At 46.8% G+C, this 57,671-nt stretch carries 43 protein-coding genes (2 of these 43 running past the window's edge); 32 read left to right on the top strand and 11 right to left on the bottom strand.

What is annotated here, in order from left to right; translation table 11 throughout:
• The 18 genes from ACN083_RS05820 to nrdR all read left to right on the top strand — a co-directional run.
• A protein-coding gene (locus ACN083_RS05820; protein ID WP_419101890.1) for a UDP-N-acetylmuramoyl-tripeptide--D-alanyl-D-alanine ligase crosses the window boundary here: on the top strand, positions 1 to 685 show its end. The gene continues 905 nt to the left of window position 1, outside the view; 685 of the gene's 1,590 nt are visible here — the last part of the coding sequence; its start codon lies off the left edge, out of view; it ends in the stop codon at positions 683 to 685.
• On the top strand, positions 682 to 1,800 hold the full coding sequence (gene mraY, locus ACN083_RS05815) for a phospho-N-acetylmuramoyl-pentapeptide-transferase (RefSeq protein ID WP_419101889.1): 1,119 nt from the start codon (positions 682 to 684) through the stop codon (positions 1,798 to 1,800). Before ACN083_RS05820 ends, mraY begins: the two co-directional genes overlap by 4 nt.
• 3 nt (positions 1,801 to 1,803) lie before the next feature.
• Positions 1,804 to 3,345 (top strand): UDP-N-acetylmuramoyl-L-alanine--D-glutamate ligase, encoded by a 1,542-nt coding sequence (gene murD, locus ACN083_RS05810; RefSeq protein ID WP_419101888.1) that lies wholly within the window; start codon positions 1,804 to 1,806, stop codon positions 3,343 to 3,345.
• Between the two features lie 91 nt (positions 3,346 to 3,436).
• Positions 3,437 to 5,248, top strand: a complete 1,812-nt coding sequence (locus tag ACN083_RS05805) for an FtsW/RodA/SpoVE family cell cycle protein (RefSeq protein ID WP_419101887.1) — start codon at positions 3,437 to 3,439, stop codon at positions 5,246 to 5,248.
• 66 nt (positions 5,249 to 5,314) lie between these two features.
• Positions 5,315 to 6,415 (top strand): undecaprenyldiphospho-muramoylpentapeptide beta-N-acetylglucosaminyltransferase, encoded by a 1,101-nt coding sequence (gene murG / locus ACN083_RS05800; RefSeq protein WP_419101886.1) that lies wholly within the window; start codon positions 5,315 to 5,317, stop codon positions 6,413 to 6,415.
• Positions 6,408 to 7,889, top strand: coding sequence for a UDP-N-acetylmuramate--L-alanine ligase (gene murC, locus ACN083_RS05795; RefSeq protein WP_419101885.1), 1,482 nt, complete (start codon positions 6,408 to 6,410; stop codon positions 7,887 to 7,889). The genes murG and murC overlap by 8 nt, the downstream gene beginning before the upstream one ends.
• Positions 7,890 to 7,891: 2 nt before the next feature.
• On the top strand, positions 7,892 to 8,833 hold the full coding sequence (locus ACN083_RS05790) for a cell division protein FtsQ/DivIB (protein ID WP_419101884.1): 942 nt from the start codon (positions 7,892 to 7,894) through the stop codon (positions 8,831 to 8,833).
• A gap of 205 nt (positions 8,834 to 9,038) precedes the next feature.
• Positions 9,039 to 10,223 carry a cell division protein FtsZ gene (ftsZ, locus tag ACN083_RS05785; protein WP_419101883.1) on the top strand — a complete coding sequence of 395 codons (1,185 nt, stop codon included), beginning with the start codon at positions 9,039 to 9,041 and terminating at the stop codon, positions 10,221 to 10,223.
• A gap of 96 nt (positions 10,224 to 10,319) precedes the next feature.
• Positions 10,320 to 11,132 (top strand): polyphenol oxidase family protein, encoded by an 813-nt coding sequence (locus ACN083_RS05780; RefSeq protein ID WP_419101882.1) that lies wholly within the window; start codon positions 10,320 to 10,322, stop codon positions 11,130 to 11,132.
• Positions 11,132 to 11,896: a YggS family pyridoxal phosphate-dependent enzyme gene (locus ACN083_RS05775; RefSeq protein WP_419101881.1), complete on the top strand. Its 765-nt coding sequence runs from the start codon at positions 11,132 to 11,134 to the stop codon at positions 11,894 to 11,896. The genes ACN083_RS05780 and ACN083_RS05775 overlap by 1 nt, the downstream gene beginning before the upstream one ends.
• A 159-nt stretch (positions 11,897 to 12,055) precedes the next feature.
• Positions 12,056 to 12,757 carry a cell division protein SepF gene (locus ACN083_RS05770; protein ID WP_419101880.1) on the top strand — a complete coding sequence of 234 codons (702 nt, stop codon included), beginning with the start codon at positions 12,056 to 12,058 and terminating at the stop codon, positions 12,755 to 12,757.
• Between the two features lie 5 nt (positions 12,758 to 12,762).
• Positions 12,763 to 13,065 (top strand): YggT family protein, encoded by a 303-nt coding sequence (locus tag ACN083_RS05765; protein ID WP_419101879.1) that lies wholly within the window; start codon positions 12,763 to 12,765, stop codon positions 13,063 to 13,065.
• A 350-nt stretch (positions 13,066 to 13,415) separates the two neighbouring features.
• Positions 13,416 to 14,123 (top strand): DivIVA domain-containing protein, encoded by a 708-nt coding sequence (locus tag ACN083_RS05760; protein ID WP_419101878.1) that lies wholly within the window; start codon positions 13,416 to 13,418, stop codon positions 14,121 to 14,123.
• Positions 14,124 to 14,278: 155 nt separating this feature from the next.
• Entirely contained in the window at positions 14,279 to 14,908 is a 630-nt protein-coding gene (gene lspA / locus ACN083_RS05755) for a signal peptidase II (protein ID WP_419101877.1), read from the top strand.
• Positions 14,905 to 15,855 (top strand): RluA family pseudouridine synthase, encoded by a 951-nt coding sequence (locus ACN083_RS05750; RefSeq protein WP_419101876.1) that lies wholly within the window; start codon positions 14,905 to 14,907, stop codon positions 15,853 to 15,855. Before lspA ends, ACN083_RS05750 begins: the two co-directional genes overlap by 4 nt.
• 50 nt (positions 15,856 to 15,905) lie before the next feature.
• Positions 15,906 to 19,448 (top strand): DNA polymerase III subunit alpha, encoded by a 3,543-nt coding sequence (gene dnaE, locus ACN083_RS05745; protein WP_419101875.1) that lies wholly within the window; start codon positions 15,906 to 15,908, stop codon positions 19,446 to 19,448.
• 58 nt (positions 19,449 to 19,506) lie between these two features.
• The gene (gene hisD, locus ACN083_RS05740; RefSeq protein WP_419101874.1) at positions 19,507 to 20,889 is read left to right on the top strand and encodes a histidinol dehydrogenase; all 1,383 of its coding nucleotides are present in this window, start codon (positions 19,507 to 19,509) and stop codon (positions 20,887 to 20,889) included.
• Positions 20,889 to 21,479 carry a transcriptional regulator NrdR gene (nrdR, locus tag ACN083_RS05735; RefSeq protein WP_419101873.1) on the top strand — a complete coding sequence of 197 codons (591 nt, stop codon included), beginning with the start codon at positions 20,889 to 20,891 and terminating at the stop codon, positions 21,477 to 21,479. The genes hisD and nrdR overlap by 1 nt, the downstream gene beginning before the upstream one ends.
• 94 nt (positions 21,480 to 21,573) lie before the next feature.
• On the opposite strand, the gene ppgK is transcribed toward nrdR, so the two are convergent.
• Together ppgK and map are read right to left on the bottom strand one after the other, a co-directional pair.
• The gene (gene ppgK, locus ACN083_RS05730; RefSeq protein ID WP_419101872.1) at positions 21,574 to 22,419 is read right to left on the bottom strand and encodes a polyphosphate--glucose phosphotransferase; all 846 of its coding nucleotides are present in this window, start codon (positions 22,417 to 22,419) and stop codon (positions 21,574 to 21,576) included.
• 26 nt (positions 22,420 to 22,445) lie between these two features.
• Complete coding sequence (gene map / locus ACN083_RS05725) at positions 22,446 to 23,357, bottom strand: type I methionyl aminopeptidase (RefSeq protein WP_419101871.1); 912 nt, start codon at positions 23,355 to 23,357, stop codon at positions 22,446 to 22,448.
• Positions 23,358 to 23,601: 244 nt separating this feature from the next.
• Between map and ACN083_RS05720 the strand changes: the two genes are divergently transcribed.
• The 4 genes from ACN083_RS05720 to ACN083_RS05705 all read left to right on the top strand — a co-directional run bounded on the left by ACN083_RS05720 (position 23,602) and on the right by ACN083_RS05705 (position 29,593).
• Entirely contained in the window at positions 23,602 to 23,799 is a 198-nt protein-coding gene (locus tag ACN083_RS05720; RefSeq protein WP_419101870.1) for an SPOR domain-containing protein, read from the top strand.
• An 86-nt stretch (positions 23,800 to 23,885) separates the two neighbouring features.
• Positions 23,886 to 24,803 carry a 3-methyl-2-oxobutanoate hydroxymethyltransferase gene (panB, locus tag ACN083_RS05715; protein ID WP_419101869.1) on the top strand — a complete coding sequence of 306 codons (918 nt, stop codon included), beginning with the start codon at positions 23,886 to 23,888 and terminating at the stop codon, positions 24,801 to 24,803.
• 173 nt (positions 24,804 to 24,976) lie between these two features.
• Entirely contained in the window at positions 24,977 to 26,317 is a 1,341-nt protein-coding gene (glnA, locus tag ACN083_RS05710) for a type I glutamate--ammonia ligase (protein ID WP_419101868.1), read from the top strand.
• A gap of 114 nt (positions 26,318 to 26,431) precedes the next feature.
• Positions 26,432 to 29,593, top strand: a complete 3,162-nt coding sequence (locus ACN083_RS05705) for a bifunctional [glutamine synthetase] adenylyltransferase/[glutamine synthetase]-adenylyl-L-tyrosine phosphorylase (RefSeq protein WP_419101867.1) — start codon at positions 26,432 to 26,434, stop codon at positions 29,591 to 29,593.
• 14 nt (positions 29,594 to 29,607) lie between these two features.
• Here the strand turns inward: ACN083_RS05705 and budA are convergent, their stop codons facing one another.
• Positions 29,608 to 30,366, bottom strand: a complete 759-nt coding sequence (budA, locus tag ACN083_RS05700) for an acetolactate decarboxylase (protein WP_419101866.1) — start codon at positions 30,364 to 30,366, stop codon at positions 29,608 to 29,610.
• Between the two features lie 167 nt (positions 30,367 to 30,533).
• A complete protein-coding gene (gene glnA, locus ACN083_RS05695; RefSeq protein ID WP_419101865.1) occupies positions 30,534 to 31,958 on the bottom strand; it encodes a type I glutamate--ammonia ligase in 1,425 nt (474 codons plus the stop codon).
• A 201-nt stretch (positions 31,959 to 32,159) separates the two neighbouring features.
• Here glnA (ACN083_RS05695) and ACN083_RS05690 point away from each other — a divergent pair, with 201 nt between their 5' ends.
• Complete coding sequence (locus tag ACN083_RS05690; RefSeq protein WP_419101942.1) at positions 32,160 to 32,594, top strand: RDD family protein; 435 nt, start codon at positions 32,160 to 32,162, stop codon at positions 32,592 to 32,594.
• Positions 32,595 to 32,669: 75 nt separating this feature from the next.
• On the opposite strand, the gene ACN083_RS05685 is transcribed toward ACN083_RS05690, so the two are convergent.
• The 3 genes from ACN083_RS05685 to lipB all read right to left on the bottom strand — a co-directional run bounded on the left by ACN083_RS05685 (position 32,670) and on the right by lipB (position 35,340).
• Complete coding sequence (locus ACN083_RS05685; RefSeq protein WP_419101864.1) at positions 32,670 to 33,395, bottom strand: DUF4191 domain-containing protein; 726 nt, start codon at positions 33,393 to 33,395, stop codon at positions 32,670 to 32,672.
• A gap of 161 nt (positions 33,396 to 33,556) precedes the next feature.
• Complete coding sequence (lipA, locus tag ACN083_RS05680) at positions 33,557 to 34,564, bottom strand: lipoyl synthase (protein WP_419101863.1); 1,008 nt, start codon at positions 34,562 to 34,564, stop codon at positions 33,557 to 33,559.
• A gap of 104 nt (positions 34,565 to 34,668) precedes the next feature.
• The gene (lipB, locus tag ACN083_RS05675) at positions 34,669 to 35,340 is read right to left on the bottom strand and encodes a lipoyl(octanoyl) transferase LipB (protein WP_419101862.1); all 672 of its coding nucleotides are present in this window, start codon (positions 35,338 to 35,340) and stop codon (positions 34,669 to 34,671) included.
• Positions 35,341 to 35,551: 211 nt separating this feature from the next.
• On the opposite strand from lipB, the gene ACN083_RS05670 reads away from it, so the two are divergent.
• Positions 35,552 to 37,153 (top strand): protein kinase, encoded by a 1,602-nt coding sequence (locus ACN083_RS05670; protein WP_419101861.1) that lies wholly within the window; start codon positions 35,552 to 35,554, stop codon positions 37,151 to 37,153.
• A gap of 95 nt (positions 37,154 to 37,248) precedes the next feature.
• Here the strand turns inward: ACN083_RS05670 and ACN083_RS05665 are convergent, their stop codons facing one another.
• From ACN083_RS05665 to ACN083_RS05650, 4 genes are all read right to left on the bottom strand, one after another.
• Positions 37,249 to 37,620 (bottom strand): hypothetical protein, encoded by a 372-nt coding sequence (locus tag ACN083_RS05665; RefSeq protein ID WP_419101860.1) that lies wholly within the window; start codon positions 37,618 to 37,620, stop codon positions 37,249 to 37,251.
• 176 nt (positions 37,621 to 37,796) lie between these two features.
• A complete protein-coding gene (gene sucB, locus ACN083_RS05660; protein WP_419101859.1) occupies positions 37,797 to 39,488 on the bottom strand; it encodes a 2-oxoglutarate dehydrogenase, E2 component, dihydrolipoamide succinyltransferase in 1,692 nt (563 codons plus the stop codon).
• 97 nt (positions 39,489 to 39,585) lie between these two features.
• On the bottom strand, positions 39,586 to 41,001 hold the full coding sequence (gene lpdA, locus ACN083_RS05655; RefSeq protein WP_419101858.1) for a dihydrolipoyl dehydrogenase: 1,416 nt from the start codon (positions 40,999 to 41,001) through the stop codon (positions 39,586 to 39,588).
• A 279-nt stretch (positions 41,002 to 41,280) separates the two neighbouring features.
• On the bottom strand, positions 41,281 to 42,798 hold the full coding sequence (locus tag ACN083_RS05650) for a leucyl aminopeptidase (protein WP_419101857.1): 1,518 nt from the start codon (positions 42,796 to 42,798) through the stop codon (positions 41,281 to 41,283).
• Positions 42,799 to 43,019: 221 nt separating this feature from the next.
• Between ACN083_RS05650 and ACN083_RS05645 the strand changes: the two genes are divergently transcribed.
• The 8 genes from ACN083_RS05645 to cydC form a co-directional block, all read left to right on the top strand.
• Positions 43,020 to 44,090 (top strand): PAC2 family protein, encoded by a 1,071-nt coding sequence (locus tag ACN083_RS05645; protein WP_419101856.1) that lies wholly within the window; start codon positions 43,020 to 43,022, stop codon positions 44,088 to 44,090.
• A 333-nt stretch (positions 44,091 to 44,423) separates the two neighbouring features.
• On the top strand, positions 44,424 to 45,818 hold the full coding sequence (locus tag ACN083_RS05640; RefSeq protein ID WP_419101855.1) for a hypothetical protein: 1,395 nt from the start codon (positions 44,424 to 44,426) through the stop codon (positions 45,816 to 45,818).
• Between the two features lie 318 nt (positions 45,819 to 46,136).
• Complete coding sequence (locus ACN083_RS05635; RefSeq protein WP_419101854.1) at positions 46,137 to 47,522, top strand: RNA polymerase sigma factor; 1,386 nt, start codon at positions 46,137 to 46,139, stop codon at positions 47,520 to 47,522.
• A 257-nt stretch (positions 47,523 to 47,779) separates the two neighbouring features.
• Entirely contained in the window at positions 47,780 to 49,885 is a 2,106-nt protein-coding gene (locus tag ACN083_RS05630; RefSeq protein WP_419101853.1) for a DNA gyrase/topoisomerase IV subunit B, read from the top strand.
• An 81-nt stretch (positions 49,886 to 49,966) separates the two neighbouring features.
• Positions 49,967 to 50,986: a malate dehydrogenase gene (locus ACN083_RS05625; RefSeq protein WP_419101852.1), complete on the top strand. Its 1,020-nt coding sequence runs from the start codon at positions 49,967 to 49,969 to the stop codon at positions 50,984 to 50,986.
• A 460-nt stretch (positions 50,987 to 51,446) separates the two neighbouring features.
• Positions 51,447 to 53,018, top strand: coding sequence for a cytochrome ubiquinol oxidase subunit I (locus ACN083_RS05620; protein WP_419101851.1), 1,572 nt, complete (start codon positions 51,447 to 51,449; stop codon positions 53,016 to 53,018).
• A gap of 18 nt (positions 53,019 to 53,036) precedes the next feature.
• Positions 53,037 to 54,107: a cytochrome d ubiquinol oxidase subunit II gene (gene cydB / locus ACN083_RS05615; protein WP_419101850.1), complete on the top strand. Its 1,071-nt coding sequence runs from the start codon at positions 53,037 to 53,039 to the stop codon at positions 54,105 to 54,107.
• Positions 54,108 to 54,320: 213 nt separating this feature from the next.
• A protein-coding gene (gene cydC, locus ACN083_RS05610) for a thiol reductant ABC exporter subunit CydC (RefSeq protein WP_419101849.1) crosses the window boundary here: on the top strand, positions 54,321 to 57,671 show its 5' portion. It continues 315 nt past the right edge of the window; 3,351 of the gene's 3,666 nt are visible here — the first part of the coding sequence; its start codon is at positions 54,321 to 54,323; its stop codon lies beyond the right edge, outside the window.

Below are 57,671 nucleotides of genomic sequence, written 5' to 3'. Positions count from 1 at the left end.
CGTATATAACCTTCTCGCCGCCGCTAGCGTCGCATATCAGGCTGGAATCTCGACAGAGACTATTGCACAAGTACTTAACACTTCTAAAGCTATCTCACGTTGGCGTATGCAACGTACTGACCGTTCCGATGGAATTACCGTTATTAACGACGCCTATAACGCAAATCCTGAATCGATGGTGGCGGCTTTACGTGCTTTGGCTCAGCTAGGACGCACCCAACAACGACGCACATGGGCTATTCTTGGCCCCATGCTTGAACTTGGCGAGGTTTCTGTTGAAGAACACGATAAGCTCGGACGCTACGCGGTGCGTATGAACATTTCTAAGATTGTAGCCGTCGGCGATATCGCCCAACCTATTTATAACGCCGCGCACCTTGAAGGTTCGTGGGGGGAGGAAGCAACGTGGGTTGCTACTACAGACGAGGCATACCAGCTCATTAGCCAAGAAGCTAAGCCAGAAGATATTTTATTGTTCAAATCTTCTCATGCTGCTGGGCTCGGAAAACTTGGTGAGCGTGTAGCAACTGTTGAAAAGCTACTCAGTGAAGAACGTGACACGAACGCCACACAATGGTTGAGTGCCGGTGAGCCCTCACAACAGGTAAACTCAGATTTTGATATTCAGAACATTACCGAAAACACTTTTGTGCAGAACAAGCCGGAAGGCAACACCACAGCATGATTCCCATTCTTTTAGCTGCAACTTTTGGATTGACGATTTCAATTTTCGGCACTCCAATACTCATCAAATATTTAAGCCGTCATAGTTATGGCCAATTTATTCGGGAAGAAGGCCCCGCATCACATCAGAAGAAGCTGGGTACTCCCACAATGGGTGGACTGGTCATGATGTTAGCAACGGCTTTAGGATTCTTCCTTTCACTGTTTATTACAGCAGCATTTTTCAAAGCTTCTTGGATTCCTTCTGCCTCCGTACTTTTGGCTTTATTCTTGATGCTAGGAATGGCTGGAATCGGGCTGATTGACGATGCTCGAAAAATCTATAAGAAAGATTCTGAGGGTCTTAAACCTCGTGAGAAGTTTATTCTTCAGGGTCTAGTAGGAACAATTTTTACAGGTTTAGTTCTACTTTTCCCGAATGCTCAAGGGCGTACCCCTGCATCTAGTGCTATTTCTATTACAAGAGATACCGCTTTTGACTTTTTGACCTTTGGCCCAATAATTGGGATACTTCTTTTCCTGCTTTGGGGCAATCTGATTATTACCGGTACGAGTAACGCGGTGAACCTTACCGATGGTTTAGACGGTTTGGCGACAGGTGTTTCTATTCTGGTGTTTTCTGGATATTTAATGATTTCTCTATGGCAAACTCAGCACCTTTGCACTGGCGCTGCAGGAGAGTCTGTCTGCTATGAAGTCCGTGACCCTCAGCAGCTGGCGATGCTTGCTGCTGCACTGATTGGTTCACTAGTTGGGTTCTTATGGTGGAATACTTCTCCCGCCTCAATCTTTATGGGAGATACTGGCGCTCTAGGCCTTGGCGGGGCGTTAGCAGCTTTTGCCATTTTGACAAGAACCGAATTGCTCCTTGTACTCTTAGCAGGGCTATTCGTCACTATTACCGTGACCGTCATGATGCAGCTGACCTACTTTAAACTGACAAATGGGAAACGTATTTTCCGTATGACTCCCTTACAACACCATTTTGAGCTGGGGGGTTGGCCTGAAATTCAGGTTGTTATTCGTTTTTGGATTGTAGCTGGAATTTTCGTGATGCTTGGTCTTGGTGTCTTTTATGGTGACTGGCTCATGGGCCATGGGGGGATTGTAAACTAAGTTATGCGTGCAACGAACGAGAATCCTATTTATTCATCCTCACGTCTTGAAAGCCTCACCAGCTGGGATGCCTCGTGGGAGGGGCTACGTGTTGTTGTTGCGGGACTTGGTGTTTCAGGTTTTTCTGCTGCTGACACTCTGATTGAGCTTGGTGCAGAAGTATTAGTGATTGATAATGCTGATACTGAAGAAAATCGTTCAAAAGTCCAGACTCTTAAAATTGTTGGTCTATCTGATGCCCTTTTGTCCGATGACGCAATGGATCATTTACCTCTCGTTAACGGGCAACTTCCTGAACTTATTGTGACAAGCCCAGGGTTGCGTCCTCAGCTTGGCTTATTCGTAGAAGCTCAAGAACATGGTGTGCAGGTATGGGGCGATGTTGAACTTGCTTGGCGTTTGAACACTCGTCGAGGAAGAAAAACCCCGCAATGGTTATGTATTACCGGCACTAACGGTAAGACAACTACGGTAGGAATGACCGAATCTATTCTTCAGCAGGCAGGGTATCGTGCGGTTGCTGTTGGCAACGTTGGCATACCGATTCTCGATGCTTTGAGAGATCCCGTAGAATACGATTATTTTGCGGTAGAGCTATCTAGTTTCCAGCTGCATTGGTCGTACTCGATGTCTCCTCTTGCTTCTGTTGTGCTCAACGTTGCTGAGGACCATGTTGACTGGCATGAAGGATACGAAAATTATCTTGCTGATAAAGCACGTATCTATGAAAATACGCAGGTAGCGTGTATTTTCCATGCCGAGCATCAGAATATTATTCGTATGGTTGAAGAAGCTGACGTTCGTGAGGGTTGCCGTGCTATTGGCTTCCACGCAAATTCTCCGGCACTTTCTATGTTAGGTGTTGTTGAAGGATTACTCGTCGACCGTGCTTTTACTGAAAATCGTCAGCATGAGGCATTAGAACTTGCTGAGGTTGCTGATACGGGTGCGCTTCCGACAAAGCACACTGTCGAAAATGCTTTAGCTGCTGCCGCGTTATGTCGTGCTGCTGGTGTGCCCCCTGAAGCCGTAAAACGTGGTTTGAAAAGTTTCGAACCAGGCGCTCACCGTATTCAACCTGTTGCTCACACACACTCAGTGTTGTGGGTTAATGATTCAAAAGCCACAAACCCTCATGCGGCCCATGCCTCTCTTAGCTCCTTCGACTCGGTCGTGTGGATTGCTGGGGGACTCTCAAAGGGCGTCGATTATGAAGAATTAGTACGTTCCCATGTACACCGACTTAAAGCTGTTATCATCATTGGCACGGATACGCTTTCTTTACGTGATGCATTGTCCAAGCATGCTCCCAGCGTTCCACTCTATAATGTCACTGATGAGTTGGAAGAATCTGCTAGTGGTGCTCACATCATGTCTTGTGCCGTTGCTAAAGCCTATGAAATAGCATCAGAAAAAGACACCGTACTTATGGCTCCTGCAGCTGCTTCGATGGATCAATTTAAATCCTATGCAGATCGTGGTGACTGTTTCATTGAGGCAGTTACACAACTGGTAGAAAAACTTAGCTCAACAGAGAACGAATAAATCTGATAGATGTAAGATGACTTTCTTGCCGAATTGGATGTGAAGACACGAACCCTAGCGATGATTGGTTGCTAGGTGAAGGGACAATAGTTTGAGCACGACAACTCCAGAACATTCTTCTGGTGCTTCAGAACCTTTATCAGAGCAGACGCGTAGAAGCTTTCGTAAACGTTTAGCCGCCTGGTATGTGGGTGTTCGTGGACGGGCTGAGAACTCTTCGATTAGTGATGTAGCCTTATTACTTTTTTTGATTGCCGTGGGGCTGACTCTCTTTGGCATCATGATGGTTCTCTCTGCTTCTAGCGTTGAAGCAATTGCTGCTCAGCTGTCACCTTTTAGCCAAGCAGTACGCCAAGCATTCTTTGGTGCTATTGGTTTTATTGCCCTGGGTATTTTTTCTTATCTTCCGGTGACGCTCTATCGTCGTGGCTGGATACTTCATGCCTTACTGGCCGTTATGACCGTTGTCCAGCTTTTTACTTCTCAATTTGGTAAGGAAATTGGTGGTAACCGTAACTGGCTAAATATTGGTTTCATCCAAATTCAGCCTTCTGAGCTAGCAAAGATCGTCTTCGTGATATGGATGGCGTGGGTTCTATCCCAACGTAGACTTTCTGCGGAAGATTCTAAATCACCTTTTCCGATGAAAGTCCTTTGGGGGCTTCCACTTATCGGTGCGATTACTTTAGGTAAAGATATCGGTACCGTTATCGTGTATGCCATTATTTTCTTAGGTATGCTGTGGTTCTCCGGAATTACATCCAAATCTTTTGCAACCCTCTTAGGTATTTTTGCCGTCGCTGGGGTTGCCTCAGTATTGGTCAGCTCAAATCGTTTGCAACGTATTTTGGGTCTTTTTGGAAAATGCCAGGGGTCGATTTGTGATCAGTCTGATGCTGGTTTAGCAGCTTTGACAACTGGTGGTTTTTGGGGTGTCGGTTTGGGCCGTTCACGTCAAAAATATAATTATCTTCCCGAAGCTCATAACGACTATATTTTTGCTGTTATCGGTGAAGAACTAGGATTAGTTGGTACATTACTCATTATTGTTTTGTACCTCGGGCTGATTTATTGTTGCGTACGTATTATGCTCCGCAGCGCTGATCGCTTTGTCATCCTTGCTACGGGTGGAATTATGTTGTGGCTGGTTAGCCAGGCAACAATTAATATTGCTATGGTAACGGGAATTCTTCCAGTGATTGGTATTCCTTTACCTTTTATTTCCTACGGTGGATCATCTTTAGTGACTTCACTGTTAGCAGTAGGCATCTTGATTGCTTTTGCACGGCAGAGTCCGTTGCTTTCGATTACTGCTGGTCATGAGCAACTCTTTTCTACTAAATCTCATGAAAAGGATGCTCGACGTCGTGCACGTTTGGGAAGAATTGTTCGTGAAGAGGAACGTCAGCTTCGCCAGCCATTGGCTCCAATATCAGAACGGTATGAGAAATTTTTACCGGTATTAGGTTTCTTTGGTCTAGGACCCGCCGTGGCACCAGCAACTTCACCTCGTCGAGGTTCAGGAAGTTCTTCGCGTCCATCACCACAACGGACTCAACGGCGTCGCCCTCACAATGCGTCTACTCCTCAGCGTAGAAGAGGTCCCCAGAATGAGTCATCTCCTCGGAATGAACGTCCTCCTACCTCTCGGAATAAGAGAGATAGACCTCTAAGACAAGGTGTTCCTGACGGTAACGGTAGGGGAGAAAGACCTCCTCATCGAAGAGAATCGGCTGAACAATTGCGTCGTAGAGAACAACGGCATAGTACTCGGGCCGTTTCTCGAGGTAAGGGCCGGTATGAGTCTCCAGAAAACTTACGACGTACCGCTTCACGTATGGGCGGGAAGCGTGAAGCTTTGAGACCAGAACAGCGTCGTAGAAGAACACCTCGAGAAGAATAATCTTTGGGTTGTGAACGGATCCGGCGTAGAATTGAAGTTCACATAAATTGAACGGAGACTTAACTCATGACGATAAGCCCCTCCATCGTGTTGGCAGGTGGTGGAACTGCCGGGCATATTAACCCTATGTTGGCTATTGCTCGGGAAGTTACTCGACAAGCACCTGACGCAAAAATTCTTATGGTAGGCACCGAGGACGGTCTGGAAGCAGATATTGTTCCTAAAGCTGGATATAAGATAGATTTCATTTCTCGAGCTCCTTTTCCTCGTCGGCCTAATATTGCGGCAGTGAAGTTTCCTTGGAAATTTATGCAGGGGATTCAAAAAGCTCGTCAGATTCTAGTTTCTTCGGAAGCTGATGTCGTCGTTGGTGTTGGCGGGTATGTTTGCCCTCCCATGTATATTGCTGCGCGCTTGTTGTCTATACCTGTTGTGATTCATGAGGCTAACGCAAAACCAGGGATGGCAAACGTTTTTGGTGCGAAGCGAGCTGCTTTTGTCGGAACAGCTTTTGCTGATACTCAGATTGCGCAGGGGCAACATGTTGGTATGCCGATGCGTGAGAATATTGAGTCTCTTGATCGTGAGTCTTTACGAGAAAAAGCTCGAAAGCGTTTAGGACTTGACCCATCCTTGCCGACTTTAGTTGTAACGGGTGGTTCGTTGGGTGCTAAGAGTCTTAACAATACTATTGAGCAGATTCTTCCTAAGTTACCTCAGTGGAATTTTCAGATTTTGCATATTACGGGGCGTGAGAAGTCACTAAAAACTCCTGAGGGTATGCTCAGACAAACACCACATTATGTGCAACGAGAGTTTATTACCAGCATGGAAGATGTGTATGCTGCTGCTGATCTTTTAGTTGTTCGTTCAGGAGCAGCTACAGTCAGTGAGGTCGCTGCTGTTGGGCTTCCTGCAATTTTTGTTCCATTGCCTATCGGTAATGGGGAACAAGAGATTAATGCTCGGTCTTTGACTCAAGCAGATGCCGGTATTCTTGTTCACGATGCAGATTTTACTGCTTCGTGGTTTGTAGATCATGTTCCTGCATTATTGGCAGATACGAATAGACTCCGTGAAATGTCAGAAAAATCCTATGCTCAAGGAATCCGTAATGCGGCTTCTACCATGGCAACTGAAGTACTAAAGGCGGCACAGCATGACTAATAATTTGATGAATCTTCAGCTAGAACTCCCTCATCCGTTAACTCCTCCTTTCCCAGAGCGTTTATCTTTGGGCTCTTTGGGTAAAGTTCATTTTGTCGGTATCGGCGGAGCTGGTATGTCTGCCATTGCTCGTCTTATGGTTCAGGCTGGCGTGAATGTTTCTGGTTCTGACCGCGCTGAATCATCGGCTACGGATAGTTTGAGAGAACTAGGTATTGAGATTTCTACTCCACAATCAGCTGAAAATATTGTGGGCGTAGATACTGTTGTGGTTTCTACCGCGATTACGGCTGATAATCCAGAACTTGTGAAAGCTCGAGAACTAGGGCTTCGCGTACTTCATCGTTCTGAAGCATTAGCTGCCACGATGGACACTTCTCGTGTTATTGCGGTGGCTGGAACCCATGGGAAAACAACCACAAGTTCGATGATTTCTGTGACGTTGGGTGCTTTAGGTGCTGATCCTTCTTTTGCGGTTGGTTCTACAATTGCTGGATATGATACGAATGCTCGTTTGAGTTCTTGCCAACAGGGTTCGTGGTTTGTTGCTGAAGCTGATGAATCGGACGGCTCTTTTGTTCGTTACCGTCCTGAGATTGCTGTAGTTACTAACGTCGAACCTGACCATATCGATTTTTATGGAACGGCGGATAAGGTGCATGAGGCTTTTGCCCGGTTCGTTGGTTCTATGCCTGATGATGGTGTTCTTATCGCCTGTATTGATGATGCAGGAGCTAGAGATTTAGCGTCGCGTACAAGTGACGCTGGTTATTCTGTGATTACTTATGGTGAGTCTGAGGAGGCTCATGTCCGTCTTTCTGAAACTACCAGTGACGGTGTCGTTTGTTCTTCTCAGGTGACATGGGATTTTACGGTCGGAGAGCAGGAGTACCAAGGCACTGGACAGCTCGTATTGAATGTGCCGGGTAAACACAACCAGCTTAATGCTTTAGCTGCTTTTACGTGTGGTGTTTTGGCTGGTTATGATGCTGATTCCAGTCTTAAATCGGTTGCTCAATTTCAGGGTACTGACCGTCGTTTTACTCTGCGTGGAGTGGTTAACGATATTAGAGTTTTTGATGATTATGCGCATCATCCTACGGAAGTTTTGCGTGCGTTAGAGGCCGGACGAACAGTTGCTGCTGGACATAGTCTTTACGTGCTTTTTCAGCCTCATCTGTTTTCTCGTACTCAAGAGTTTGCTAAAGAATTTGCGCAGGCATTATCAACTGCTGACCGCTCATATGTTTTAGATATTTATCCGGCTCGGGAACTTCCGATTGAGGGAGTTACTAGTGAACTGATTACTGAGGCTGGTTTCTCTGAGGTTCATTATGCTCAGCCTGAAGAGGCTTTGGAGCAGATTCTTTCTCAAGCTCGCCCTGGAGACGTTATTATGACGGTAGGTGCTGGTGATGTGACTTCTTATGGGCCAGATCTTGTTGAGCGTCTTTTAAAGCGTGCGAAAGTATAGGTATGTCAGACGATCGTACGCAGTTTTCTGCTTTGAAAGATGGAGAGTCTTCGAATGAGGCTCCTGTCGTTCGTATTAATTCTTCTAAGGTCAAGCCTATAGAGGAAGATTCTTTGGTGAGTGCGCGTTCTCGTCGTTTTGCTCAGTGGCGTTCTGCTCGTTCTGCTGCGAAAGAGTCTTCTTCTGTGGGGCAACAGAATAGTTCTGATGCTATTTCTGTATCGTCTCAGTCTTCTTCTGGCATGTTGTCGTTTTCTCGTGAGTCAGTTAAACGTTGGATTTATACGTTGCTGGGTCTTTTGGTGATTGCGGCGATTTTTGTGGGAATAGTTTTTTATTCTCCGCTTTTGGCTATTAAAACGATTACGGTGCAGGGGGCTTCTTTACTGTCGACTGCTTCGGTGGAGGAGAAGTTACGTGGTTTAGAGGGTGTTCCTTTGACTCGTGTGAGTGATCAGGAAGTTGCTGATTTGATTGGTCATCAGCAGGTTCTTCGAGGTGTTTCTATTTCTGCTCGGGCTCCTCACGAATTGATTGTTACTTTGCATGAACGTATTCCGGTGGCTGCGGTGCGGGAAGGTTCAGAGTATGTCTTAGTTGATAGTGAAGGTGTGATGCTGTCTCGGGTGGATTCTTTGGAAGCTAGTGGTGTTCCTTTGATTGCTGGGGGTAGTGCTATTGTGAACACTCCGCAGTTTAAGACGGTGACTCGGGTTCTTGAATCTTTGCCTCGTGATTTGTTATCGATGGTAACTGAGGCGAAAGCTGATTCTACTTCGACGATTACTTTGATGATGGGGGACGATCGTCAAGTTTTGTGGGGTACGACTGCTGATAGCGACCTTAAAGCTAAAGTTCTTATTGAACTTATGAAGGCATTGGGCGAGGACTCTCAAATTAAGGTTTTTGATGTCTCAAGTCCCTTGGTTCCTACGACTCGATAGCTCAACTTAAACTTGAACTTTGGGTGTAATTCTTATTTTTTCGAGAAAATATCCTGTTTTTTTGACATGTAGAGCGACAGAACCTCTGTAGTGTTGGTACGCTTCTAGTTGAAATACACGTAAGTCGAATAAATATCATTCAACATAAAGTTGAAGGTTTGGTGTTTATTCATCAATAATTCCTAAAAATCGTTAGAGGGACTTCATGGACGCAAATACCCCCCAGAACTACCTAGCAGTCATTAAAGTCGTCGGTATCGGCGGCGGCGGTGTCAACGCTGTCAACCGCATGATTGAGGTTGGTCTTCGCGGTGTCGAGTTCATCGCAATTAACACTGACGCGCAAGCGCTCTTGATGTCAGATGCAGATGTTAAGCTCGACGTTGGACGTGAACTAACCCGTGGTCTTGGTGCAGGCGCAAACCCTGAGGTTGGACGTCAAGCTGCAGAAGATCACGAACAAGAAATTGAAGAAGTTCTTAAAGGCGCAGACATGGTGTTCGTGACTGCTGGCGAAGGTGGCGGTACTGGTACCGGTGGCGCTCCCGTTGTTGCTCGCATTGCTCGCTCTTTGGGTGCTTTGACGATTGGTGTTGTTACCCGTCCCTTTACCTTCGAAGGACGCCGCCGTTCTAACCAAGCAGAGACCGGCATCGCAGCTTTGCGTGACGAAGTTGACACCTTGATTGTTATTCCTAACGATCGTTTGCTCTCTATTTCAGATCGTAACGTCTCCATGTTGGACGCTTTCAAATCTGCAGATCAGGTACTGCTCTCTGGTGTCCAAGGAATCACTGACCTCATCACCACCCCCGGTTTGATTAACCTTGACTTCGCAGACGTTAAGTCTGTGATGCAAGGGGCTGGTTCTGCGCTGATGGGTATCGGCTCAGCTTCTGGTGAAGACCGTGCCGTAAAAGCAGCAGAGCTTGCTATTGCTTCACCTCTTCTTGAAGCATCCATCGACGGCGCACACGGCGTGCTCCTATCGATTCAGGGTGGTTCAGATTTGGGACTATTCGAAATCAACGAAGCTGCTCGTTTGGTTCAGGAAGTTGCACACCCCGACGCAAACATTATTTTCGGTGCTGTTATTGATGACGCGCTCGGCGATGAAGCTCGTGTGACCGTTATTGCTGCTGGTTTTGATTCTGTCAATCCTGAAACGAACGCTAACGGAAATAGCTCATCTGCCCAGCAATCTGCACAGCAGAACTCACCATTCGGTGCGTCTGCAAAGACTCAGACCTCTCAGGCTCCTGCAGTAAACTCTTGGCAGTCTCAGGGCAACGACGTACCTAACAACGCTGGTTTTGATGTAGATCTTCCACCGGTCGTTGAAGAAGCTCCTCGTAAAGATTCTTTGGACGTTCCTGACTTCCTCAAGTAATCCTGTAAAAGGCAAAGCTCTTGGCATAGACATTTCATCGTATCTATCGCCGGGAGCTTTGCCTTTTTCGTATCCATTTTTCTTCTTAAGGACATCATGAGTTCACCGCTGATTGCACATACGATTGAAACTTTGCACGAACGTTCTATACATATTGCTTTTAGCTCTATATCAGCAGGAAACTTAGGATTACATGTAGGACAGAATTTCTTAGACGTTCTTAAAAACCGTGAACGTCTTGAACAGTATTTAGGTTTGGGTTCAGAACATTTCACGTATGTGAATCAGGTGCACGGTGTTGAGGTTATCGATGTCGATACACAGTACCTTCAGCCAATCATGCCTGATGCTTTTCAAGAACGAGAACGTGTGGCATATGCACAGTCTTTGTTGGCGGACGCGCCTCAAGCCGATGCCATGTTTTCTGTTCAGGGAAAACCTCTCGCTATTATGGTGGCCGATTGTATTCCTGTGATTTTTACTGCTGAATGTTCTGCTACAAATTTTCCGTTGATTGCAGTTGCTCATGCGGGTCGACGAGGGCTACTCGATGGTGTCTTACAACAGACCGTAGAATCATTAGTGGGCCAAGGAGCAGAAAAACTGACCGCTTGGATAGGTCCTTCTATTTGCGGCCAATGCTATGAAGTTCCCCCAGCAATGCAGGAGGATTCTGCTCAGATTCTTCCTGATCTTCGATGTGAGAGTCGCTGGGGCACGAGTGCTTTAGATTTGCCGGCCGGAGCTGAACAAGCTCTACGCCAGATGCCCTATGAGATAAGAATTGACAGTTCGTTAGCCTGCTGTACTTTTGAAAACCAGAACTTATTTTCTCATCGTAGAGGGGACCCTCACGGTCGTTTTGCGGGTCTTGTGTGGGTTGAGAATCTTATGAAAAGGGGACTCTAATGTTAACGTATACTGCTGAACGCGCAGAAGAGCTAAAACACAATCTTATACGTGTACAAGAACGTATTAGCCGTGCTGAACAGGACTATTCAGGTTCTCGTAATGCCCAAAGCCATAAAGTTGAGCTCACTGTCGTAACGAAGTTTTTTCCTGTAACAGACGTTTTAGCTCTTTATCATGCGGGGGTTCGTTCTGTGGGCGAGAATCGCGACCAAGAAGCTCATGAGAAGGCGTATGCTATTGAACCGATGAATGATCCTCAGGATTCTTTGCGATGGTCTTTTATCGGGCAGTTGCAACGGAATAAAGCAAAGTCTGTTGTGCGTTATGCGCACGAGGTGCATTCTGTTGACAGACTTTCTTTAGTGGATGCTCTGGCTAAAGCTAAAGCTCAATGTGCTCAGGATAGAGCAGAATCACGAGTTGCTGGGTCGCTATCTTGTTTTGTGCAAGTTAATTTATCTGCTGATTCTGGTGATAATTCTTCACGTGGTGGCGCTGTCGGAGATGATGTCTTTCGTATTGCTGAGCGTCTTGAACAGTGTGAGGGTTTATCCTGTGCCGGAGTGATGGCTGTTGCGCCTTTGGGGGGTGACGCCGAGAGAAGTTTTGAAACGCTCTACGGTATTTCTCAGGAGTTACAAGAGCACTTTCCTCAAGCATGGGAGATTTCTGCTGGTATGAGCGGAGATTTAGAAGAAGCTATTCGCTGGGGTTCAACCAGGGTTCGTATTGGTTCGGAAATTATGGGTTCACGTTGTTAAGTGGTGGGAGAATACGCTAGTTTATTGTTCTATTTTTTCTTTATTAGGCGCGTTTTCCTATCCTAAAGAACCCTAGAATTGATACTGTGAAACATTGAAGAAGCAACTACACCGGATATTGAGTTTTTGTAGCCGGTTACGTTATAGATGGAGTGAAAAATGGCAGGGCGTACATTTCATCAGGCGATGTCATTCCTTGGTTTAGGGGAACAGGCAGAACCTGCGCGAAATCGTGTACATGAGCGTTACGATGATTTCGATGATTATGCGGAAGAATATGACGATGACTACGGTCAGAATCGTGATGTTCTTTATAATTTCCCTGATGACGAGTACGACCAGTATCCTGTAGAAGAGGATACTTCTCGAGTTATGTCTCATGATTCAGTATCTGACCAGCGAGAAGATTTGTATCTTGCTGGTGAGGAGAAGGACGAGCAGAAGTACGAACCAACGTACGATATGTCGCCTTCAGAGCATCAAACTGAAAAACCTTTGGTATCCTCAAACGCTGTGGAGCGCACTCCTCAGCGTATTCAACCTCATGACGAAAGCGAAGAAGAATTGCGCCTCATCACTACTGTTCACCCACGCTCCTATAACGACGCTAAGACCATCGGCGAAACTTATCGTAGTAATATCCCCGTTATCATGAATGTCACTGAGATGACAGAATCTGATGCGAAACGCCTTATCGATTTTTGTGCCGGTTTAACTTTCGCTCTGCAAGGTAATTTAGAGCGGGTTACTGAAAAAGTATTTCTTCTGACTCCATCGAATGTTGAGGTTTCCGGTTCAAAGGGTACGGAAGTTCCTGTAGCGCTTGACAGTGAGTCTCTCGACTTCTTTAACCAAGGCTAAAACACATGGTTGGTTACCTCTTAGCTTTACTGAATATCCTTGTCTTTACCCTGTATTTTGCGTTGCTTTTACGGCTGGTATTTGACTGGGTACAAATGTTTTCACGTTTTTGGAGGCCTCAAGGTGTGTTCTTGGTGGTGGCCTCTGCGGTATATGCAATAACTGATCCTCCTTTAAATGCTTTGCGGCGTCTTGTTCCGCCGTTGCGAGTGGGAGGCATGTCGTTAGATTTAGGGTTTTTGATTCTTATCTTCGCGATTATGATTATCAATAACTTCCTTTTCCGATTAATCTTTATGTTTTCTTAAAGCAAACTCTCCTTAGATGAACTGGAGGATGCATAAGAGTAGTAGTCTGGTATAAAGAATGTTTTATGGTGGGCGGTTATAAGCTCGAGATTCTTATCCGCTAATATCGGCGACTAACGACGGTGCAACGCAGATGAAGATCTCGTGTTCAAAACAATGGTTCTCATATTTTTTGGGATAATTGAAGAATTTTCCACGATAAAACGGCAATTCTACGTGAACTCACGTGTATCCTAGTTGCTGAGTTTAAAAAACTAGGAAGAATTTTCAGAGAGTAGCGGTGTTTTAGGGATGATGCATCGCTACGTCGGGGAGTCCAGCAAAAGCTTGAATTTAGAGGTGAATATTTAGTGGCACTTACACCAGAAGCCGTCATCAACAAACGGTTCCAGGCAACCAAATTTAAAGAGGGGTACAACCCTGAGGAAGTTGACGACTTCCTCGACGAAATTGTTGTTGAGTTGCGTCGTCTTAACAGCGAAAATGCAACACTCAAACGAAACCTTGAAGAAGCCGAAAGTCGTTTGTCTCAGGCTCAAGAACAGCTAGAGCAGGCAGAAGCCCAAGGCAGCTCCGTTGTTGCTTCTACCGTTGAAGAGCAGACTGTCCCTGTTGCTGCCGCCGCCGCAGTTGCAGAACCTCAGGCTGCTACAAGCACAGACCCCGAAGCTACCGACGCAGCAGAAGCTGCTACTGGTGGTCTCGGTATGGGCACGAATAGTGCGGCTGGATTGCTTGCTATGGCTCAGAAAGTCCACGATGATTACATCTTCCAAGGCGAGACAGAGCGTGAGCGTCTCATTAGCGAAGCACGTGAGGAGTCTGCGCGACTACTGACCTCCGCCCAAGAAGAGCGTTCCAAAGTTCTGGGCGACCTTGAACAGAACAAAGTTAACCTTGAAGCTACTGTCGAGAAACTGCGCGGATTCGAGAAGAAATACCGTGAAGGTATGCGAAAGTACATCGAAGAGCAACTTCAAGATTTGGAGAGTGCTCCTTCTGTTGAGAGTAAACTTGACTCAACAGCTACTCCTACCGGTAGCTCCTTCATGCGCTAAAATCTTAGATTAGAGCTTTTGACGGGATAGTGGGAAGCATCATTATGATGCCTCACTATCCCGTCAGTTTATATAAAATAGTGATTCAGAGCTGATACTGAATCGGTAACAATCGATTACGTCAACTCGATATGCCGCTTGAGGACTTGTCACAGATGGGAAAAGAACACCGGATGTCCAAAGAACAGAATCATCGTGCCCATAGCTCAGGTCCGTCTGAACCCCGCCCATGTGTGCGTACCTTATCTGCCTTCCCTAAACTAATCGTGGTATTGATGACGGTGCTGATTGCCTATGGGGCAGATCAAGGTACCAAGTACCTTGTCGAAACGACGATGACTTTAGGGGAAAAGATTCCTGTCGTTCCAGGGGCTATTCGTTGGTATTACATTCTCAACTCTGGTGCAGCCTTCTCTCTTGGCACTGGCTATACCATGGTATTTACCTTGATGATGGTGGTTGCCGTGCTGGTATGCTTATGGTGTCTTGTCAGAGCACAATCAACAGTATGGGTTTTTTCCTTAGCGTTATTGTTAGGTGGCGTATTGGGGAACTTGACCGATAGACTTTTGCGCCCGCCAGGATTTGGTGTTGGGCATGTTGTAGATTTTATTTCTATCGGAAACTTCGCCATTTTTAACATTGCTGACTCATGTATTTGTATCGCAATGGCACTTATCGTCTTGCAGAATTTTCGTTCTATTCGTCTTGACGGAACGTACGATTATTCTCAGAAGAAGAATTCTCATACCATCGAGCAGGAAAGTCACGAAAGCAACGCATGAGCCAAAGAATTACGTACCAGAGTGTTGTTGAAGAGTTTGCCGGTTTACGTCTTGACGCCGCTCTGTCTGAAAGCCTTAACATCGCAAGGACCTTGGCTGCAAGCTGGATTAAAAATGGCGATGTTCAAGTGACTGATGCCTCCGGGCGTAGAGTTAAGGTCGCTAAAAGTTACAAACTTTCACGTGGTGACCATATACAGGTTGACGCGCCAGCACCTCGAGATTTAAGCGATATTACCCCTCAGCTGGTTGATGGGTTTTCCATTATCTATGAGGACGAAGATATTGTTGTCGTTGATAAACCGGCTGGGGTAGCGGCTCATCCGTCTCCGGGGTGGCATGGGCCTACAGTGCTAAGCGCTTTAATGGGCTTAGGAGTGAGTATCTCTACCTCTGGAGCTGCTGAACGCCGAGGCATCGTCCATCGTTTAGATGTTGGAACATCTGGTGTTATGGTGGTAGCAAAGAATGAGCATTCATATAGTTTTCTTAAACGTGCCTTCAAAGAACGTACGGTTAAAAAGCTTTACCACACCTTAGTTCAAGGCATACCAGACCCTTTAGAAGGTACTATCAACGCTCCTATCGGGAGACACCCCGGACACGAATGGCGTTTTGCTGTCGTTGAGGGCGGCCGTGACTCTATCACTCACTATCAGGTGGTAGAGGCTTTTGGTCGAGCCAGCTTGGTGAACGTACACTTAGAAACAGGTCGTACCCACCAGATTCGTGTCCACTTTTCAGCGTTGAACCATCCTTGTTGTGGAGACCTTACCTATGGCGCAGATCCCTCGTTGAGCGCACATCTAGGGCTTACCCGTCAATGGTTACATGCTCATATTCTTGAATTTGAGCATCCTGTCAGCGGGAAGAACATGACATTCACCAGTGAATACCCTCAAGACCTTGAGTATGCTTTAGAGTCGTTAAGAGAAGGAACATTCTAGGATTATCCGTAGAAGAAGAAACCATCGAAGCTAGAGGAAAGAAGAATAACGTGAGCGGTAAAGGTTTTACTCATCTACACGTACACACCGAGTATTCTATGCTCGATGGTGCAGCGCGCCTGACGGAGCTCTTTAGCCGTGCTAAAGAGCTGAATATGGATGCCATGGCAACGACAGACCACGGTTTTCTCTTTGGGGCTTTTGACTTTTGGCAAAAAGCAAATGATGCGGGTGTTAAACCCATTATTGGTCTTGAAGCGTACGTCACCCCTGGTACTCACCGGACAGACCGTAGCCGTGTACGTTGGGGTGAACCAAACATTTCTGAATATGGTGACGTTTCTGGTGGTGGTGCGTATACCCATATGACGTTGTGGGCAGAAACCACTCAAGGTATGCATAACCTCTTTAGAGCGTCCTCTCTAGCCTCTCTCGAAGGCCACTTTTATAAGCCTCGTATGGACCGTGAGCTATTGCAGACTTATGGCAAAGGACTGATTGGGACAACAGGGTGCCCCTCTGGAGAAGTTCAGACTCGCCTACGCCTTGGACAATATCAAGAAGCTCTTCAAGCTGCCTCCGATTTTCGAGATATTCTCGGTGCTGAGAATTACTATTGTGAGCTCATGGATCACGGCATCGGCATCGAAAAAGTTGTTGTTGAAGATTTGATGCGTCTCGCTCGAGATTTAAAGCTTCCACTCGTCGCTACCAACGATTTGCACTACACTCATGAATACGACGCTCAAGCGCACGCGGCGTTGCTCTGCGTGCAATCTGGTACCACGCTGCAAGACCCTAAACGTTTTAAGTTCGACGCTTCAAACTTTTACCTTAAATCTCCAGAAGAAATGCGAGAACTGTACCGTGACTTCCCTGAAGCTTGCGATAACACTCTCGAAATTGCCGAACGTTGTAATGTAGAGTTCAACACAAAAGCAAACTATATGCCAGCGTTCCCCACCCCAGAGGGGGAGAACGAGGAATCATGGTTCGTCAAAGAAGTTGAAAAAGGGCTACACTTCCGCTTCCCCAAAGGTGTACCAGATGAGGTACGTCGACAAGCAGAATACGAAGTTGAAGTTATCTCAAAGATGGGGTTCCCCGGCTACTTCTTGGTGGTTGCTGACTTCATTAACTGGGCTAAAAATAATGGTATTCGTGTTGGGCCTGGGCGTGGTTCTGGTGCAGGTTCAATGGTTGCATACGCGATGCGTATTACTGAGCTCAACCCCCTAGAACATGATTTGCTCTTCGAACGTTTCTTGAACCCTGAGCGTGTGAGCATGCCTGACTTCGACGTGGACTTTGACGATCGTCGCCGTTCTGAGGTGATTCACTATGTCACTGAAAAATATGGTGAAGATAAAGTTGCGCAGATTGTTACCTACGGAACGATTAAAGCAAAACAAGCTCTCAAAGATTCTTCTCGCGTGCTGGGTTATCCCTTCTCGATGGGTGACCGCCTGACCAAGTTAATGCCACCAGATGTTCAGGGTAAAGGCATGACGTTGAAAGAAATTATTGATGAGAAGTCAGCACGCTATGGCGAAGCCTCTGATATGCGCGCTCAACTTCGTGAAGACCCTGAATGTCAGAAAGTCTTTGACACGGCTCTTGGCTTAGAAGGACTTAAACGTCAGTGGGGTGTACACGCTGCAGGTGTTATCATGTCGAGCCATGATTTGCTAGATTTGATTCCTATTATGCGCCGTGAACAGGACGGGCAAATTATTACCCAATTTGATTACCCAACGTGTGAAACTCTTGGGCTCATCAAGATGGACTTTTTGGGTCTGCGTAACCTAACAATCATCTCTGATGCTATTGAAAACATTAAACTAAACCGTGACTTCTTCCTTGACTTGGATGCGTTGTCTCTAGACGATAAAGAATCCTATGAGTTGCTAGCGCGCGGTGAAACATTAGGCGTATTCCAGCTTGACGGTGGCCCGATGCGTTCTTTGCTGAAAATGATGCAGCCGGATAACTTTGAAGATATTTCCGCGGTTTTGGCTCTGTACCGTCCTGGACCTATGGGCGCAAACTCTCACACGAACTATGCGTTGCGTAAGAACGGACAACAAGAAGTCACACCTATTCACCCAGAGCTAGATGAGCCGCTGGCTGATATTCTCAATACCACCTACGGTTTGATTGTGTATCAAGAGCAGGTTATGGCTATTGCACAGAAATTAGCAAACTATACTCTGGGTGAAGCAGACTTGTTGCGTCGTGCAATGGGTAAGAAGAAAAAAGAAGAACTTGACCGGCAGTATGAGAGCTTCCATCAAGGAATGCTATCGAATGGATATTCTGAAGAAGCTATTAAAGCGTTGTGGGATGTCCTGCTTCCCTTCTCCGCCTACGCATTTAATAAATCCCACACTGCAGCTTATGGTCTAGTCTCTTATTGGACGGCTTATTTGAAAGCACATTACCCTCAAGAATATATGGCTGCTTTGCTTACCTCTGTGGGCGACGATAAAGATAAACTTGCCTCGTATCTCAACGAGTGTCGCCACATGGGTATTACGGTATTGCCTCCAGACGTTAACGAATCCGAGTTGAACTTTACTCCTGTCAATGACGATATCCGCTTTGGAATGGGCGCAATCCGTAACGTTGGTGCTCCTGTAGTCGCTGCACTAGTTAGTGCGAGAACAGAAAAGGGCCGTTTCGAATCTTTCCAAGATTTTATGAATAAGGTTCCTCTCACCGTGTGCAATAAGCGAACCGTTGATTCGTTGATTAAGGCTGGTGCATTCGATGAGTTCGGGCAAAGTCGGCGTGCATTATCTTCTATCCACGAAGAAGCAGTTGATTCTGCTGCTTCTGTTAAACGTCGTGAAGCAACCGGACAGTTTGACCTTTTCGGTAGCTTAGGGCTTGACGATGAAGGTTTAGGTAACGAGTCTATTCTGCAAATTCCTGATATCCCTGAGTGGGAAAAACGTGATAAATTGAATTTTGAACGTGAGATGTTGGGTCTATATATCTCAGATCATCCGCTCAAAGGTCTAGAAAATCAGCTTGATGCTTTGTCGACTTCGTCAATTTTGTCTCTTTTTGATGAAGAATCATCAGTTCAGGATGGGGCGATGGTCACTATCTCTGGCATGATTACCTCTGTTACTCGACGTATAGCAAAAAAGAGCGGTAACCCGTATGCTCGTGTTGAGTTTGAGGACCGTACTGGATCCATTGAAGTCATGTTCTTTGGGCGCATTTACGAACCGATTGCCCCTATTCTGGCCGATGATCTTATCTGCACCATTAGAGGTCGTTTACAACGTCGAGATGATGGTTCTGTCAGTATCAACGCTCAAGAAATAAAGGTGCTTGAACTAACTGCCGGTGACGCGACTGGGCCTGTGACGATTTCTATCCCAGAATACAAAGCAACGGAAGAGATGTTGTTAGAGCTTCAGCAGATTCTCAAGAACCACCCTGGGGAAACTGAAGTACGTATCGCGTTAGGTACCCGTACCGGTAAAACCTTGATGCGTCTTGGCAATCACTTGCGTGTGACTGCTGATTCGTCTTTCTACGGTGACATAAAAGTTCTTTTAGGCCCAACGTGTTTGGAATAAAAGCTACTGTTTGTGCACCGTTCTGATTTTATCTCTCTAACACAGTAGAATGAAACATATGAGCACATCTGCAGAAGACCAAAAATATTTGCCCCCTAAACTTTCTCTTTTAGATGTACGGGGGAAAGAATACAGCTATACGCAGTTGCGTGCTCTAATGCCTCGTCAAAGCTCTGAGTATGTTGGTAATGCTCAACAAACTGTTGAAGAGATTATTTCCGGTGTCAAAAATTCTGGTGCGGATTATATTCGTGAATTAGCGGAACGTTTTGACGGCGTGCACCAGCGTTCTCTTCGTGTGCCTGAATCAGCACTTGAGGATGCCTTGGAACGTCTCGATTCAAAAGTTCGAGCAGCATTAGAAATTTCTATTGAACGCAACCGTACTTTTGCTCAAGCACAACGTCCTCAAGACACCACGATTGAAGTAGCTCCTGGCGCTCAGCTTACTAATAGGTGGACACCTGTTCGACGTGTGGGCCTATACGTTCCGGGAGGGTTGGCAGTATACCCCTCCTCGGTGATAATGAACGCGGTCCCCGCACAGGCTGCAGGGGTCGAATCTATCGTATTATGCAGTCCTCCACAAAAAGAATTTGATGGATTGCCTCATCCAACCATTTTGGCGGCTGCGGCACTGCTTGGAATCCGTGAGGTATGGGCTATTGGCGGTGCTCAGGCATTAGCTGCCATGGCTTATGGTATAGAAGACATTGACGACGAACTAACCTGTGTCGATACCATTACCGGTCCAGGAAATATTTTTGTTGCTTTAGCTAAGCGTGCCTTACAGGGGGTTGTGGGTGTTGACGGTGAAGCTGGCACCACTGAAATTGCCGTGATTGCAGATGAGTCTGCCCATGCAGAATACGTGGCAGCTGATTTAATCTCACAAGCAGAACATGACCCTAACGCTGGTTCTATCCTGATTACAGACTCCCTAGAATGCGCTGAACAGGTATCTCAAGCTATTGCCCGTCAATCATCAGCCACGAAACACCGAGACCGTGTGAAAACTGCTCTTGAAGGACCTCAATCAGGAATTATTCTGACAGATTCTTTAGAACAGTCCATACGTGTTGCTGACGCCTACGCTGCTGAACACCTTGAGATTCATACGAAGAACCCTGCTGAAGTTGCTCAACGTGTGCGTAATGCTGGAGCTATCTTTATTGGCCCGTATTCTCCAGTTCCTCTTGGCGATTACGCTGCTGGGTCAAACCACGTATTACCAACCTCTGGTACAGCTTCTTTCGCATCAGGTCTTAACACCTCAACCTTTATGAAGGTTGTTCAGCTAATTGAGTATTCTCAACCTGCGTTAGAAGACATTGGCGACCACATCGTGACCTTGGCACAGGAAGAAGACCTCCCTGCACACGGTGAAGCTATTAACATTCGTAGCATGAGCGATTCTTCTGAATCAGGAGGTAAGCTCTGATGAACTGCCCATACTGCCATGAGGCAGGCTCACGCGTAATTGATTCGCGCGTGATTGAAGACGGCAGCGCGATTCGTCGCCGCCGTTTATGTGATAACTGTGAAGACCGTTTCACGACGTATGAAACAACGGGTATATCTGTTGTGAAACGCTCGGGCGTGACAGAACCTTTTAAACGGGAAAAAATTGTGAATGGCTTACGTAAAGCCTGCCAAGGCAGACCTGTGAGCGAAGACGATTTAGCAAAACTTTCACAAGAAGTTGAAGAAAAAATTCGTTCTTTGGGAGATAACCGCGTAAAAGCTCATACTGTCGGATTAGCCATTCTTGAACCGTTATCGCGACTAGACGCTGTTGCTTATCTTCGTTTTGCCAGCGTATATCAGAACTTCGAGAGTCTAGAAGATTTCGAGAAAGCTATCGAAGGACTACGCGATACATATAAGAGTTATTCTGCTGATCTCTCACTCAATGACGAGATACCTCAAAGTGTTGATGGTGAAGGGCAAAAAACATCTTCTCGCCCTTCAGAAGATATCTTGTCTCAAGGGCAACACGATGAGGGACCAGAACAACCAACTCTTTTATAACGAACACATAAAAAAGAACCTTCTGAGAAAGAAAACGGTCTCCTCAGAAGGTTCTTTTTTTGCCCCAATCAATGAGGGAGCAAATGATGGCCTTTTAGCTCTCTTGTTCAACTGCTAGTCTTTGGCGCTCGCCTTCAACAAACCCGAAAGCCCATAGTGCGGCTCCTACGATGCCAGCGTTATTCCGTAATGCGGCCATGACCATCGGGATATCAAGATCATCTTCGAAATATGGCATGAATTTTTCAGGATTTTTAGAGATTCCACCACCGATAATAAACAAGTCGGGGGAGAACAACAACGTTAGATGACTGAAATAACGGTGTAACCGTTTACCGTATTTCTTCCATGAGAGGTCATCTCGTTCACGTGCTCGCGCAGAGGCACGAGACTCTGCATTTTCTCCGTCTAATTCTAGGTGACCTAACTCCGTGTTAGGGATGAGCTGTCCATTGAGGATAAGGGCAGAGCCGATACCTGTGCCTAAGGTAATAACAGCGATGAGCCCTTGTTTGTCTCGTCCTTGTCCGTAGTATGCTTCTGCAAGTCCGGCAGCGTCAGCATCATTGAGAGCGTAGACTGTTCGTCCTCCGAGAGCTTCGGACATTAATTGTTCGATGTTAACGCCAATCCATGATTTATCTACATTAGCGGCTGATAGGGCAACACCGTTTTTGACGATAGCTGGAAAATCAACGCCGATAGGAGAATCTTTAGCCGGCGCTACAGGACGTGACTGAAGTTCTTGAACAATGTCAGCAACAACTTGTGCACATGCTGCTGGTGTTGCTGGAGACGGCGTGGGGATACGGAATCTATCTGAAACAAGCTCTCCGGTACGAACATTGACGATACCGCCCTTGATACCGGTTCCACCAATATCAATACCAATGGTGAGATCTTCACATGATACGTGTGTTGTGGTGTTCTCTGAAGTCATAGATTCTCCTAATAGAGGTTGGGGGGCTAAATAGAAGGAAGGGTAAGAATGTCTGCACCGTCTTCGGTCACCACGAGAGTATGCTCAAATTGTGCAGAGCGTTGACGGTCTTTCGTGACGACTGTCCAATCGTCTTTCCATAGTTCCCACTCAATTCCGCCGAGAGTGAGCATTGGCTCAATAGTGAAAATCATGCCCACTTCCATGACCGTGTTATACGCTGGTGCAGCATCGTAGTGAGGGATGATGAGCCCTGAATGGAATTCTCGCCCTACACCGTGTCCGGTGAAATCTCGAACGACTCCATACCCAAAACGAGCAGCGTATTTTTCAATTACTCGACCAATAACATTAATTTCTCGCCCAGGTTTTACAGCTTTAATTGCACGGTCAAGAGATTCCTTGGTTCGTTCAACAAGAAGGCGTGATTGCTCATCAACATCACCGATGAGTAATGTCACGTTAGTATCTCCGTGCACACCATTTTTATAGGCTGTGACGTCAAGATTGAGAATATCTCCATCTTCTAAAACAGTGCTATCAGGAATTCCATGGCAAATCACTTCATTGAGCGATGTACACACTGACTTGGGATACCCTCGGTATTCTACGGTTGAGGGGTACGCCCCATGATCACAAATGTATTCGTGAACGATGACGTCAAGGGCATCAGTTGTGACACCAGGGGCAGCAGCTTTTGCTGCTTCAGCAATAGCGTTTGCTGCAATAGTGCCAGACTCTCGTACTAGTTCAATTTCTTCAGGCGTATACATATTAGAGTCGTAGCCTTCACGAGCTTCGGCTTTTCCCACGTATTCGGGGCGTTCAATATGTGTAGGGACTGGTCTAATAGGTGTGACTGCTCCTGGTGTTAAACAGCCGATAGGTGCTTGCCCTGGTGCTGCAGGAAGATTATGTGAAGTGGAAAATTTAGCCATAGATTTATCCTAACTTGTCAAAGAGCGAGGCTCGTTGTTCTACTCTTCTTTCATAGAACGGATATTTTGCCGTATCTTGGCAAATAACGGCAGAAAATATTACTCATGCCAAAAAATAGAGAATCTATAAGGCATCTTAGAGAACGGTTCTAGAGTAGGCTGTGAGGTATACCTCCATCTTGTGAGAATATCTCACCTCATGATGCTAGAAGTGTCATATATATCATCAGAGAAAGGGATTCCTATGAGTAAAGACTACTTACCCGGACCAGAAGAAAACGAGTACTGGTATAACTTAAAAACACGACAGGTACAACAAGGAAACCTTGGATTAGGCACTGATTTATGGGGACCTTACCCAAGTTATGAGGAAGCCTTACACGCTATGGAAAAAGCAAAACAACGCAACGAAGAATGGGACGAAAACAACGATTCTTGGTAGTACCCTCCAGCTTGAACTTAAAGTGTGAAAGGTATTCTGAGATTCTGCTGAGGTAAATACAGGATGATAGCGGTAGACTTTTATCTATGAGTTCTACACCTGCTTCTGAAGAAAACGCGCCCTATAACGCTCAAAAAACCACGGAATCTTCCACACGAGAAGAACTAACATCTCACCAACCAAGTGTTTTTGACAACGTACGAAAGATTCGTACTGTTCACTTGAACGCGGCAAAAGTAGCTGGCGAAAAATTTGCGATGCTCACTTGCTACGATTACCTGACAGCACAAATTTTTGACGCCGCAGGAATCGAATTGCTCCTTGTCGGAGATTCAGCTTCAAATAATGTCCTCGGATATGAATCTACCTTAGCTATTACTGTTGATGAGATGATTCCACTTGTTGCTGCTGTATCTCGTGGAGCACAGCGTTCAATGGTTGTTGCAGATTTACCTTTCGGCTCATATCAGGCTTCCCCCGCTCAAGCAGTTGAGACAGCAAGCCGGTTCATGAAAGAAGGCGGTGCTCACGCTATTAAAATGGAAGCAAGCTCCGCCTACGCCGAACACGTAAAAGCCGTAACACAAGCGGGGATTCCTGTGATGGCACATATTGGGTTCACCCCACAATCCGAGCATGCCCTTGGTGGTTTCAGAATTCAGGGACGTGGCGAGAGCCGAGAAAAAATTCTTCACGATGCGCTAACCCTCACAGAAGCCGGAGCTTTCTGTCTCCTCATGGAAATGGTGACAGAAGACGTTGCAGAATCTGTGAACAACGCAGTAGGAGATATCCCCACCATCGGTATTGGCGCAGGATCCTCGACAACCGGTCAAGTTCTCGTATGGCAAGATGCTTTTGGGCTACGCCAAGGAAAAATGGCACGCTTTGTCAAACAATACGCACATATTGCTGAAGAACTCACTCATGCCGCAAAAACCTATCGGGAAGAAGTCCGTCAGGGCATCTACCCGGGGCCTGAACATATCTTTAAAAACTCATAGAGATAGACCGTTGATGATATCTCATCAACACCGCTACTGGAGTCTTAAAAAAAGAACTCCACTCGTTCTCTGACATGATACGTCTAAAAGCGGAGAAAAAATGAGAGAACTTATACAGTGTAGACAGAAACCTATTACAGTCACCGACGACTAAAAATATTACGAGGAGTACCATGGACCGCCAACAAGAATTTGTTTTGCGCACTATCGAAGAACGCGATGTGCGTTTTGTCCGAATGTGGTTTACCGACGTCGTCGGAACACTCAAATCAGTTGCCCTCGCACCTGCAGAAGTCGAAAGTGCTTTTGCAGAGGGACTCGGGTTCGACGGCTCATCCATCGAGGGGCTATCCCGTATCTACGAATCAGATATGCTTTTGCAGCCTGACCCCGCAACATTCCAAATTCTTCCCTGGCGTGGTGATGAAGAACCCACCTCCCGTATGTTCTGCGATCTTCTCACACCCGACGGCAAACCCAGCGCAGCAGACACTCGAGGCGTTCTCAAACGTACCCTCGAAAAAGCGGCAAGTATGGGTTTTACCTGCTACACCTCACCAGAAATTGAGTTCTACCTCCTCAAATCCAAAGAGCTAGGACCTAACGGGTTCCCCATACCCGTAGACTCAGAATCCTACTTTGACCACACACCGGGGGGAGTCGTCCAAGACTTTCGCCGCAGAGCCGTGACCATGCTTGAAGAAGTCGGAATCTCCGTCGAATTCTCTCACCACGAAGCTGGTCCCGGACAGAACGAAATTGACCTCCGCCATGCGGATGCATTGCAAACTGCAGATAATATTATGAGCTTCCGCACCGTCATCAAAGAAGTTGCACTCGCCCAAAATATCTACGCAACATTTATGCCTAAACCTTTCACCGAACACCCCGGGTCAGGCATGCACACACACTTTTCTCTCTTTGAAGGCGATACCAACGCCTTCTTCGAAGCTGGAGCAGAATACCAACTTTCACGTACTGCACGGCACTTTATCGCTGGTATCCTCAAACATGCACCAGAGTTTACATCTGTCACAAACCAGTTCGTGAACTCTTATAAACGACTCTGGGGCGGGGGAGAAGCACCCAGCTACGTATCGTGGGGACACAACAACCGCTCTGCACTTGTGCGTGTGCCACTCTATAAACCTAATAAGATGCAATCAGCGCGCATCGAATACCGTGGTATTGACTCCGCTGTGAACCCTTACCTTGCATATGCTGTTATCCTCGGCGCAGGCCTTAAAGGTATTGAAGGCGAATACGAACTTGGGCCAGCAGTAGTAGAAGACCTACAAGCCATGAGTTCTGCAGAACGTCGTGCAATGGGATACCACGCATTACCGTTCTCCCTACATGATGCCATCCATAAAACAGAAGAATCTGAATTTATGGCAGAAATACTAGGAGAACAGGTCTTTGAACAATTTCTTCGCAATAAGCGCACCGATTGGGAAGCATACCGCGCTGAGGTAACCCCATACGAACTTAAAAACAATCTAGGAATCCTCTAAAAAATAGGGTAGAACCAGCATCCAACGTCTCATGCTAGTTCTGCCCTATTCTTCTTCTACTACTATGAGCAAGCACTGGCACCCCTTCAACTATGGGCAGGGAAAGGACACACCGTGCCACCTACACAACCGGCAACAGGAACGCTGAGTATTGAAGAACTCGAACGTCGCGCACAGCTAAGCCAAATGGTCGCTATCGGATTCTTTGACGCACAAAAAAGTCTGCGCTGGCTTGACGCCCCCGAGCTTAAGAAGATTGACCGAGAAAAACTCTTTGAGGGACTGCGCTATAGTCCATCACCAGATAGCGCACTCATAAGTCTCGTGCGCCTACTAGAAAAAGCGCCACAACTAGAAAAAACCCTCAACGCAGAACAAACTCCTCTCGCAATATATCGCTTGCTTGGAGCATCTGAAGCTCTCGGAGATTTTTTGCTCCGGCACCCAGAACATCTTGACGTCCTCACCTCCCCTCAAGAACATTTACTTGAAGAACCCTGCCCGCCCACACTATTACCAGAGAAAGACCACGAACACCTCTGCCCACAAGCACCATTAGACACCCAATACCGCCGTTCTCTTCTCAAAGCTCTTGGCGCCAACCCCGAAGACGAAAACCCTACGGCTCAAAGCTACGACAAAAACGCGTATATTACACTTCGTACGCTCTACCGTCGTTACCTCTGCGAAATTGCTGTCTGCGACCTCGCCGCAGACAACCCTCAAAAAATTATGCCTCTGGTGAGTCGAAAACTCGCTGACCTCGCGTCTGCTGCCTTAGACGGAGCACTCGCTATTGCCCGTGCAGAAGCTAACACAAAGTGGGGGGAAAACAATACACAACAAGTACAACTATCTATTATTGGTATGGGAAAATGCGGAGCCCGAGAACTCAACTACATCTCTGACGTCGACGTTATGTATGTTGTCGATACTAAGACCCTACCTGAATCCGAAACACCACTAACCGATGAACAAGTCTCACGTATCGCCTCAGAAATCGTTCAGACTATCTCAAAAGTTATTATGTCCCCAGCCAGTGAACCTGCACTCTGGGAACTTGACCCAAACCTTAGACCTGAAGGGAAAGACGGCGCCCTCGTAAGAACCATCGATTCCTATACCTCCTATTATCAACGATGGGCAGAAAACTGGGAATTTCAAGCACTTCTTAAAGCACGCCCCATCGCAGGTAACGCAGACCTCGGCTACCGATGGATGCAAAAAATTACCGGATTCATCTGGGAATCCTCAAATAGAGAAGGCTTCGTCTCCTCCGTACAAAAAATGCGCGCTCGCGTGACCGAAAATATCCCTGCACAGCATCGGGAACGCCAACTTAAACTTGGGCCTGGCGGACTACGAGACATTGAGTTTACCGTACAACTTTTGCAACTGGTCCACGGGCGTTTTACCCCCTCCGTGAGAACTCAAGCCACTACAGACTCCCTGCAAGCGTTAAGTAAAGCAAGTTTTATCGGGCGTGCTGACGCACAGAGTTTTGAAGAACACTATCAGAAGATTCGTCTGATGGAGCACCGTCTGCAACTTCGGTACATGCGGCGGACGCACCTCATGCCCGAAAAAGATGAAGATATTAGGGTGCTGGCACGCGCTATTACTTCTCCTGAACATATCGGTGAACAGACCGCACAAGGACTCATCAAAGACTGGACAAAAACTAAACGTGCCATTCGTTCTTTGCATGAGCGTCTTTTCTTCCGCCCTCTTCTGGCGGCTGTCTCGCATTTATCTCAAAGTGAAGTTGCGTTAACACCTGAAGAAGCTCAGGCTCGTCTAGGAGCTTTAGGCTATAAAGATACACGAACAGCGATGCGACATATCCAAGCCCTCACCCAAGGTATTAAACGTAGCGCTGAGATACAACGTACACTCATGCCAGTGCTTTTAGGATGGCTCGCACAGGGCGTAGACCCAGACGCCGGATTATTAGGTTTTCGTCGACTCTCAGAGTCCTTAGGTACAACACCTTGGTATCTGAGGATGCTCAGAGACTCTCCTGCAGCGGCTGAACGAGTCTGCCAGATTCTCTCAAGTTCACGTTTTATTACGGACCTTCTTGAAGACGCACCAGAATCTATCGCATGGTTAGACCATCAAGAAGATCTACTTCCGCGTAGTGTTGAGGCGTTACAAGAAGTCTTGCACAATAGTCTGATACGTCATGAAGATACCGCCGACGCAATCCGAAGTGTGAGGATGATTCGTCGCCGTGAAATTCTTCGTATTGCTATGGGTGAAGCCATCAATTTCTTGAGCCTCGAACAAACCATGCAGGCTCTAACGACTATCGACCAAGTTACGGTTGAAGCGGCACTGAACATTGTTCTTCGCGAACGTTACACTCGTACTCAACAAGAACCGAAAACTCAAGTGTGCATCATTGCGATGGGACGACACGGCGGATTTGAGATTGGCTACGGATCAGATGTGGATGTGATGTACGTACATGAGCCGTGTGAGGGGATTGATGAAAGTGTTGCTGCCTCTGAAGCAACAGAGATTATTCATCGAATGGTACAGATTCTCAAACAGCCGTGTACGCCACCTTTGAGAGCGGAAAAAATTCTTGATATTGATGCGAACCTCCGTCCTGAAGGAAAATCTGGGCCGATGGTTCGCTCATTGGCATCGTTTAGAGAATACTACGAGCGTTGGGCTGATACATGGGAGCATCAGGCGTTGCTTCGTGCTCGTCCCTTTGCTGGGTCTAAGGCACTCGGAGAAAAGTTTATGAACTTGATTGCACTGTATCGTTATCCTGCCACGCTTACCATGCAGCAGGTGATGGATATTCGGCGCATTAAAGCCCGCGTTGAGAACGAGAGGATGCCACAAGGTGCTGATAGAAACCGGCAACTTAAATTAGGCCGCGGTAGCTTATCTGACGTGGAGTGGCTGATTCAGATGATTCAGCTTTGCTGCGCCTCTAAAATACCCACTCTTCAAGTGACCAGTACTCTACAAGCCTTAGAACAGGCGAAAATAGCTGGATTATTGAAAGAATCTGATGCGAGGATTCTTAGCCGAGCATGGAAACTAGCAACGAAAATTCGAGGATGCCAGATGCTCAGAACAGGACGTCCTTCTGACGTTTTGACGAGTACACGTATTGACCTTGAAGCGATTGCGAGATGGTGCGCCTACCCTTCAGGTCATACACGTGAACTTGAAGAAGATTATCTGCGAGCAACTAGGCAAGCCCGACAAGTTTTTGAACGCCTTTTCTTTGACACTGATTTTCGCCAGTTGTAGATGACTCTCATATTTTATGAGCTGTGCTTTTCTGCCTTCGAGATTTGCTCTGCAAGGTCTTCTGGAGAGAGATTCGCTTGAGAAAATTCTGGGGTGAGTGGTAACTGTAGCTTGAGAGAGGTTCCCGGGCATATCTCAACGTGGGCTTCTTTGAGCTTAAAATCGACAACGTGCCCACCTGCCTGATAGGTGTTATCGATGAAGTGTGCGTGGCATCCTGGAACCCCAATGCCTTGTTCATAGATAGGCGTCCTAAAACCGACAATGGTTCCTTCACAATGATCAAATTGGACGATATCTTCGTTCTCTGTGGCGTCTACCATCTTAGGGTACGGTTTGGATTGTTTGATGACGGTTCTGGTGCGAACCCATTCAAAAGAACCAACAATTTTGATGGCATACATGTAGTTTTGTGAGACCGTGAAATCATCGAGCACTTGAGCGGCTGAACGTCGAAGAATGTTCTGTGGAAGCTCGCGCTTAATAACGGGTTTGAAATGAGTAACGACCGCAAAAGGGGTCTTTTGATGCATATGCGCAGGGCTGATAGACCCATCATGTCGCATTTGGTAGCATTTTCCGTCCAGAATGATCATTTCGCCGTCAAGCCCGTTAAACGTTCCGACACCGAAGTCTCCGTGCGTGAGAAGTTCTTCGATGTTCATCTCTCCCTCATAGACTCCATCGAGTAATTGCGCCATGAGCCCTGTTTGAAAAACTTCGTGGGGACGTAACAACACCTGAGATGAGGTGAAATCTGAGATTTGTTCCATAGTTTGATTCAACTCTCTAGACAATAGGGGGACAGCTGAGACGGAATATTCTTCTCTACTATTCTAAAGCACTTATATACGTGATGAGCACTGTACTTAAGCTACGAGAAAGGTCCTCCTCGAGAAGAACGAGGAGGACCTTTCGTGATATTCACCCTACGAGGAAATTAGACACCGTAGTACATGGCAAATTCAAGCGGGTGAGGAACAAGAGAAAGAGGCTCAAGTTCTTGGGTGCGCTTGTAATCAATCCACGCGTTGATGAGGTCTTCGGTGAAGACGTCACCTTGAAGTAGGAACTCATGGTCTGCTTCAAGCGCTTCAAGCGCTTCAGCAAGGCTTGCAGGAGCCTTCTTAATATCTTTGGCTTCTTCTGCCGGTAGCTCGTAGAGGTCCTTATCAACTGGAGCAGGTGGCTCAATACGGTTGCGAATACCGTCTAGACCTGCCATGAGCTGAGCAGCAAAAGCAAAGTATGGGTTGCAGGAGGGGTCTGGAGCACGGAACTCGAGACGTTTCGCCTTAGGGTTAGTTCCGGTGATAGGGATACGAATACCAGCGGAACGGTTACCCTGAGAATACACCATGTTAACAGGTGCTTCATAGCCGGGGACTAGACGCTTATAGGAGTTGACCGTGGGGTTGGTGAATGCAAGAACTGCTGAGGAATGCTCAATCAGACCGCCAATATACCAGCGTGCAGTATCAGAGAGGTTTGCATAACCGCGCTCGTCGTAGAAGAGAGGTTCCCCATTGTTCCATAGTGACTGGTGGCAGTGCATACCAGAACCGTTATCACCAAAAATGGGTTTAGGCATGAAGGTGACAGACTTGCCGTATGCATCTGCGGTGTTTTTGACGACATATTTGAACTTTAGAAGGTCGTCTGCTGCTTGGGTGAGGGTGGAGAACTTGTAGTTAATTTCTGCCTGACCTGGGCCTCCAACCTCGTGGTGAGAGCGTTCTACCTCGAGCCCGACCTCGTCGAGTGCTACACAAATGGAGTCTCGCAAATCTGCTTGTTTATCAACGGGAGAAACAGGGAAATATCCACCTTTGGTGGGGGTTTTATTACCAAGGTTTCCGCCTTCTTCAACGCGTCCAGTGTTCCACTGTGCTTCGTCAGAATCAACAGCATAGAAGGAACCTTGGGGCTGGACGTCGTATCGTACGTCCTCAAAGACGAAAAATTCTGCTTCAGATGCGAAGAATGCTGTATCCGCAATACCTGTAGATTTGAGGTATTCTTCAGCGCGTTCGGCAACACCACGAGGGTCACGGTGGTAAGGCTCTCCGGTGCGTGGATTAACGATGGAGCAGGTGATGACCAGAGTCTTTTCGACACGGAAAGGATCTACATACGCAGAATTGACGTCGGGGATAAGTTGCATATCAGATTCTGCGATGCCTTGGAACCCTCGAATGGATGATCCGTCAAAAAGCTGCCCATTGACAAAGAAATCATCGTCGATAGATTTAGCAGGAAGGTTGAAGTGCTGCTGTACACCGGGCATATCGCAGAAGCGGATGTCGACGAATACGACTTCTTCATCCTTAATGAAATCTAGAACTTCTTGTGCGCTGGTAAACATGGTCGGTTGTTCTCCTTAGATGAGTTTTGAGGCGACCGTAAAAATTTAGGTAATCCCCTGTGGTTGTTGTTAACCATATTCTGGTATTTTTGCTCAAACGTATCTTTTATGTTTCGTGTTCGTAACATGAATGAGAGATGTAAGTCACCTCTAGGGTGTTCCTCTGACCATATGAGAAAAGTTAGATACTCTTAAACCGTGATGAAACGCGAAGATTTAGGGTCCTGGCTCAACGGCCCGCCTACAGACCAAAAATACCCAGGCGAATACATGGGAAGACCTCAACAAGGTCCTGGTTCTATCGCCCGTTTTGGGCGAAGAATTATTGCTTTTTGTATCGACTGGTATCTTTGGTGGGCAGTACTGTATTTTTTGAACGTTCCACACCTACAAGTATTCTTACTTCTTGTTGTTTGGGCCTATCAAAGCATCACCATCGGCTTATACGGGCATACTTTAGGGCATTTCTTGTGTGGGATGCAGGTCCAAACTCTTGATGGGCGTCCTGTCGGAGTGAAGAACGCTATCTTACGTTCAACTTTGGTAATGCTTGTTCTCCCCGTTTTTATGATGGATGCAGATACACGGGGAGTACATGACAGAATTCGCAATATGATTCTTGTACGTATCCGTTGATATATGGCAAAGATAAAAATAAGGGTGGTTGGTGACGCGTATACATCACCAACCACCCTTATTTATAAATACTTTTTATCGTCCGCGCATAGCCTGACGGTCAGGTCGCATACGACTTGGATCAATGCCCTTAGGAATAGGTAGCATATTATTTTGCAACGATGACAATCGGTTATTGATAGCGTGAACTTCTTGCTGAGTGAGTTGCTTAGGAAGTTTCTTCATCTGAGGAACAATTTTCTTCAGAGGAGTCTGCCCTTCACCATTGCCAGAATGAATAACATGAACTGGAACATTAGGAATCACTCGTTTAAGACGTTTCTTTTCCTGATTAACCAGTGAAGATACACGGGCAGGCGTACCTTCGGTAACCAAAACAATACCGGGACGACCAAGTGCGCGGAAGACAACATCTTGAGTTCGAGGATTAATAGCTACCGGTTGCTGTTCTACAATCCATCCTCGACGTAGAGAATTCAACGCTGCACCAGATGCGCCGGTCTGACCTTCAATCTGACCGAAAGCAGCTTTTTCTGCTTTTCGGGAAAGAATCATAACAGCAACAAGAAGAGCAAAAGGAATGCCGATAATAGTCCACGTAATCCAGTTCTTGAGCAGGATACCGATGAGGACAAAGGCAATAAGAACAGCTGCTGCCCAGAAGAAAAGAATCCAACCAATACGAGGCTCAGATGTGCGAGTCATAGCATAGACTTGCTTCATCTGAGCAAACATGCCAGGACCTTTATTCTTTTTCTTTTTGTCTTGTTGTGCGCGCTTTTCGTCGCGTGATGAAGTCACTGTGCGTCCTTCGCTTAAGGTGTTGTGCTGGGGCACCCAACCACGCAGGCTGAGAGCGTACAAATATTTATTCTATATGACGTATCGGCTGAGACGATGTTGGGAGGAGAAAATATCCGTTACAGAGCAAAAGTCGCAGCCAAAATACGTGTTTCTCGGGCCTAATATCCTGCAGCAACTAAAGCGGAAGCTTCTTGCATTGCTCCGCCGTCATCGTCAATATGAGCAAGTTCGGGTGGAATAGGGTAACCGTTATGCTTCATAGCGCGTGCCCAGAGGCGTCCTGCACGGTAGGAGGAACGGACCATTGGGCCTGCCATAACTCCAGCAAAACCGATTTCTTCTGCCATAGCAGAATATTTAAGGAATTCTTGGGGTTTAACCCAACGATCAATGGGATGGAAGAGCGGACCCGGCCGCAGATATTGCGTCAAAGTGATGGTGTCACAACCGTAATCGTAGAGGTCGCAAAGGGCCTCGTAAATTTCTTCTTCGGTTTCGCCCATTCCAAGAATCAGATTCGATTTGGTGATGAGACCAGCTTCTTTACCCTGTTGGATGACCTCAAGAGAGCGTTCGTAACGGAATGCTGGGCGAATCTTACGGAAAATTCGTGGAACAGTTTCGAGATTGTGCGCAAACACTTCTGGTTTAGCGTCAATAACTTGCTGTACGTCTTCTGGCGTGCCTTTGAAATCGGGGATAAGGATTTCGACACCTGTTCCAGGCGATACTTTATGAATCTGGCGGATGGTTTCTGCATAGAGCCATGCACCACCATCGGGTAAGTCGTCTCGTGCAACACCAGTAACGGTGGTATAACGTAGCCCCATTTTTTTAACGGATAGCGCAACTTTAATTGGTTCAGTACGGTCTAGAGCTACAGGTTTTCCGGTTGCAATTTGGCAGAAATCGCAGCGACGAGTGCATTCTGAACCGCCGATGAGGTACGTTGCTTCACGGTCTTCCCAACATTCGTAGATATTGGGGCAGCCGGCTTCCTCGCAGACTGTATGTAGCCCAGAGCCACGAGCGAGGTTAATCATGTCTTTGTAGGCAGGACCGACTTTGGCTTTAGTTTTAATCCAGTGAGGCTTTTTCTCGATGGGGACTTCAGCGTTACGTGCTTCCACACGCAATAGCTTGCGTCCTTCGGTAGCTACGCTCATCTTTAGTGCTCCTTTTTCTTCCAATGACCTGATGAAATTCTAATGCTATACGGGCCATTCATTAATAATTTATTGCGTGTGTGATGCAATGCAGTCTGTGATGTTTATTGTGCTCGCGGTTCAAAAGACTCGGCTAGTTGGTCGCTGTACCTTAAAAGTTCAGCTTCGAGAGAATCTAATAATTCTTCAGGGGTGAAGCGTCTGCCGAGTTGTTCGCTAATGCTGGTAACACCAGCATCGCTAATTCCACAGGGAATAAATTGGCTAAATGGTGTTAAATCATTGCAACAATTAATGGCAAAACCGTGCATCGTAGTATTTTTAGCAACACGTATACCAATAGCAGCAATTTTGCGGTCTGGAGTATTGCCTTCTCCGAGAATCCACACCCCAGAGCGTCCTTGGACTCTACGTCCTTGTATCCCTAGTTGTGCAAGAACATTAATCATGATGTCTTCACAGATGCGAACATAACGTACAACATCAAGGGGCTCCGGCAAACGAACAATAGGGTAGCCGACTAGTTGCCCAGGCCCGTGCCATGTAAGTTTTCCGCCTCTATCAATTGGAACTACGGGTGTACTGGTATCTGAGGGGTATTCATGTGCTTCAGTGCGTTTGCCAGCTGTAATAACAGCTTGATGTTCTAACAACAACACCGTATTTTGCTGTTCATAAGCGGAGACTTTATCGTGAATGCGCTGTTGTAAAGAAAGCGCTTTGACATAGTCTACGTAATCGGGGGCAAAACCAACCCGCTTAATCTCTAAGCTCATATCTTCTACAGTATCCTTGTTTTTCTCTGTTCGGAAATTCCTCAAACGTGAGATTCGTCCGAGACGGAACAAAGGGCATCCTAAGTTTTTCAAGGAACATGACAGAAATATTTCTTAGCTAACCTATTTATCCACATCTATATGACTAGGTGAAATGCTGTTGTGTGGATATCTTCTCTCATAAGAGTTCTCCCTAAGATATACCAGAACCATGAGTAACCAGCCAACGAACTATCCTCATACCATTCCCCTCGACCAATATGCTACGTTTCGATATTCTCTCGGCTCAACGCAAGAGCGAAGCCTGTGGGCGGTGAGTTACCTTCCCGAAGAACAGAACAACCCCTTATCAATTCCCGAAGGAAACTATACGCTCGAAGAGATACGAGATATTCCGCCAGAAGAAATGCGACCGGCAGAGAGACTATGCTCTCTACCAACCCATGAAGACATCGCAACTGTTTTCGCTATATCCTCCACCGGCGATAAAGAATATATTTGGTATGAACAAACTGATGCTGGAACTTTAGAGAACCTCCTCCTTGTGCGGAATAAAATTACACCAGAAGAAGTGACAGGCATGGTTGAACAGCTCTGTCGTGGTCTGCGTTGGCTACACGAACAGCAAATGGCATATCATGCGCTGAACCCTCGAAATATTGGTTTTACAGGCGAAGGAAAATTGAAACTATATGCTCCAGAAAGAGAACTCCGCGGAGCAAACAGAACCGTCATCGACGAATATATTCGTCAGGACGAATCAGCCTTTGCCTCTATTATTTGGCGCTGTTTAACTGGTGAAGAACCTGCCAGTACACATGAACGGACCCCTTTACATTTTCTGTACCCAACAATGAATACAGAATTAATGCAGCATCTGGAAGCAGCCATCGATAAAACCGAACAGATGCCTCGTATGCACGAAATTTACCGTCTATTAGCTCATGAGTTCGTTCCTCGCCCGGTAAACCTTTGTGCCAGCGCCCATCCACAAACACATGGAACTCTACCTGCAGAAGAGCCCTGGCGAATGTCTTCTCCTGAACAGAAGAGTGGCTATCAACGATTCTTTGAACGAGGCTCTATCGAACTATCTTCCTCGGTTGACCTTAACCATGATGCATCACCTTATGGAATCAAAAAAGCTGTCGCTGATGTGATAGCGAAAATCTCTCAGTCGTTTTCACGAGGCAAGATCTTATGGGGGATAGGAGGGATTATCTGCTGCACTGTAGCCATGATACTGACATATGGAGTCACAGAATCATCTCACTCACCCTTGGCAGAACTTCGCCACGAAAATATTCATGAAAATTCTTCTGCAAAGAGCGGCATGAGGCCAGCACCATCACACGGTAGCTTTGCCCGTGCCGAAGACGAGGAACGTTCTGCTATCGAAGATGAACCTACGTTAGAAGGAGAAGACCTTGTTGAGGTATTAGGAACGTTATTGCATAAACGTCAGGAATCCTTCTCTCAACAGAACCCTCAGATACAAACTTATGCCATCGAGAATTCTCCACAATACCTAGCTGATATGGACTTACATAAACGCGATACTCAGAAAGAACTTGGACGTCAAGAAGTAAAAATAGCTCATATACAGAAGGTAGATAACCGCCCAAAACGTATAGATGTCCAAGCTGATGTTATCTCTTCGTCTCAAAGTGCAGAACTTTTAACAGAAGAAGAAAAACAACGTTACGGAATTAAAAATATGGGAGAAAACGTTCAGCAAACAGTACGTTTTACGCTTCTGCCTGACGAGACAACCTGGAAAATCTATGAGGCTGTTCCTGTGAATGAAGAATAAAGAACATACAATGCGTATCGAAAACGCGGTGTGAGTATCGAAAGTTTAATCGATACCCACACCGCGTTATGTAATCCTGTGTGTAGAAAAATCTTTTAGTGCCAGAGCGTTGCTAGAGCAATATTAATTAAAGCAAGTCCGCCAACAGCATGTGCTAAGGGGATATTGCGTGCTTTCTCAAGAGTACCTGCAACTTGTGCCATTTTGTATTGACGTTGACCAACAAACGCCGCTACGCAGATAACGATTGCCAAGAGAATCTTGATACCAATTTTCATGTGGTTTAGCTCTGCATGTTGAGACATCTGAATGAAATACAGGGCAAAGCCTGTAGCTAGCTGTAAAAGTGATGCATAAAATTGTCCGGGAAGAACGATAGCTTGTTTGAAGTGTGCTACCCAGATTCCGAAGACTAATGCTGCTCCGACGATATGTAAGAAAACTAAGAATGCAATAACCGTGCTCATGTCTCTAGTCTACGGAACAAACAAATATTTTGCAGACACATTGACACTAAAACTCTGTTCAGTGCTCAAAAACACGCACTCAAACAAGAGTGGGTGTAAGCCGCATTATATATGCGACTTACACCCACCCTGTTCTAGCTACAGACTTATACCTAGCTAAAAACTATCACTAGTTTTTAGAGACCAACCTCAGCCTCAAATGCAGCGCCTTCAAGGCGAGTCTGCAAGAAGTGAAGGAAACGACCAGCGTCTGCACCGTCAATAACACGGTGATCGTAGGTCAAAGAGAGGTATGCCATGCTACGGATAGCGATAACATCGTTGCCTTCTGCATCCTGAATAACTGCAGGACGCTTAACCGTTGCACCAATGCCCAAAATAGCCACGTTAGGCTGGTTGATAATAGGAGTGAAGAATACGCCACCGGTATTACCAATATTAGAAATGGTGAAAGTAGAACCGGATAGCTCTTCTGGGTTAATCTGACCGGTACGTGCGCGAGAAGCAACATCACCAATCTTCTTAGCCAAGCCAGCTACGTTCAAGTTTCCAGCATCCTGAATAACAGGAACGAGTAGACCCTTAGGAGTATCTGCTGCAATACCAATGTTCTCAGTATTGTGGTAGGTGATTTCCTTAAGATCTTCAGACATAGAAGCGTTGAATTGAGGGAACTGCTGAAGAGCCTCAGTAACTGCCTTAGTGAAGAATGGCAAGAAGGTGAGCTTAGCTCCCTCACGTGCAGCAAAACCATCTTTCGCCTTGTTGCGAAGAGCAACAAGGCGAGTCAAATCAACTTCAGCAACCTGAGTAAGCTGAGCAGAAGTTGCCAAAGACTCCACCATACGCTTTGCAATGGTCTGGCGAATACGAGGAGCCTTTTCAGTTGTACCGCGCTTTGAAGATACCTTAGGTGCAGCCGGAGCAGCCTTCTGCTCAGCAGCTGCTGCAACAGGTGCAGCCGCAGCTACAGCTGGGGCGGTAGCAACAGGTGCGGCAGGAGCAGCAGACTTCTTAGCCTCTACAGCTGCTTGAATATCCTGCTTGCGGATACGCCCACCAACGCCTGTTCCCTTAATCGTTGAAAGGTCAATGCCTTCTTGCTTTGCCAACTTGCGGACAAGAGGAGTGACGTATACTTCGCCCTGTGCAGCAGGAGTCTCTTCAGTAACAGGAGTTGCAGGAGCTACTGTCTCAGCAGCAGGTGTAGCTGCAACAGCTGGAGCCTGTTCTGCAGGTGCGGAAGGTGTAGCAGGTGCAGCAGCAGAAGCGCTAGAAGCACTACCGATAACAGCAAGAACCTGGCCAACTTCAGCTTCTTCATCTTCTTGAACACGAATCTCTAGGAGAGTACCTGCAGCAGGAGAAGGAACCTCAGTGTCAACCTTGTCGGTGGAAACTTCCAAGAGTGGTTCATCAACCTCAACGGTTTCGCCGACTTCTTTGAGCCAACGAGTGACCGTACCAGAAGAAACAGACTCACCCAGTGCCGGAAGAACAACTTCTTGTCCTTCTGCAGAACCGGCAACTGGCGCCTGCTCAGCAGGTGCAGCAGGAGCCTCTTGCTGAGAAGCAGCTGGAGCTGATTCCTCCGCAGCAGCTGCAGGCGCAGCAGGAGCTGCAGCGCCAGAACCATCGCCAATCACGATGAGAGGAGCGCCAACCTCAACGTCAGCATCTTCTTCAACAAGAATCTGCTCTACAACACCAGCTACGGGTGAAGGAACCTCAGTATCAACCTTGTCGGTAGAAACTTCAAGAAGGGGATCATCAACAGCTACGGTATCGCCAACTTCAACGAGCCAGCGGGTAACGGTACCCTCGGTTACGGATTCGCCCAATGCGGGCAGTTCTACTGTGTGGGACATATCTTCCCGTTCTCCTTGTGAATTCGGAAATTATAAAAAGTGGAGGTGAAGGCGTAACAACCTCAGCTGATACGCCAACACAAAATACTGAGAAGTATTAGCCGTGTAGGGGAGCACCAGCAAGTGCCATAGCAGCTTCGCCAAGAGACTCGTTCTGAGTTGGGTGCGCATGGATGAACTGTGCTACATCCTCAGGGAAAGCTTCCCAAACAACCCACATCTGAGCCTCGCCAATCTGCTCGCCCATACGCTTACCAATAGCATGGACACCGACAATGGGGCCATCTTTCTGACGAACAACCTTAACAATACCGCCAGTGCCCAAAATTGCAGACTTACCGTTACCAGCCAAATTGTATTCAGTGGTTTCGATGTTTTCTGCACCGAATTTCTCTTCAGCCTTAGGCTGAGAATAACCCACAGAAGCAATCTCAGGTTCGCAGAAAGTAACCTTAGGAATATTGACGTCCTCAACAATTTGAGGGTTCAAACCAGCAATCTCTTCTGCAACAAAGCGGCCCTGCTGGTAGCCACGGTGTGCCAACTGAACACCAGGAACAATATCGCCAATAGCATAGATATTACCAACACCGGTATGTAGACGCTCGTTGGTAATTACGAAACCGCGATCCATCGTAAGACCCTGCTCTTCGTAACCGAAACCAGCAGTATTGGGGCCACGACCAACAGCAACAAGAACGATATCTGCTTCAAAAACTTTGCCGTCAGCTAATGTGACTTTAGCGCCGTTAGCGTCCTGTTCAACCTTCTCAAAAAGAGTTCCGGTATTGAACTTAATACCACGCTTTTTGAACTCACGTTCTAGAACTTTAATGATGGAAGGATCTTCGTTGGGGACGAGGTGAGGTAGACCCTCAATGATAGTAACCTCAACACCCATTGAGTTCCACATAGACGCAAACTCAGAACCAATGACACCGCCACCAAGAACGATAGCGCTCTTGGGCAGATAATCCATCTGAAGTGCTTCGGTAGAAGTAAGAACACGGTCACGAATCTCTAGACCAAAAGTTTTGGATACAGAACCAGAAGCCAAGATGATGTGCTTGCCCTTATAAGCAGTTCCATCAACAGTAATGGTATCGGTAGCGGTCAGCTTACCTTCACCAGAAATAACGGTGACTTTTTTCATCTTCAAAAGACCAGAAAGTCCCTTGAACTTTCCTGCAACGATGCCGTCTTTGTAATCGCGAACTTTACCCATATCAATGGACTCCACAGTGGCATTAACGCCATACTTGGACGCTTCACGAGATTCCTCAGCCAATTCTGCCGCGTGCAAATACGCTTTGGTCGGAATACAACCGGTGTGAAGACAGGTGCCACCGAGCTTTTCTTTCTCGATAAGACCGACGGTGAATCCTAGCTGAACTGCACGAAGAGCTGCTGAATAACCAGCGCTTCCGCCGCCGAGGATGAGAATATCAAATTCTTGAGCTGTTGCCGTATCGGGCACTTTTGCGCTCCCTTGCGTAGATTGGAATAAATCCATTTTGCTTAAGGTTTCGGTTCATTGACCTAAAACACTGCTCTCTAACAATGATTGTAGAAAGAGCGCAGATAGCCTATGAACTCTCCTCTCTACCGTACCGCAACTCAGATGTGTGGAGTGTACAAAGGTGAAAGTGTTACAGATGTTTTAGGAAGAACACATCACACTAGGGTAGAGGTCACGTTTAAAACCGCACCCAAAGAACTCCATGTATTAACAAAGTCGGGCTTTCTGCTTCTGCAGAAAGCCCGACCCTCGCCTTTGACTATAATCTCACCCTTAAGAAGCTAGAGACTCCACAAAAGTCAAAAGCGTTGCCACTGACATGCCAGTGCCTTCTTTCGGGGTAAACCCATAAGGTGATTCCTCGTTAAAAGATGGACCAGCAATATCTAGGTGCGCCCAAGGAATCTGATGTTCATCGGTAGAACCGACAAACTCTTTGAGGAATAATCCAGCGCTTAGCATTCCGCCATAACGTCCACCGATATTTTTCAAATCAGCAACGGGGGAGTCCAAGCTTGCCCGAAGGTGCTCTGGCAAGGGCATGGGCCAGAATGTCTCGCCTGCCTCACGTGAAGCCTTAACAATATCTTCACGTACTTTTTCATCACCCATAACCGCAGCATAACGGGCACCTAACGCAACCAGCTGAGCTCCAGTTAGTGTTGCAACATCAATAAGAACATCAGGCGCTGATTCGGAAGCGTAGGCTAGACCGTCAGCCATCACAAGGCGACCCTCTGCGTCAGTGTTGAGAACTTCAACAGTTTGTCCATCGCGCATCGTTAAAACATCTTCAGGGCGGATGGCTGTACCACCTGGCATATTTTCTGCCAAGCACAAGATTGTTGTGACAGCAACCGGCAACTCAAGCTCGGCAGCAGCTGCAACAACGTTCAAAACTGTTGCTGCGCCAGCCATGTCGCTTTTCATGGTCATCATCGCGTTGCCTGGTTTAATGGAGTTGCCGCCAGAATCAAAAGTAATACCCTTACCGACTAGCGCAACATGTTTTTGGGCGCCTTCGGGAGTGTATTTGACCTCCACCATACGTGGTGGACGAGCAGAACCTTGTCCGACACCGGAAATGCCGCCAAAACCGCCGTCTTTGAGCTCTTGCTCATCAAAGACTTTAACCGTTACATTTTTGAGATCGCCAACACGCTCTAAAGCTTTCTGTGCAAAAGTTTCAGGGTAAAGGGAAGACGGCGGAGTGTTGACCAAACGACGAGTTGAATCTACTGCCTGACCTAGAATCAAAGCACGAGTAAGGACGTCAGAAGCTGCATCAGATTCCACATCAGTCACAATGGTGATGTTCTCAACTGCAGTTCTAACAGAGTCTGCAGTGCGAACCCGCAACTGCGGGTCGCTGAAAGCGCCCAACGCTGCACCTTCGGCGATGGCAGCGACTTCAGCAACGTTTTGTGCTGGTAGAGCAAGCGCAACATCTGAGAACCCTGCAAGCTGACGGATAACAGAACCCGTAGCATATCGTAACGCGTCAGCATGTGCTTGGGCGTCGTCCTTACGTGCTCCTAAACCAATCAGGGCAAGGACATCAGCGTTAGTCTCATCAATACCGGGTAAACGGTGTAGCTGATCTGGTGCACCGGTTACTCCCAAATCCTCAAGAATCGCCTCAAGACCTTGTGCTGTTTCTTCGCTTAACGGTCCACGTTCAAGAACTGGACCTTCTGTAGAAGAATAAACTCCTAGGACAAGAACCTGAGCCTCAATAGCTTCAAGGTCGGGGGATGCCACTGAAAAAGTAAGATCGGATGAATCAGACATTATTCTCCTCATCAAGATAGATGGTAGTTTAGGGACTCTTAGACATCTATAAAATATATGATGCGCCTACCGCGTATAGAGACGTAATCAAAGGCGAGATATATAAGAGCTGTATTCCCATACTATCTTGCACTGTGACTAGAAAACAGCTGTTCGGAGTAATACACGATGGGCGAAAAACAAAGAGTTTAACTTTTTGCCGCGTTACGCTAACTTAAGACATGCCCAATACAGAACGTGGGCAACGTTCTTTAACGTACAGATATACTAGAGTATTTCAAGAGCTTAAGAGCACCACAGCACGAGAACATGAGGGAGGGAATATGCTCAGGCCAGAAGACCTATATGAAGAAAAATCTGGGATGCTTAGCCATCCGCGTATTCAAGGGCTTCCTTTGCTCGTATCTCTAGAACCTCCACAAGATATCGGGGGAACCGCCTACGGTGTGGCCGACGTATTACGTAAAGAACTAGAGCATATTAAGCTTGCTGAGTTCGATTTCGACCAACTATGCAGGTACAGGGAACGCAGCTTACATTCTCTATTTCGCAAGGGTCTTTTCAACGAGATGTCTTTACCCGAGGTCAACTTATACCTCATGGAAGATCATCTTAAACAGCCGTTTTTGCTTCTTGCCGGCGCTGAACCTGATTATCAATGGCAACGTTTCGTTCAAGCTGTACTAAAAATAATTCGTCAGGTTAAAAGTTCTTATGTCATGTTGGTGTCGGGATACGCCATGTCTTTTCCTCACACTCGACCCATCGTGGTAACGATTCGCGGCTCCTATGAAGAATTGGTTGCCCCCTTGCGCACCGTCAACCATGTTTTCGAGATGCACCAATCGCACACTGATTTCTTGGAATATATGCTTGCTCGCCAGAACATTAAAACAGTGAAATTTAACGTGCACGTGCCACGGTATTTAGGAGACAACCTTCTACCGCAAGCAGTATTACGTGCCATGGAACATATAACTTTGGTTTCGAAATTATCTTTACCTCTTGAAAAATTGGTAGTTGCCTCAGGGCAAGCTCAAAGAAGTATTAACGAGATGTTCAAAGATAATCACGAAATTGCGTTCCTCGTTAAAAAATTTGAAGAAGAGTACGACAAATATATGCAGCATTATCCTTTCAACATGCTGGAGTTAGATATTCAAGAAAATGATTCTTTACTTGATCGTGAAATAATAGGACAAGAGATTGAAAAATATCTTGAAAATTTAGGGGAACGTTCTTCTTCTGACTCGTCGAACGCCGATAAGCCGGATTCGCCGAGAACCTCATAAATGACACCTGCTCTCGTGCGCATAAAGTGAAAATATCGCTTATATGACTGAGGCTTTGATACGAAAAATTTGTGGTGCTCTAACGATACAGAACTCTAAAATTTTTTCCTTAACTCTCCTTCGGCATTGGGTATGATGCGAGGGCTAGTGACTGCGCTTAACGCATTCTTGTTACCTCTCCTGCCCGACCGTAAACCACCATCTGGATCATCGAAAAGACAGCGAAGGCTGTTTGTATTCTCAACGGATGGATAACGCCTCACCTCTGAACTGTTATCCACAGTTTTCTGATCTCTAGCGCATTTACGTACCTATCTCGAAGACCATGGAGACATGGCATCTTCACATACCCCTCACTTTTTAGAATCTTTAGCTCCACATCCTGGGTCCGCTGCCCATACCGTGGCATATATTGTGCATCAACTAGGCTATTGGCCCGAAGACTCTCTCGTATTAGTCCTCGCTGACAAAACACTTGGCCCGTTAGCTCGCGTCGACCACAAGAAAAAACGCACTCACAAAGAATCCGTTTCTTTGATATCTCATCTATTTCAGACGTTTTCTGAAAACTCATTATCTGAGGGAAACGTACCGCATTTTTTGTTAGCTATCTTCGGACCAAACACCCCTACTCGCAGAAGACAGTTAGAACATCATCTGAATCAACCTCCACATATCGATGAAATTGAATCTGACCAAATAGCATCTACACAATGCGCATACTGGGAACAGGCAGGTTTAGAATCTGCTTCTACGCATGGAAAAACCCTCTTAGACGTCCTCTACATTGGCGAAGTCTCATACTGGTCAATTCATCCTCTGACCCAAAAACTGACATTAAGCGGGCTCATTGATGAAGTGCAACGAACCGACGTCTACCTTAACCTCTTACTATCAGGCTCTTCTGTTGCACCTTGTGAATCAGAAGCACAAAAATACTATTTACCCTCTTTGGAACACAGCTGTGACCTCGAAACTAAGAACTGGTGGGAAGGAGAAATGGTGCTATGGCTCAATGAATACATTCGGTATATCAAAGCTTCAGATAGTACTTATGCAAAAGATTTTCTATCACAAAAATACTTTGAAAATGTTTTGTGGAATCATGCCCTCCAACAAGTTATAGAAGTCTCCACCCAATACCAGCACAGAAAAACAGCCGAGTTTGCTGATGCTATACGAAAAACACTGGACCCACATCTGATCGCTTTCCTCGGCGCAACACTAACGTCGGAGCTGAGCTCACAATCCGTTATCTATACAGTCGCTTTAGGCCTTGAAGAAACAACTTCTTTCTATCACCAATTATCCAGAGCCTATAAGAACTCCTCTGATCACGATATTCTGTGCCCGCTTGGGTACGAACAATACCTTGTCTCGGCTCAAAAACTCATGGTACAGAGGAACGAATCTTCTCAAACCCAGAATACCGACATAATAGACCGTTCACTTAAAAAATTTGCTTCGGTACTCCTTGGAAAGCATCGTGTAAGACCCGATACACAAAGAATTGCTGCTGCAGAAATTATCTGCGCTCTCATTCTTCGCGTCTACGAACAGCCAGAGACGGCACAAGCCTATATCGTTTTAGGGTGGGGGAGTTGGGCTACTGGACAATGCACTAAAGCCCGCGAATACGTCCGGAGGGCCAAAGAACAGCTTCCTTACGAACAGGTATTTCTTAAAAATATAGAACAACTTCCACCATGGCTAGGAAAAGGAATATAGAAGAACGTTAAAAACTCTTGACAATAGAGCTGAAATCTGAGTTTATGTGGTGCGAATTATGAAAAACAGAATCAACGCCACACCGATAACCTACCGCAAGGAGCCATAAATATCTGACATACTCTATTACTGACCCCGTACGAGTCTGCGATAAGACAGTATCAACGAGTTGGAATAATCTACAGATAATCATTGTTATCTAAAGTAGAACTCTCGTTCAATGTTGCTTATCATTATGAGCAGACTTGACAGGGTCTTAGGTGTTTTGACTGCAAGGCACTCCCACTGTCTGTAGTCTGTCAAATAGAAAGGTACTCTGTGTCACCTGCTGCACGTAAGAAGGTTGATGAAGCGGAAGAAAACGCTACACAAACCGCTACTGCTCAAAAGAAAAAAACTACTCGGACTAAAACAACCGCTAAAACTGCTAAGGCTGCTCAAGAACCTAACGAAGCTACTGCTGTAGAAGAAACTAAAAGCACTAAACCTAAAGCTCAGCGCAAAACTAAGAAAACTTCTACTACAAAGAGCGCAAAAACCAAAGCAACTTCTAAAAAAGCTGCGAACGAAGAAGACGAAATTCTTGATGAAGACATCGACGCCGAAGAACTCGATATCGACGTCAGCGATGAGATTCTAGACACCGATGACCTCGATGAGGACGTCGATGATGAAGAGAACGCCAAAAAAGAAGAAAAGAAGCAGACCGAAGAAACTGCTGCTAAGCGTAACGGCTTTGTTCTTACGTCAAATGATGAAGACGACGCTCCTGCCCAGCGCGTTATCGCACCCGGCGCAACCGCTGACCCTGTCAAAGATTATCTCAAACAAATTGGTAAAGTATCTCTTCTGAACGCTGAGCAAGAAGTAGACCTTGCGATGCGTATTGAAGCTGGACTTTACGCAGAACATAAGCTCAAAGAAAACCCACAAATGGACCGTGAGCTTAAAAAAGAACTTCGTTGGGTCATCCACGATGGACGTCGTGCCAAAAACCACCTTCTTGAAGCAAACCTACGTTTGGTTGTATCTCTAGCGAAACGTTACACCGGACGAGGAATGCTGTTCTTGGACTTGATTCAAGAAGGAAACCTCGGTCTAATCCGTGCTGTTGAAAAGTTTGATTATTCTAAAGGTTTTAAATTCTCAACATACGCAACATGGTGGATTCGCCAGGCTATTACTCGTGCAATGGCTGACCAAGCGCGCACCATTCGTATTCCTGTACATATGGTTGAAGTCATTAATAAATTGGCTCGTGTGCAGCGTCAGATGCTTCAGGACTTAGGCCACGAACCTACCCCTGAACAGCTAGGTAGAGAACTCGATATGGCTCCAGAGAAGGTTATTGAAGTACAGAAGTACGGACGTGAACCTATCTCCTTGCACACGCCTTTGGGTGAGGACGGAGACTCAGAGTTTGGCGATTTGATCGAAGATTCAGAGGCCGTTGTACCTGCTGATGCAGTGTCCTTTACACTATTGCAAGAACAGCTTCATTCTGTCTTAGACACTTTGTCTGAACGTGAGGCAGGAGTAGTTGCCATGCGCTTTGGTATGACAGATGGACAGCCTAAAACTCTCGATGAAATCGGTAAAGTTTATGGTGTAACCCGTGAACGTATCCGTCAGATTGAGTCTAAGACGATGTCTAAACTTCGTCACCCATCACGTTCTCAGGTACTACGAGATTACCTAGACTAGGAAGAAAAGATGAAGCTCTAGCAAACTGCTAGAGCTACGAAACATCAAGTACTTCATAGCTGAGCACCTTCGAACCTCTTACCTCATTGAGATAAAAGCCGGTGGCTATCCTATTCGTGGATAGCCACCGGCTTTTATCCATATACGAAAAGAGCACACAAATCCGAAACGCCTAAAAAATTTCAAGGTGCATAGAAAGAATAAAGAACCTAAAATGGGTAGGTCAGTAACCACTCTGCTCAACTAGGGAGAACACCGTGGCAACCTCTTCATATACCGCTCGAAACCTTTCCGTCCTCGAAGGGCTCGAAGCCGTACGTAAACGCCCCGGTATGTATATCGGTTCAACCGACTCTCGTGGTTTAATGCATTGCCTCTGGGAAATTATTGATAACTCTGTAGACGAAGCTCTTGCCGGATACGGGCAATCCATCGACATTGTTCTGTACCGTGATGGCTCAGTAGAAGTTCGTGACGACGGGCGAGGTGTCCCGACCGATATCGAACCTCGCACCGGACTGAGCGGTGTGGAAGTGGTGTACACCAAACTCCATGCTGGCGGAAAATTCGGTGGAGGTTCCTATGCTGCCTCTGGCGGTCTGCACGGTGTTGGCGCTTCCGTTGTTAATGCTTTATCAAGCCGGTTAGATGTGCAAGTAGACCGTGGTGGGAAAACCTACCAAATGAGTTTCCGTCACGGCATCCCTGGAGTGTTTAAAGACGGGCGGACACCAACACCACAAGCGTCTTTTACCCCTTCACAAAAAGAAAACGATTCCTTAGTTGTTATTGGCAAAGCTAAACGAGGTGTGACCGGAACCCGCGTACGCTACTGGGCTGATCCACAGATTTTTACACCAGATGCAAAGTTCAGTTATCAGGAACTTGCTCAGCGTGCTCGCCAAACCTCATTTCTCATTCCGGGTCTACGCATCGCCATTCGTGATGAACGTCGGCTAGCTGGCACTCCAGGCGAACACGACACCTACGAAGAAGTGTTCCACCATGATGGTGGTATTTCTGAATTTGTTGAGTATCTTGGGCATGATTCATCTGTGACAGATATTTGGCGTTTTCAAGGGCGTGACACCTTTACTGAAACTGTTCCTGTTCTGGATGAAGAAGGGCATTCTCAGCTTCAAGAAGTGGAACGTGAATGTGAAGTTGATATTGCCCTGCGGTGGGGGATTGGATATGACACGACTGTTCGTTCTTTCGTTAACATTATTTCTACCCCTAAAGGCGGCACTCACCTAACAGGCTTTGAACAAGGGCTTTTGAAGACCTTTAGAAAACATCTGAGTGATAATGCCAGAAAATATAAAGTTGGTGCTCAGGATAAATTTGAAAAAGACGATATTCTTGCTGGACTAACAGCGGTACTCACTGTTCGTTTAGCGGAACCGCAATTTGAAGGACAAACAAAAGAGATTCTTGGTACCTCTGCGGTGCGTCAGATTGTCTCGAAAATTGTGAGTACTCAACTAGCCCAGAAACTTAAAGCGACAGCTCGTGCTGATAAACAGCAAGCTCATTCCTTAAGCGAAAAAGTTGTGGCTGAGATGAAATCACGTATCTCAGCGCGAGTTCATAAAGAGACTCAGCGGCGAAAAAATGCTTTAGAAACAAGTTCTATGCCCGCGAAACTTGTGGATTGTCGTTCTCACGATGTCGCTCGTTCTGAACTTTTTATTGTTGAGGGAGACTCTGCTCTAGGAACAGCGCGTCTGGCTCGTTCGTCAAGTTATCAGGCTCTTTTGCCGATTCGCGGAAAGATTCTGAACGTTCAGAAAGCTTCACTGACGGATATGTTAGCTAATGCTGAATGTGCCGCAATTATTCAGGTTCTTGGTGCAGGCTCTGGTCGAACCTTTGATGTCGAAAGTATCCGTTATGGCAAGGTTGTGATGATGACGGATGCTGACGTTGACGGCGCACATATTCGTACTTTGCTTTTGACCTTGTTCTATCGTTATATGCGCCCTATGGTTGAAGCCGGTCGAGTTTATGCTGCGGTGCCTCCGTTGCATCGAGTTGAAGTCATCCATCGTGGACGGGCTAACGAGATGATTTATACGTATTCTGAACGTGAGTTAGAAGAACTGTTGCGCCGTTTAGAAGATGAAGGAAAGAACTATAAAGAGCCGATTCAACGATATAAAGGGTTGGGTGAGATGGATGCTGACCAGCTCGCGGAGACGACGATGGATCCTCGCCATAGAATGTTGCGTCGTATTCGTATTGAGGATGCGCAAGCTGCTGAACAGGCTTTCTCTTTGTTGATGGGTTCAGAGGTTGCTCCGCGTAAGGATTTCATTATTAACAGTGCCCATAAATTATCTGATGATCAGATTGATGTTTAGGAGATTCTGATTAGAAGGACTTGGCGAGGTATTTAACCTCAACCGCTATGATAGTGAGCTGTAACACTATAGTATGGTGTTATGCTTTCTTCATATTCTGACAACGTCGTCACGGTAACACTTACTGGAGCTGCTGGGAACATTGGGTACGCCGCACTTTTTCGTATTGCTTCAGGGGAGTGGCTCGGCCCTAACACAAAAATTCGGCTCAATCTCTTAGACCTACCTCAAGCGATGTCATCGCTTGAGGGGGTGGCTATGGAACTGGAAGATTGTGCTTTTTCGCATCTTTCTTCTATCAACATCTATGATGATCCTTATCAAGGATTTGATGGAACAGATATCGCTTTATTGGTAGGGGCACGCCCTCGTACTCAAGGTATGCAGCGGGCTGATCTTCTAGAAGCTAATGCCGGTATTTTTTCGGTGCAGGGTCAAGCGCTTAATGAACAGGCTTCTTCTCAACTTCGGGTAGTAGTTGTGGGGAATCCTGCGAATACTAATGCTTTGATTTGCTCTTCTTTTGCTCCAGATATTCCGCTCAGCCGTTTTAGTGCATTGACTCGTTTAGACCATCAGCGTGCGCAGTCAATGATTGCGAAGACGTTAGCGGTTGAAGTGCAAAAGATTGCTGGTGTAAGTATTTGGGGTAATCATTCTGTGGCGCAATATCCAGATATTTTTCATGCCACGGTTGACGGTATAGCTGTAGTTGACGCACTAAAACAGCAAGGTAAAGGAATTCAATGGATTGAGGAGGAGTTTATTTCTCGCATTGCTGATCGTGGTGCGGAGGTTATTCAAAAGCGAGGGTCTTCTTCAGCCGCTTCCGCTGCTTCTGCAATGCTTGAACATATGCGTCTTTGGCTGGGTTCAGAGCCTGTTCAAACATCTATGGCTGTTGCGAGCGACGGCTCTTATGGTGTTGCTCCTGGGGTATTTTGTTCTTTTCCTGTGTTGTGTTCTCGTGGGCAGTGGCAGATTATTCCGGGATTGTTAGAAGATGAGTTCTCGAGAGAGTATGTGCGTCGTTCTGTCGATGAATTATTTTTAGAGCGCGAGAGTGTTGCTCGTTTAGGGCTTCTTGGTCCGCGTGGATGAGTGCTTGCGTCCTTTTGCTTTGCGACACGCTGGTGTTTGAGTAGAGATAAAGTGTAATAATTTTTATGAAAAAAATCACCACTATTCTCTATGGTGTTTCATGACAGATTGTATAAAGGTGTCAATATACGGGTGGAAAATCTTTACGAGATAGTTTCAAATCTACTTTTTCTCATTGGCTAAAAACTCTTTGAAGCACCCAAATAACACTGTCTGACTAGGGTAAATGTTGATGCTTCGGGGAGTGTTGTCAATTGTTGAAAAAAGCCCAAGACGTAAAAAGTGCTTACTGTGAAAATAACCTTTAGAGCAACGTCAAGTCCCCAACCTAAAAGAGTAAATGACAGGGTGTAAACGACTATAAGACAAACCTTGCAACACACCGTAATCTAAATGTGATAAAGCGTGAGTCTCAACAACTCACGGCTCACACATTAAGGTTTATAAAAGGATACAAGCAGTGGATCCACTACTTATAGCACGGTGGCAATTTGGCATCACCACCGTATACCACTTCTTCATGGTGCCTCTGACACTAGGTCTCGGCCCTCTTGTCGCGTACTTCCACTGGAAATACGTCAAAACTGGAAGTGAACGATTTAAACGTCTCACCAAATTCTGGGGAAAACTCTTCCTCATTAACTTTGCTATGGGCGTCGCAACGGGCCTTGTCCAAGAATTCCAATTCGGCATGGCATGGAGCAACTACTCACGATTCGTCGGCGACGTCTTCGGTGCCCCCCTAGCAATGGAAGGCCTCTTCGCTTTCTTCTTCGAATCCACCTTCATCGGACTATGGATCTTCGGCTGGGGTAAACTCTCACCTAAAATTCACGCATGGACTATCACCATCGCCGTTATCGGTACCTGGATCTCTGCATACTTCATCCTTGTAGCAAACTCTTGGATGCAACACCCCGTCGGCGTAGAAATGGTTGATGGACGCCCCGTCATGACCGACATTCTCGCCGTGCTCTTTAACATCACCGCGGTACTCACCGTCCCACACGTTATTACCGGTGCACTACTCGTCGGTGGAGCCTTCCTCGTCGGTATCTCTTGGTGGCATCTTTGGAAACGCCGTAAAGACGGAATTGACACCGTCGTTGACGGAAAAGTCGTCATCGGTGAACGCGCTGAAGGCATTCGCGACAAAGAAGATTTTCACGCTTGGCGCTACGCCCTACGTTTCGGCGCAATCGTAGCCCTCGTCGGATTCCTCGGAACCGCCTTCACCGGCCACGCACAAGCCCAGCTGATGATTCAACAACAGCCACTTAAAATGGCAGCTGCAGAAGCCGCCTGCGAAGACACCACAGCGTTTTCCCTCTTCTCCTACAGCACCAACCCCGGTAGCCAGAACTGTGCAGATATCCATACTGTCCTAAAAATTCCTGGTCTGCTCTCCTTCCTTGCTCACGAAAACTTCACAGAAGAAGTACCCGGCGTCGAAACCCTCCTCAAGGAATACCGCGAACAGCTAGGAACTCACTACCCTAACCAGCCAGAAGTTTACGGCGAGTACGCAGGACAAGAAATTCAATACACACCGCTGGTTGAAATTACCTACTACGGCTTCCGTGGCATGTTCACACTCGGTGGTATGAGCGCATTGATGGCTATCTACGCGCTATGGATAACCCGCAAAAACGGTACCGGCACAGTTCCCGCATCCAACGGCATCAAGAACCTACAGCTTGTAGCACTATGGTTCCCATTCCTTGGCAACGCCGCTGGATGGATTTTCACCGAAATGGGACGTCAACCATTCGTTGTTGCACCAAACTTCCAAGGCGACACCGCTGTTATGATGTTCACCGCCGCCGGTGTCTCGCCAGAAGTATCAGCAGGAACCATCCTCTTCTCGCTGATTACGCTAGGACTACTCTACGGAGTCCTCGCAATCGTTGAGATATACCTGCTCACCAAATACGTCCGCTCCGGTATCGTGGCATCCATGCCTGAACTACTCGAAGACGACGAAGACACCAACCACGATGAAAAACGCGACGTCCTCGCGTTTGCATACTAAGAAGAGAGGACGAACACTATGAACATCTTCGCTGACCAGCCTCTGCTTCCTACTATATGGTTCATTATCATCGGCGTATTCTGGATTGGATATCTCATCCTCGAAGGATTTGACTTCGGTGTCGGCATGATGATGTCAAAAGTCTTTTCAAAAAACGAAAAAGAAAAACGACTTCTTCTCAACACCATCGGCCCTGTGTGGGACGGAAACGAAGTCTGGCTTGTAACCGGAGGTGCCGCAACCTTTGCAGCCTTCCCCTTCTGGTATGCCTCACTCTTCTCCGCGCTATACATCCCACTCACACTAGCGCTCGTATTCCTTATCCTACGAGTGGTAGCTATCGACTACCGCGGAAAACAGAATACCGAAAAGTGGATTAACTTCTGGAACGCATCCATCTCCGTGTCCTCCTTCTTCCTCGCCTTCCTTGTCGGTGCACTCCTTGGAATCACCTCAACCGGACTGCCCATCAACGAAAACGGCGACGTCGTTGGAGCATTCACTTGGATATTCAACCCCTTCACCTATATCGGTGGACTCGGAATTGTCCTCTTCTCGTATCTACAAGGGCTTGCCTTTATCGCCCTCAAAACAGACGGAGAAGTGCGTTACCGTGCGAGTAAAACACTAGTACGGCTCATGCCATTAGGTGTTCTGCCCTGCGTTATCTGGGTGCTTTACCTACAATTCACCGGTATTAGCGCCGGAATACTCTCTTGGGCCATGGTTGTTTTTGCTGTTATTAGCTGCGCATTTGCATACCTCAAAGCACGTGCAGGACGTGAAGGTTGGACCTTTGTCGGAACTTCACTGTTCATCACGGCTGGTGCTCTAGCTATCTTCCTAGCGCTATACCCCAATGTCTTCCCCTCAACATTGGACCCAGCCTACAGCCTGAACGTCGCTAACGCCTCAAGCTCTCCCTATACCTTGACGATCATGACGTGGTTAGCATGTCTGATGTTGCCTTTCATCATCTTGTATCAGGCATGGGGATACTACATGTTCCGTAAACGTCTGACCGTAGAACATATCCCCGATGCACATGACGCTACTGACCTAGCAACCATGTCTAAAGGAAGCCACTAAAACACTGCTGGCTCAGAAATAGCGCCTAAAACGCTACTTCAAGATTAAGCGGGTGCGCCTATGAATCATAGGCGCACCCGCTTTCATCTATCACTCATCACTGACATCACAATAAAACCTTCTGCCCATTCACCAGAAAAATATATTTTTCAAAGGTAGACTTCAAAAAGAACATCTATCGAAATCTTCATACCTGAAAGTTCATCGTTATCTATGGATAAGCGTCCTCCACTGGGGCCTAACGCCACAACCAACCTCGGCATCTTTGCGCTCATCACCATCATAAAAACGAGTGCTACAGTCCTTTTTGCCGCTGTCCTCGGCACAGCCATCGCCTATATGGCTAGGCTCACCTATGCTGCAATACACCGGAATCAAATCTTTACCAGCGACTACGACCGTCAGCAAGCAATCTTTGGTGGTAATGCTGAGGCACACCTAGACGGCATCTGGCTCGCAACTTTCGGGCAAAAACCAACCGTTATGATGCTGTTACTCGTTGCTTTCATCGCACTAGTATTACGTGCAGCAAGCGACTGGGCGCTGAGCTATTTCGCGCAACGTGCAGCCACCGGAACAAAATCAACTATCCGTGCACAACTGATTGAAAGAGTCCTTGCCACCGGAGGAGTAGACACCCCAGACGGTACTGGCGGAACAGCAGTGCTCATCTCTCGAGGCCTCGACGCTATCGACGACTACTACACAAAAACTCTTACCGCACTTGTTAGCACCGCGGTAACGCCGATTATGATTCTTTGCGTCTTAGGGTTCTACGATTTAACCTCCGCAATAGTCATCATCGCAACATTGCCCCTAATACCAGTATTCATGGTGCTCATCGGCAAAACCACGAAAAAAGATACTGAAAAAGCTCAACAAGAACTACTGCGTCTGTCTGACCATATCGTTGAACTCGTTAAAGGCCTACCCGTTCTCGTTGGGCTTGGACGTGCTCGTGCCCAGTCAAAAGCTCTAGCAGAGCTAGGGGAGCGGTACCGTAAAACAACAGTATTCACACTACGCTCAGCGTTTCTTTCATCTTTTTGGCTTGAACTACTCACCACCATTTCTATCGCGGTCATTGCGGTACTTATTGGTGTCCGCCTAGTCCACGGAAATATGGGTCTGGATGTGGCACTACTAGCATTACTTTTAGCTCCCGAATGCTATCAGCCATTACGCGACGTAGGTAGCGCCTACCATCAATCTGAGGATGGCGTAGCTGCTCTACGACGTGCCCAGAGTATCATCGACCGTCCTCTCCCCGAAGAGAAAACGTTCTTTGACGGAGAAGAACTAAGCATCCAAAACGTCTGCGTCACATATCCCGGACGAAGCCAAGTTCTACACGACGTGAGCTTTACCGTTCCGCATGGAAGTACCGTCAGCATTACCGGACCTTCTGGCTGCGGAAAATCTACCTTATTGGGGGTTATCAACGGTGCCGTAGCTGACGGGCTAATCCCTACTGGCTCTCGCAAATCCCTACAGGTCAGCGGTGAAGTACGTGGCACCGGATCTATCGTATGGGTGAGCCAATCACCGGCCTTTATCGCAACCTCAGTGATTAACGAAGTTGCACTTTACGGATTCCCCGCCGTCGTTGATAGCGAAGAAGACTTTGCCGCCGTACTCAAACTTTTGAGCGAAACCGGCCCTCTCTCTCTATCCGCACGCGGACGTGAACGATACCGTCAATACCTACGAGTGGTGGGGTTAGAAGATTTCGCCGACCTCGCTCCAGAATCTTTGAGCGCCGGCCAAATGCGCCGTCTAGTCATTGCGCGAGCACTGGCTCGTGTGGACGCATTAGAACGAATCGGCGAAAAGGTTACCGTTCTCGTTGATGAACCAACAGCCCACCTTGATGCAATCGCATCAGACCGCGTCAATATTTCGTTAGCTGCTTTAGCTACCACGGGGGCTACACTACTTATCGTCACTCACGACGAAGACCTTGCACGACGCACCGATTTCCGTCTTGACGCCACAACTGATGAACGAGGAACCGCAACATCGTGGACTATGAGCCGTAGCACCTCTATGGGATGGGACGTCGAAAGCTTTAAAGAATCTTTGCGGCAACATTCAGCTGAGAATCCTCAGGCAGCACCCGAGAAGAAAACTCAGCGACCCCATTCTTTAACGTACCGACAGCCACGTGGTTCGGTTCTTCAAACGCTCAAAGATATACGTTCCTTGACAGGTATCACCTTCAAGCAGAGCTTGATGCCTATTATCTTATCTGCTTTAGCTCTATCATTTTCTATTATGCTGACGGCACTTTCTGGCTGGCTCATCGTACGAGCCGCAGAACAGCCTGCCATTATGTACCTCATGGTCGCCATCGTCGGAGTACGCTTCTTTGGACTTGGGCGAGCTTGCACTCGTTATGTAGAACGTTTACGCACACATGACCTTGTGCTCAAAGCAGCGAACTTTTTAAGAGTGAGAGCTTGGGACTCTGCCGGACGAACCGTACTATCTTTACGTTCGCTTCTTCGCGGAGACCGAATTCTTAACCGTCTTGTTGGCGATATTGACGAACTACGAGACGCCTTACCACGAGTCATTCTTCCTGTTGGCTCTCATGTGACGGTGATGATTTTGGCTGTTGTCGTTACGTTGAGTGTTGCTCCTATAGCTACCCCCATCGTTCTATGTGCAGCAGTTATTTCTACGCTGGTCATACCAGCATTGGTTCGATACACTGATCATCGCGCTGACGCTATTGCCCGATTCTCAACCTCAGAATTATTACGTTTAGGGGTCTCAACTCTTGACGCTGCGGCAGACCTTCGCGCTAACGGCCTGAACTATCTAGCTGCTGCAGCATTCAAAGAAAAAGACCAACGTAACGTCGAATCAATCCTTGCAGGGTCAAAAGCTAGCGGTTTTGGGCATGCCTTGACCATCGTGACATGGTGGGGTGCTGCGATAGGAACCATCGTCATCACCTGGGCACAAGTTCGTTCTGGAGAACTGACTGGGCCGCTAGTTGCAATCATCCTTTTGATGTGTACTGCCATGGGAGAAAGCACTGCCGGACATATCGAAGCAGTCCGAGGATGGCCCGCATTAGCCGAACTCGTACGACGGATGCGCCCCCTCGTCGAAACAAACTCAGCGGAGCACACTACCACAGATGTTGCCCAAACTCGTCAACGTTTAGGCACCCCGATTACCTTGTCCATGGAAAATGTGGCAACCCGTTGGCCTGGCATGAAAGAGCCTGTCTTCACGGGACTTAATGCCTCTATCCGTTCTGGGCAATGGCTTGGTATTACTGGTGTCTCTGGTGCAGGGAAAACAACTGCTTTAGCAACATTGCTAGGATTCTTACCCGTAGAAAATGGTGCTATTAGCGTCAACGGAGAACAACTAAGCAGTGAGGATCTACGGGGGTATGCGGCCTGGTGCCCACAATCCGCGTACATTTTCGAATCTTCTATCGCGAATAACCTAGCATTAGCAGCTTCGGCGAAGAACCGCCCTAGTGAAGCTGAAATGTACTCTGTTTTAGATAGAGTGGGGTTAGGAGATTTTGTGCGTTCTCTACCT

It is taken from the genome of Rothia sp. CCM 9418 (assembly GCF_048512825.1).
Lineage (GTDB): Bacteria > Actinomycetota > Actinomycetes > Actinomycetales > Micrococcaceae > Rothia.
The sequence above is the reverse complement of the archived record's forward strand: the minus strand, read 5'-3'. Positions and strand labels throughout refer to the sequence as shown.

What these genes read in the sequence shown, in the direction of transcription:
- mraY (WP_419101889.1), top strand. Translation starts at nt 682, where the DNA reads ATGATTCCCATTCTTTTAGCTGCAACTTTTGGATTGACGATTTCAATT.
- murD (WP_419101888.1), top strand. Translation starts at nt 1,804, where the DNA reads ATGCGTGCAACGAACGAGAATCCTATTTATTCATCCTCACGTCTTGAA.
- murG (WP_419101886.1), top strand. Translation starts at nt 5,315, where the DNA reads ATGACGATAAGCCCCTCCATCGTGTTGGCAGGTGGTGGAACTGCCGGG.
- murC (WP_419101885.1), top strand. Translation starts at nt 6,408, where the DNA reads ATGACTAATAATTTGATGAATCTTCAGCTAGAACTCCCTCATCCGTTA.
- ACN083_RS05790 (WP_419101884.1), top strand. Translation starts at nt 7,892, where the DNA reads ATGTCAGACGATCGTACGCAGTTTTCTGCTTTGAAAGATGGAGAGTCT.
- ftsZ (WP_419101883.1), top strand. Translation starts at nt 9,039, where the DNA reads ATGGACGCAAATACCCCCCAGAACTACCTAGCAGTCATTAAAGTCGTC.
- ACN083_RS05780 (WP_419101882.1), top strand. Translation starts at nt 10,320, where the DNA reads ATGAGTTCACCGCTGATTGCACATACGATTGAAACTTTGCACGAACGT.
- ACN083_RS05775 (WP_419101881.1), top strand. Translation starts at nt 11,132, where the DNA reads ATGTTAACGTATACTGCTGAACGCGCAGAAGAGCTAAAACACAATCTT.
- ACN083_RS05770 (WP_419101880.1), top strand. Translation starts at nt 12,056, where the DNA reads ATGGCAGGGCGTACATTTCATCAGGCGATGTCATTCCTTGGTTTAGGG.
- ACN083_RS05765 (WP_419101879.1), top strand. Translation starts at nt 12,763, where the DNA reads ATGGTTGGTTACCTCTTAGCTTTACTGAATATCCTTGTCTTTACCCTG.
- lspA (WP_419101877.1), top strand. Translation starts at nt 14,279, where the DNA reads ATGGGAAAAGAACACCGGATGTCCAAAGAACAGAATCATCGTGCCCAT.
- ACN083_RS05750 (WP_419101876.1), top strand. Translation starts at nt 14,905, where the DNA reads ATGAGCCAAAGAATTACGTACCAGAGTGTTGTTGAAGAGTTTGCCGGT.
- hisD (WP_419101874.1), top strand. Translation starts at nt 19,507, where the DNA reads ATGAGCACATCTGCAGAAGACCAAAAATATTTGCCCCCTAAACTTTCT.
- nrdR (WP_419101873.1), top strand. Translation starts at nt 20,889, where the DNA reads ATGAACTGCCCATACTGCCATGAGGCAGGCTCACGCGTAATTGATTCG.
- ppgK (WP_419101872.1), bottom strand. Translation starts at nt 22,419, where the DNA reads ATGACTTCAGAGAACACCACAACACACGTATCATGTGAAGATCTCACC.
- map (WP_419101871.1), bottom strand. Translation starts at nt 23,357, where the DNA reads ATGGCTAAATTTTCCACTTCACATAATCTTCCTGCAGCACCAGGGCAA.
- ACN083_RS05720 (WP_419101870.1), top strand. Translation starts at nt 23,602, where the DNA reads ATGAGTAAAGACTACTTACCCGGACCAGAAGAAAACGAGTACTGGTAT.
- panB (WP_419101869.1), top strand. Translation starts at nt 23,886, where the DNA reads ATGAGTTCTACACCTGCTTCTGAAGAAAACGCGCCCTATAACGCTCAA.
- glnA (WP_419101868.1), top strand. Translation starts at nt 24,977, where the DNA reads ATGGACCGCCAACAAGAATTTGTTTTGCGCACTATCGAAGAACGCGAT.
- budA (WP_419101866.1), bottom strand. Translation starts at nt 30,366, where the DNA reads ATGGAACAAATCTCAGATTTCACCTCATCTCAGGTGTTGTTACGTCCC.
- glnA (WP_419101865.1), bottom strand. Translation starts at nt 31,958, where the DNA reads ATGTTTACCAGCGCACAAGAAGTTCTAGATTTCATTAAGGATGAAGAA.
- ACN083_RS05690 (WP_419101942.1), top strand. Translation starts at nt 32,160, where the DNA reads ATGAAACGCGAAGATTTAGGGTCCTGGCTCAACGGCCCGCCTACAGAC.
- lipA (WP_419101863.1), bottom strand. Translation starts at nt 34,564, where the DNA reads ATGAGCGTAGCTACCGAAGGACGCAAGCTATTGCGTGTGGAAGCACGT.
- lipB (WP_419101862.1), bottom strand. Translation starts at nt 35,340, where the DNA reads ATGAGCTTAGAGATTAAGCGGGTTGGTTTTGCCCCCGATTACGTAGAC.
- ACN083_RS05670 (WP_419101861.1), top strand. Translation starts at nt 35,552, where the DNA reads ATGAGTAACCAGCCAACGAACTATCCTCATACCATTCCCCTCGACCAA.
- ACN083_RS05665 (WP_419101860.1), bottom strand. Translation starts at nt 37,620, where the DNA reads ATGAGCACGGTTATTGCATTCTTAGTTTTCTTACATATCGTCGGAGCA.
- sucB (WP_419101859.1), bottom strand. Translation starts at nt 39,488, where the DNA reads ATGTCCCACACAGTAGAACTGCCCGCATTGGGCGAATCCGTAACCGAG.
- lpdA (WP_419101858.1), bottom strand. Translation starts at nt 41,001, where the DNA reads ATGGATTTATTCCAATCTACGCAAGGGAGCGCAAAAGTGCCCGATACG.
- ACN083_RS05650 (WP_419101857.1), bottom strand. Translation starts at nt 42,798, where the DNA reads ATGTCTGATTCATCCGATCTTACTTTTTCAGTGGCATCCCCCGACCTT.
- ACN083_RS05645 (WP_419101856.1), top strand. Translation starts at nt 43,020, where the DNA reads ATGCCCAATACAGAACGTGGGCAACGTTCTTTAACGTACAGATATACT.
- ACN083_RS05640 (WP_419101855.1), top strand. Translation starts at nt 44,424, where the DNA reads ATGGCATCTTCACATACCCCTCACTTTTTAGAATCTTTAGCTCCACAT.
- ACN083_RS05625 (WP_419101852.1), top strand. Translation starts at nt 49,967, where the DNA reads ATGCTTTCTTCATATTCTGACAACGTCGTCACGGTAACACTTACTGGA.
- cydB (WP_419101850.1), top strand. Translation starts at nt 53,037, where the DNA reads ATGAACATCTTCGCTGACCAGCCTCTGCTTCCTACTATATGGTTCATT.